Source organism: Streptomyces hyderabadensis (assembly GCF_020404845.1).
Taxonomy (GTDB): domain Bacteria; phylum Actinomycetota; class Actinomycetes; order Streptomycetales; family Streptomycetaceae; genus Streptomyces; species Streptomyces hyderabadensis.
This window is the reverse complement of the sequence record NZ_JAIOJZ010000024.1, coordinates 1-57,671: the sequence shown is the minus strand read 5'-3', so window position 1 is coordinate 57,671 and position 57,671 is coordinate 1. Positions and strand designations below refer to the sequence as shown.

Below are 57,671 nucleotides of genomic sequence, written 5' to 3'. Positions count from 1 at the left end.
TGAACGTCCGCCGCCGCGTTTCCGTACCCGGGTGCGTAGGCGTGTACGAGGGGCGCGGCGTCGGCGGTCCGCCCCGGGGGCACCGGACACGAGGCGTGCAGGACGAAGAAGCCGCCGAGCGGGCGGAGGGCGGAGAGGTCGGGGTCGAGGTCCACGGAGAGCAGTAGTATCAGTGCCCCTGAGGGGCCGGGCCAGGGGTCGGGGGCTCGAGTCGCCCACCCTGGGGAGGACGGCGGCGCCGTCGTACTCCATCGGTAGTAGGACCCAATGAATGCTCAGGGACGACGACGGGAAGACCCTGAGACGGCATCGTGTTGTCCATGGATGACGACCGTTCGCCGCGCCGGGCCCAGCGCCCCCGCCTCACGCAGAGGAGCAGCCGATGAGCGCCCTCGCGTTGTCCGTGCTGCTGTCGCTCGTCTCCGCCGTGGCCTACGCGGGCGGGGCGATCGTGCAGGAGCAGGTCGCGGCGTCGTCCCCGGGCGCGCAGTACGCCCCCTTGCGCCGGCCCGCGTGGTGGGCGGCGGTGTCGCTCAACGGCCTGGGCGGTCTGCTGCACGTGGTCGCCCTGGCGCTCGGTCCGCTGAGCCTGGTGCAGCCGCTGGGAGCGCTCACCATCGTGTTCGCGCTGCCCATGGCGGCGCTCTTCGTGGGTCGAAGGGCCGGTGCGACGGCCTGGCGGGGTGCGTTGATGGCCACGGTGGGTCTCGCCGGTCTGCTGTCCCTGGTCGGCGCCTCCGACGCGCAGTCGCTGGACACGGCGCAGCGGGTCGCGGCGGCCCTGGTCACCGGCGGTGCGGTGGTGGCGCTGATGATCGCGGGCCGGGCCGCGCACCGGCACCCGGCGGTCCGCAGCATCCTGCTGGCGACGGCGTCCGGCATAGCCTTCGGCATGTCCTCGGTCTTCACCAAGACGGTCGCGGTCGACTGGACCGGCGGGGTGTCCGTCGGCGACCTGCCGTCGCTGGCCGTGATCGGCGTACTCGCCACGGCCGGCATGGTGCTGTCCCAGGCCTCCTACCGGGGCGCCGGTCTCGCGGCCCCGCTGGCCACCCTGACGGTCGTGAACCCGGTGGTGGCCGCCGTCGTCGGCATCACGATGTTCGGCGAGACGTTCCGGTACGGCACGACCGGCACCGTGCTCGCGCTGAGCTGCGGAGTGGTGGCCGCCGGTGGGCTGATCATGCTGACGACGGAGCGGATCGCGCGGGAGGGCGCCGATTCCGGCAGCGACACGGACACCGACATTGGTAGCGGTGGGGCTCCGGCCCCGGCCGAGGACACGGTGGCGCTTCCGGACGCCGGGGTGGCTGCGGGGGCCGGGGCCGGGGCGCTCGGGCCGGTGGCCGTGCCGGTGCCGACGGCTGTGGCCGTGCCGGTGCCGCCACCGGCGGCGGTGGCCGTGCTGACGCCGGTGCCGGTCGAGGAGGCCCGGGTCCGGGAGCCGGTTGCTCCGGTGGCCCGGCTCGCCGACAAGGTCGTCGTGCCTTCCCCGGTGGCGCCGCCGCTTGCGGAGACCGCCCCCGCCGAGGAGGCCTACGAGGCCCGGGCGCCGGTGGGAGGCGACGGCACGACGCTGTCGTACGGCCCCTTCTACGGCGGTCCGTTCGTCCCGCCGCCCCTGCTCAGCCGCCGACGGGTCCGGATCAGATCCTGACGCCGCCGGCCCGCAGGTACGCCAGCGGGTCGATGTCGGAACCGAAGCCGGGCCCCGTCCGCACCTCGAAGTGCAGATGCGGGCCCGTGACGTTGCCCGTGGAGCCGGAGCGTCCCAGGCGCTGGCCGACGCCCACGGACTGACCGCTCTTCACGGAGATCGCCGACAGGTGCGCGTACTGGGAGTAGCGGCCGTCGGCGTGCCGGACCACCACCTGGTAGCCGTAGGAACCGCCCCACCCCGCGCTGACCACCCGGCCCGCCGCGACCGACTTGACGGAGGTGCCGGTGGGGACGGGGAAGTCGACACCGGTGTGGTAGCCCTTGGACCAGGAGGAGCCCGCCTGGTGGTAGGGCGTGCCGGTGGCGGCGTCGACGGGGGCCACGACGGCCTGGTGGGTGGTGGCCTTGCCCGCCTTGGCCTTGCCGCTGCCGGAGGAGGACTTCTGCTGCGCCTTCCGCTGCTCCTGCCGCTTGTCTTCCTTCGGCGCGCGCTTGTGCTCCTTCTCCTGCTGCTGGGCCTGCTGCTTCTGCTGCTCCTGCTGCTTCGGCTTCTGCTGCGTCTGCCGCTGTTCGTCCTGCTTCCGCGTCCCGGCGCCGGATGCCGCGGTGGTCCCTTCGCCGCGCAGCGACAGGCGCTGGCCGGGCAGGATCAGGTCGGGGTCGGATCCGATCGCGCCGCGGTTGGCCTCGTACAGGCGCTGCCAGCCGCCGCGAACCTCGTGGGTGTCGGCGATGCCTGAGAGGGTGTCCCCGGTGACGACCGTGTACATCCGGGCCTTGCCCGCCCGGGACTGCGGGGTGGTCTGCGGCTGGACGTCCTTCACCGAACCCGACTTCTTCGCGGACGCCGCTCCCCCGGCCGGCCGGGTGTCGGGCGGGTCACCGCCCCGGGTCAGTCCGGCCCGCTGCGAGCACACCGGCCAGGCGCCCGGGCCCTGTGCGTCGAGCACCTTCTCGGCGACGGCGATCTGCTGGTCCTTGGTGGCCAGGTCGGCGCGCGGGGCGTACCGCGCGCCGCCGAAGGCCTCCCAGGTGGACTGGGTGAACTGCAGCCCGCCGTAGTAGCCGTTGCCGGTGTTGATGTCCCAGTCGTCGGTGGACTCGCAGGCGGCGACCTTGTCCCAGGTCTCCACGTCGGCGGCGTGGGCCGTGCCGGTGCCGACGAGGGGGAGGGCCAGACCCGCGCCCGAGGCGGTGACGGTCAGTGAGGCGCGGTTGATCCTGTTCGGCTGATACCGGCGGTGCCGGCCGCGTACGGCCATGGAGGTCCCCCTCGACATTGCGTCAGGAGGGGCAAAAGTAAGCGCCGCGAACCGGCCATGACAAGACGGCAACCGGCCGGTCGGTCACCCCGAGTGGCCGGGAACGCGCGGCCGTTGACCGGTGGCAGGCCGGCCCACTGAGGCACCCGGCCCCTCCCGCCCGTACTGAAGTCCCGACAGCCGGACCGGCCGGCGGAAGATGCGGCGGGTGTCCCGGCACGTCAGCGTGGTCGAGCGGCGAAACCGGCGATACTGGCGAACACCGGCACAGGCACCACCGACACAGGGCACGACAGTCTCAGGGCACGACAGACACAGAGCACGACAGTCACCAAGGTCACTAGGAGCCAACCCAATGAGCACTACAGCGCAGATCGGCGTCACGGGTCTCGCGGTCATGGGCCGCAACCTCGCCCGCAACTTCGCCCGCAACGGCTACACGGTCGCGGTGCACAACCGGACCGCGTCGCGCACGCACGCGCTGGTGGAGGAGTTCGGCAGCGAGGGCGACTTCGTCGCGACCGAGACCGCCAAGGAGTTCGTGGCCGCGCTGGAGCGGCCGCGGCGCCTGGTGATCATGGTGAAGGCCGGTGACCCGACGGACGCGGTGATCCGGGAGTTCGCCCCGCTCCTGGAGCCCGGCGACATGATCATCGACGGCGGCAACGCACACTTCGCGGACACCCGGCGCCGGGAGCGCGAACTGCGCGAACAGGGCATCCACTTCGTGGGCACCGGCATCTCCGGCGGTGAGGAGGGCGCGCTGCACGGGCCGAGCATCATGCCGGGCGGCTCGAAGGAGTCGTACGCGTCGCTGGGCCCGATGCTGGAGAAGATCTCGGCGAAGGCCGCGGACGAGGCACCGTGCGTCACGCACGTCGGTCCGGACGGTGCCGGGCACTTCGTCAAGATGGTGCACAACGGCATCGAGTACGCCGACATGCAGCTGATCGGCGAGGCGTACCAACTGCTGCGCGACGTCGCCGGGTACTCCCCCGCGCAGATTGCGGAGATCTTCCGCACCTGGAACACCGGCCGCCTGGACTCGTACCTGATCGAGATCACGGCGGAGGTGCTGTCGCACGTGGACGCGGCGACGGGCCGGCCGTTCGTGGACGTGGTGGTCGACCAGGCGGAACAGAAGGGCACCGGTCGCTGGACCGTGCAGATCGCGCTGGACCTGGGCGTGCCGGTGTCCGGCATCGCGGAGGCGGTGTTCGCCCGCTCACTGTCCGGTCACGCGGCGCTGCGGGAGGCCTCGCGCGGCCTGGCGGGCCCGAAGGCGTCGCCGCTCGGCGAGTCGGAGGCGGCCGCCTTCGCCGACCGCGTCGAGCAGGCGCTGTACGCGTCGAAGATCGTGTCGTACACGCAGGGCTTCCACGAGATCGCCGCGGGCAGCGAGGAGTACGGCTGGGACATCGACCTGGGTGCCGTCTCCGCGATCTGGCGCGGCGGCTGCATCATCCGGGCCGCCTTCCTGGACCGCATCCGGGCCGCGTACGACGCCAGGCCGGACCTGCCGAGTCTGCTGTCGGACGAGACCTTCGCCCAGGAGATCGCCGCCGCGCAGGACGACTGGCGCGAGGTTCTGGTCGCCGCGACCCGGCAGGGCGTACCGACGCCGGGGTTCGCCGCCGCCCTCGCCTACTACGACGCCCTGCGCGCCGAGCGGCTGCCCGCCGCGCTGACCCAGGGGCAGCGGGACTTCTTCGGGGCGCACACCTACCGCAGGACGGATCGGGACGGCGCCTTCCACACGCTCTGGGGCGGGGACCGGTCGGAGGTCACGGCGTAGCCCCTTCCCCGCCCTCTGCCTCCCCCTCGCTCAGGTGAGCGGCGGCCCCGGCTCGGGGTCGGGCACGGGCTCGGGCCCCGGCGGGATCGGCGACGGCGAGGGCCCGGGAGGCCCCGGCGGCTCCGGTGGCGGCTGCGGGCCGGGGCCCGGGGGCGGAGGGGTGGGCTGCGGGCCGGGTCCGGGAGGCTGCGGGCCGGGCCCCGGAGGCTGGGGCGTGGGCTGCGGCCCGGGACCGGGGGGCGGAGGCGGAGGGGTCGGCTCCGGACCCGGGACAGGGGGCGAGGCCGGGTCCGGGTGCGGATGCGGGGGCTCCGGGTCCGGACCGGGGGTGGGCCCCGGCGTGGGACCAGGCGGAACGGGATCCGGATACGGGTTCGTCATGGCGCTGTCCTCCGGCCAGTCGGTCGACGTCGGCTCTGGACTTGTCCCCCGCCTACCCGAGGGCCGCCGCCCCACTCACTCAGCCGTATGAACCGCCGGGCCCGAGTGGCTCAGCCGGCCCTGGCGTGCCGCAGCCGCCCCGGCCGCCAGTCCCGGCGCGGGGCTGGCCAGCACGGGGACCCGGGCGTTCGCCGACTCCGCGGCGGGCGCCATGGACGCCTGGGCCAGGACGATCACGTCCGCGCCGGTCACGGAGTCGGCCGCCTCGGCGACCCGGCGCAGGTAGCCCGCGCCGTCACCGGCCTCGAACAGCGGCCAGGCACCCTCCACCAGCCGGGTCCGCACCGCCACGGGGCGGTCCGCGCGCCGGGCCTCCTCCTCGATCAGGGCCACCGTCGGCGCGAGCGTGCTCTCCAGCGCGGCGAGGACGAGGACCCGCGGGCCGACGGCCACCGCGGCGGCGGCCATGGGCCGGTCCACCCGGAGCACCGGCACCCCGACCCCGGCGGCGGCCGCCTCGGCGACACCGCCGATGGTCGAGCAGGTGCACAGCACGGCGCACGCCCCTTCCGCCACCGCCCGGCCCAGCACGGCCGCGACGGAGTCGGCCACCGCCCCGGGCCCGTCCCGCCGCGCCCGCTCCAGCAGGGAGGCGTCGACGTGGTGCCGCAGCTCCAGACCGGGATGCCCGGCGTCACGCAGCGCGTCGAAGACCGGCACGTGAACGGGCGAGGTGTGCAGGAGCGCAAGCACGCGTGTCTCCGCCCTTCCCTCTTGCTTGTTCTCCCGGTACCCGCTCAGAACAGCCCGGGATGCGCCACGAGCCACTCCTTCGCGGCGCGCAGCAGCTCCGGATCGGCGGCGGGCGCCTCGTCCGGGTGGCGCTCGGCCCACTTCACGACGTAGGGGCACAGCGGGGCGACCGCGACGCCCTCCCGGCGCGCGAGCCCGTACAGCTCACGCGCCAGGGAACCGGCGATGCCCCGGCCCTCGTGGGCCGGCTCGACGATGGTGTGGACCGGGACGACGGCCCGCCCGGGAGCGTCGAGGACGAAGTACTCGATACGCCCGACGACCTCTCCGGCCGCGACCGCCTCCAGCCGTCCGGCCGCCCGGTCGTCACGGATCTCGATGTCACTCACGGCCACACTCCTCGTCCCCGCGGGGTCAGCAGGTCAGTACACCGGTAGGTCAGGCCGAGACGGCCTGGGGGCTGCGCTCCTGATCGGAGCCGGGCACCGGCTCGGACGCGTCGGCGCCCAGGGCGACGATACGGTTGTCGCCGTCCACGTGCACGACCCGGGGCCGCAGGGAGCGCGCCTCGGCGTCGGTGACCTGGGCGTAGCTGATGAGGATCACGAGGTCACCGGGGTGGACGAGGTGGGCCGCGGCCCCGTTGATCCCGATCACGCCGGATCCCCGCTCGCCCTCGATGACGTAGGTCTCCAGCCGGGCCCCGTTGGTGATGTCCACGATGTGCACCAGCTCACCGGGCAACAGATCGGCGGCGTCCAGCAGATCGGCGTCGATGGTCACCGAGCCGACGTAGTGCAGGTCGGCCTGGGTGACGGTGGCACGGTGGATCTTGGACTTGAACATGGTGCGCAGCATGTCGGCTCCCGAAAGACGGCTCCCTGCCTGCTTGGTGCAGGTCAAGGGCGTCCTCGAGCTTACACCGACGGGTCCGGTCTCACGGGCGCCACAGATTGGTGAACGGCACCGGCCAGGCACTCCGCGCTCGGACGAGCATGCCGGCTGCGTGGGCCGCCGCCGTCGTGGCGGGGCGACCCACGCGACCCCCGGGGGCGTCCTTGTGCCGGCCGGTCAGGCGCGGGCCCAGCGCTGGTTGGTGCCGTTCGAGCAGGAGTAGAGCTGGATCAGGGTGCCGTTGGCGGTGCCGCCTCCGACGGCGTCGAGGCAGAGGCCGGACTGGACGCCGACGACGGATCCGTCGGAGTTCAGGCGCCACTTCTGGTTGTCGCCGCCCCAGCAGGCGTAGATCTGGACCTTGGCGCCGTTGCCGGTGCCGGCGGCGTCCAGGCACTTGTCGCCGTAGACCCTGAGTTCGCCGGCGTCGGTGTACGTCCACTGCTGGTTGGTGCCGCCGTGGCAGTCCCACAGCTGGAGCTGGGTGCCGTCGGTGGTGCTCGCGCTGGGCACGTCCAGGCAGCGGCCCGAACCGACGCCCTTGATCTGTCCGCCCTCCGCGGGGGGCGTGGTGGAGTCGCCGCCGTTGAGCGCGTTGAGGACGGCGGTGTAGGCGGGCTTCTTGCTGCCGTCGTTGTTGAACAGCAGCGGCGTCTGCTCCGATCGCCACGAGTCGCTGTCGCGCACACCCCAGACGGTGATGCCGAGGCAGCGTTCGACGGCCAGGCAGTCGTTGACCACGTTGGCGTACGTCGCGGCCGGGGCGCCCTGGATGTCGAGTTCGGTGACGGCCACGTCGACGCCGAGGGCGGCGAAGTTCTGGAGCGTGGTGCGGAAGTTGCTGTCGTAGGGGCTGCCGCTGTTGAAGTGCGACTGGAAGCCGACGCAGTCGATCGGCACGCCGCGCGACTTGAAGTCCCGCACCATGTTGTACATGGCCTGGGTCTTGGCCCAGTTCCAGTTCTCGACGTTGTAGTCGTTGTAGCAGAGCTTGGCGTTCGGGTCGGCGGCGCGCGCGGTGCGGAAGGCGACCTCGATCCAGTCGTTGCCGGTGCGTTGCAGGTTGGAATCGCGCCGGGCGCCCGAACTGCCGTCGGCGAACGCCTCGTTCACGACGTCCCACTGGGCGATCTTGCCCTTGTAGTGGGCCATCACGCCGTTGATGTGGTCGATCATGGCCTGACGCAGCGCGCTGCCGCTGAGGCTCTGCATCCAGCCGGGCTGCTGGGAGTGCCAGGCCAGGGTGTGGCCGCGCACCTCCTTGCCGTTCTGCACCGCCCAGTTGTAGACGCGGTCGGCGGCCGTGAAGTTGAACTGGCCGCGCTGCGGTTCGGTGGCGTCGATCTTCATCTCGTTCTCGGCCGTCACCGAGTCGAACTCACGTGCCGCGATCGTCGCGTACGTCGAGTCGCTCAGCCTGTTCGCTGCGATGGCGGTGCCGAAGTAGCGGCCGCTCTGCGCAGCCGCGGCGCCGAGCGTGCTCTCGGCGGCCTGCGCGGACGGCGGCGCGACCAGCGCGGCGAGCACACCGAGGACGCCGGCGACCAGCGCCGGCAACAGAGCGCGGATCTTGCGCCGGGCAACGGGTCTGTGCAGGGCATAGGAGCCCATGGCTGTGCCTCCAAGGCAGGAATGACGGGATCACCGGACACCGCTGTCTTCCGGCGCAGGCACGGGGGCACTCCGTCGCGGCTCGGCCGGGAGGCCGTCACGCGGCCCCGCCCGCCTCTCCCGCTGCGCGAAGAGCCGTGTGCGTCGGTGCAAGCCTCACCCGGACGAGACAGGCCCGGGACCAGCAGGGTTCGAAATCTCGTCCAACGGTCGGGGTAGCAGACACGATGATTGAGGGGTTGACGGTGGCTCGTCAACCCTCGCGGCAGCAGCAATTTCGGATTGGAATGCGAAACTTTCGATCGCTCCTCCAGGAGGAGTGAGCCGTAGGGGCAGGGAGTCCTACCGCGCGCCACCTGCGGTTCCACGGCCAGAATGCGAGTGCGCCGCGCCCGCCGAGGCGGATGTTTATGGACAGATCAGTGACAGACCTTGACCGCGCTGCCCGGCCTTCCTAGCTTGTGGCGTCACAGAGCCGGGATCTCATCGAAACTTTCGACCTCGTTTCCCCGACCCCGGCGCGGCCGTCGCCCCCGCGATGCATCGGCGGCACCTGACCCCCGCCCCCAAGGAGCCCTTTGATGCGGTTTCGTCACCTGTCCCCGGTCCGTCCAAGACGCCTGCTCGGCGTCCTTGCGCCCTTGCTGCTGGTGGCCGCCTTCCTCGGTGCCCAGCCCGCCGAGGCCGCGACCGTGGACCCCAACGCCTCGTACGTGCTGGTCAACCGCAACAGCGGCAAAGCCCTGGACGTGTACAACATGGCGACCGGCGACGGCGCCCGCATCACCCAGTGGACCAGGAACGACCAGAACCAGCAGCAGTGGCAGTTCGTCGACTCCGGGGACGGCTACTACCGCATCAAGTCCCGTCACTCGGGCAAGGTGCTGGACGTCTACAACTGGTCCACCGCGAACGGCGGTTCGATCGTCCAGTGGTCCGACCTGAACGGCACCAACCAGCAGTGGCGGCTGGCCGACAGCTCGGACGGCTACGTGAGGATCGTCTCGCGCCACAGCAACAAGGCCCTCGAAGTGCAGGGCGGCTCCACCGCCGACAACGCGAACATCGTCCAGTACGACGACTGGGGCGGCGCCAACCAGCAGTGGCGGCTCGTCAAGGCCGGGGCCGACACCCCCGGCTCGTGCGATCTTCCCTCGAGCTACAACTGGTCGTCGACGGGTGCGCTGGCACAGCCCAAGCAGGGTTGGGTCTCGCTCAAGGACTTCACCGTCGCCCCCTACAACGGCAGACAACTCGTCTACGCGACCACGCACGACACCGGGACGAGGTGGGGGTCGATGAACTTCGGCCCGTTCACCGACTGGTCGGAGATGGCCTCGGCCGGCCAGAACACGATGTCCAACTCGACCGTCGCACCCACCCTCTTCTACTTCGCGCCGAAGAACATCTGGGTGCTCGCCTACCAGTGGGGCGGGACCGCCTTCTCCTACCGGACGTCGAGCGACCCCACCGACCCGAACGGCTGGTCGTCCGAGCAGGCGCTCTTCTCCGGAAGCATCTCCGGCTCCGGAACCGGACCCATCGACCAGACACTCATCGGTGACGGCACGAACATGTACCTGTTCTTCGCCGGCGACAACGGCAAGATCTACCGGGCGAGCATGCCGATCGGGAACTTCCCGGGCAGCTTCGGCTCCACCTCGACAGTGATCATGAGCGATACGACGAACAACCTGTTCGAAGCCCCGCAGGTCTACAAGCTGCAGGGCCAGAACCGCTACCTCATGATCGTCGAGGCGATCGGCTCGCAGGGCCGGTACTTCCGCTCGTTCACGGCCACCAGTCTGAACGGCTCGTGGACGCCCCAGGCCGCGACCGAGGGCAATCCCTTCGCCGGCAAGGCCAACAGCGGCGCCACCTGGACCGACGACATCAGCCACGGCGAGCTGATCCGCACCAGCCCCGATCAGACCATGACCGTCGATCCCTGCAATCTGCAGTTGCTCTACCAGGGACGCGACCCACGCTCCGGCGGCGACTACGGCCTTCTGCCCTATCGCCCGGGTCTGCTGACACTGCGGCGCTGACGGCAGGACACGGGTCCGGCTCCGAGGGGGAGCCGCGGGGCCGGACCCGACCGGGACCGCACGTCGCGGACCGCGGCTACGTGTAGCCGCCGCGACGGGGCATGTAGTGCTCGTCCCGCAACTGGTCCTCCGTCGTGACGCGCAGCCCCTTGCCCATGTGCAGCAGCTTCGACGACTCCGTGCCGGAGACGGTCGCGGTCTCCTCGTCGTCGAAGGCGGCGACATTGATGCCGTGCTTGTTGTGCTGGGCGTGGATCAGCTCGTGGCCGTAGAGCAGGAAGAAGGGGGAGACGGCCTCACCCGGCTTGGCGCCCTCGCTGTCCTTGAAGTCGTGCGGCGCGGACACGGTGGTGCTGGAACCGGCGCTCGGCTGGGAGGCGGAGACGGCGCGCCCGTCGGGCACCGAGTTGGAGTCCGCCTGTGCCGCGAGATCGGTCTTCCCCATGGCGTCGACGACCTCGGGGTGGAAGGGAACGACCTTCACCATGGGCGAGTGGGCGTTCGACGGCGAGGCCAGATCGCTCACCAGGGCGCGGCCGCGCTGCCGGGAGAGCAGCCGGGCGTGCGCGGAGAGTATCTGGGTGTCGTACCCGGGCAGCGCGGCGGGATCCTTGTCGTCGCCCACCGGGTTGGGCTTGTTCGACGTCTCGATGCCCTGCCCGCGAACCACCCGGGACCAGGTCTGGGAGAGCTCGCCCTGGGCCTCGGTGTCGTCGGCGTCGATGTCCATCCCGACGGGCCGCAGGCCGCTGTTGTTCCGCAGAATCTCGACGTAGGTGAGGTGCCGCCGCTGGACGGCGTCGAGGAGTTCCTTCAGGCCGGTGTTCTTCGCGTTGTCCTCCCTGCCCCCGGGATCGTCGCGGAACTGCCGGTACACCATGTGTTCGGCGTTGTCGAGCATCTGGCCGAGCTTGTCGAGGTGCGCCTGCCGGGCCGGAGCCGACTTGAAGCGCCAGGCCAAGCCCTTGGCCTCGCCGATGAGCTTGTCGGCCGCGCCGAGCATCTCCCGTACGAAGTCGTGGATGTGCTTCACCTCCTCGGCCGGCTCGGTCGCCGTCGTCACGCGCTGCACCGGCGTGAGGGTCCGGGCGACGGCGTCGTTGCCCGCCGTCCGTTGCATGGCGAGCACTCCCTGGGGGCTCCGGTTCCGCGGGGACAGGTGGTTCACCCTCGGAATCGGCCCCTGCCCTGGGGCGGCCTTCGTGGCCCGCTCGGACTGCTTCTGCGCACGCATGTCACTCCCATGACGATGAGACGGGCGTCTACGCCGAAAGTTCTAGAACACCAGGGGCGCCCGGCGGCCGGAAGGACCGCAGGGGTACACCCCGGGGCAACGACCCTGGGCCGAGCGTCGGCCGCACCATGATCCGGCCACTCCGCGTGAGAACTTTTTTCAGTGGCTCTGAGGAGCAACGGTGTCATCGCTGCGGGCCGGCTCCCGGGCGTGCCGCCGCGGTGACGGGGTCGGTGAGGCGCAGCAGCAGGGCGGCGGCGATGTAGCGCATCCTGCCGACGTTGCTGCGCGGGTCGTAGCCGAGGGTGTGGGTCAGTGCTTCATGACGGGCCTGCACGGTCGAGTGGTGCATGCCCAGCTCGGCCGCCGCGGAGCGGACGCTGTCGGCCTCCACCAGCGTGCGGAGCACGTCCGCGGAGCGCCGGTCGAGGCGGGCGAGGGTGCGCACGTCCTCGTGCGGGTGCTCCGGGTCGTAGGTCTGGGCGAGCAGGAGCATCGCGCCCAGGTCCGCGGCGTCGACGGCCGGCGTGGAAGCATCCGTCAGCCGGAGCGCGACGATCGCCGCCTCCTAGGATTCGGGGGCCCGGTCGGCTCTTACCCGGATTCCGAACCCGACCGGTTCCGGCGGGCGCCGGATGGTGCCCGAGAGGTCGAGGGTGGCTCTCAGGAGTCCGTACCGGGTCGGCACGATCGCGGAGGGAGCCTCGCCGATCTCGGCGGCGTCCGCCGCGGTGGCCAGGACGCGCACCGGGGTCGCCGGGTCGATCCGCCGCCTGGCCAGGAGCGCGGTGCGTTCGGCGACGGAGCGGGCCTGATCGACGATGGCGTCGAGACCGCGTTCGGGACTGCGGCGCGCGTCGAGGAGCTCCACCCCCAGCGCGAGCCGCTCCACGATCATCTCGTCGTCGGGCTCCGGCTCCCCGTCCCGCTCGAGCCACACCGCCCAGTCGGCGTGGGACCTGCGGGAGCCCTGCCGCCGACGGCCGAGGTCGTCGGTGACCGGGTGTCCGTCCGGGTCGCGGCGGGTCACGCGCCCCCGGATCTGTGCGCCGGCGACGGTGCCGGAGAGGACCGCGGCACCGCGCAGGAGCCCGTCGAGTCCGGCACCCCGCGTGATGAGGACGTCGAAGTACGACACGATCCGCAGCGTTTCGCCCGCCTGCGGGTCGAGGGAGTTCAGCCGTCCGACCAACTGGTGCACCTGCGCTCCTTCGCGCCTTTCCCTCAGCTTACCGAGGACCGGGGACGTCGCCTCAGGACCCGAGGGCGCGGGCGACCCAGGCGTTTCGCGCGCCCGTCATGGCGTGCGCGAGAGCGGTGTGGGGTGCGGTCAGGTCGAACCCGTGGAATCCACCGGGCCAGACGTGGAGTTCGGCCTGTACGCCCGCGTGCCACAGGGCCGTCGCGTAGGCGACGTCCTCGTCCCGGAAGACCTCGGCCGAGCCGCAGTCGATGAACGCGGGCGGCAGTCCCGTGAGATCGGTGGCCCGGGCGGGGGCGGCGTAGATCGACACGTCGTCGGTTCCGCGTCGCTCGCCGAGGAGCGCGGTCCAGCCCATGCGGTTGCTCCCGCGGTCCCACACACCGACGGCGTCGAACTGGGCCGTGGAGACCGTCCGGTCCCTGTCGTCGAGCATCGGGTAGATGAGCACCTGGCCCGCGAGGCGCGGTCCCCGCCGGTCGCGTGCCAGCAGCGTGACGCCCGCGGCGATTCCGCCCCCGGCGCTCTGTCCGGCGATGATCAGCCTGTCCGGGTCCATCCCCAGTTCCCGGGCGTGCTCGGCGGTCCACAGCAGCCCGGCGTAACAGTCCTCGACCGGGTAGGGGTCGGGATGCTCGGGCGCCAGCCGGTAGTCGACCGTGACCAGTACGGCATCGTGCTCGACGACCCACGCAAGGACCTGGCTCAGACCGGAGAACCGGTTGCCGGCGACCATGCCGCCGCCGTGCGTGTGGTAGACGCCCGGGCCGAGTCCCCGGTGGTCCTCGCGGGCGATCACCGAGACGGTGATCTCGTCACCCTCGTACCCCGGGACCGCGACGTCGCGCCGGGTCAGGCCGTCGGCCTCCAGCACCTCGTCGGTGACCTCGGCCGGCGACGACCGCCGCATGTCCGCGATCATCTCCGCGGTCAGGGTCGGCGGGATCTGGTCGGCGAGGGCCGCGAGGACGGCCTCGAGCTCCGGGTCGAACGGCGGTCGCGGAAGGGTTGCGGACATCAGGCCTCCATGATCTGTACTGCTTGCTCTGTCGCCTGAACTCGGCGCGAGCCCATCGTCCTGTGCGGGGCTCCGCCCGAGGAACCGCCGAACGCTGCGGTCCGGGACGGTATCCCCCGCCGTTCGCGCACCCGCCCGCCACCATCCGCGGTCCGGTCCGGACGCCCCCGCGGGCCGCGGGCCGTCCGGACCGGACCGTTTCGAGAAAGGTCAGCCGACCTTCAGCAGGACCTTCCCGCCGACGCCGCCGCGCAGCGAGTGGAGGGCGTCGATGATGCCCTCCAGCGGCAGCTCCTGCACCCAGCCGGTGGTGCCGTACACACCGTCGGCCATGGCCGCGATGACCGCGTCGAACTCCTCGGGCCGGTATCCGACCGCTCCGACGATCTCCGTCTCGCCCATCATGAGCTGCGTCGGCTGGAAGTCCGTCGGATGCTCGTGCAGCGCGGCGATCACCAGACGGCCACCGGGGACCAGACCCGCCAGCGCGGAGGTGATCGCCGGGCCCGCTCCCGCGGCGTCCACCGCGATGTCCACTCCGTCGCCGCCGGTGAGCGCGGCGACGGCGGCCGCGAGGTCCTCGTTCACGGGATCGACGACCCGGGCGCCCAGTGCGGCCATGAGGGCGCGACGGTCCGCGCTCGGCTCGGACACCAGCACCTTGTCCACACCGCGGGCCTTGAGCGCGAACCAGGTGCCGATCCCGACCGGTCCGGCCCCGGCGACGAGCGCGGTGCCGCCGGCCTGCACGCCGCTGCGTGACACGGCGTGCCAGCCCACCGCCATCGGTTCGACGAGCGCCCCCATGCGCAGGTCCACACCGTCCGGCAGTACGTGCAGCTTCGACGCGTCGACGAGGGTGAACTCCGACAGGCCACCACCCTCGACGTTCGACCCGAGCGAGCCCATCAGCCGGCAGGAGAAGGGCAACCCCTTCCGGCAGGCCCCGCACTCGCCGCAGGAGACCGCCAGAGGATAGACGGCACCGAGGTCGCCGACGTTCACGTCCGTCACGCCCTCGCCCACCTCGACGACGGTGCCGGAGAACTCGTGGCCGAGAATCTGCGGCAGCGTGGCACCGGTAAGAGGATGCGGCTGGTCCAGGTCGAACGGCAGCGACTCCGGATAGAAGTAGAAGTGGAGATCGGAACCGCAGATGCCGGCGAAGGCGTTGCGGAGCTTCACCTGCCCGGGTCCGGGACTGGGTTCCGGCACCTCCTCGATGCGAAGGTCTTCCTTGCCGTAGAACCGTGCGGCCTTCATGCTCCAACTCCTTCTCAGAGGCGGCCGGGACCACCGGTCGCCGTCGCTGCGGGCGCCAACCGCGTGTGACGTCCGGCGGCCGAGGACGTCTTCGTTGCATGCCGCCGTACCGCGGCACCCACTTCAGTGTCAGACGGCTCTGCTTGCGCAGGTCACCGCCATGCGTGGCGGATTTTGAGGTGTCGTCCCGCCATGCGCGCGCCGCCTCGGCAGCGGCGCGCGCACGGCGTGCGGCCCGGCCTCGTGGCGTGTACCGGCCGAAGGGGAAGCCCGGCTACGACAGCTGCTGGGACCGGGGCGCCGCGGAATCGAGATGTCCAGGCGGGGTGCGGTCGGGTACTGTGCGGCGCATGTCGAGTCCCGAGTCGGACAGGGTGGGGGCTTTCGGTCACCCCGTCAGCCCCCTGGATCCCTGAGTTCCCAGCCCCGCGCCGTACCGCGTTCCGCGGGCGCACGGGTGCGTGCCGGAGGGCCGGCCGTGGTGACGAGATGACCTCTCTCGTGCTTCTCCTCACCCCGGAGCCACTCGATGCCTCTCCCCTTGTATCTGCTTGCCGTGGCGGTCTGCGCCATGGGCACCTCGGAGTTCATGCTCGCCGGACTCCTGCCGGACATCGCCTCGGACCTCGGTGTCACCGTCGGGACCGCGGGCGCGCTCACGTCGGCCTTCGCGACCGGCATGGTGGTCGGCGCTCCCCTGGTGGCCGCGCTCGCCCGCGCCTGGCCCAGGCGCTCCAGCCTCCTCGCGTTCGTCCTCGCCTTCGCGGCGGCTCACGCCGTGGGAGCCCTCACCACGAGCTTCCCGGTCCTGGTGGCCACCCGGGTCGTGGCCGCGCTAGCGAACGCCGGTTTCCTGGCGGTCGCCCTGACGGCCGCCGCGGCACTGGTCCCGGCCGACCGGAAGGGGCGTGCGCTGGCCGTGCTGCTGTCCGGCACCACCGTGGCCACGGTCGCCGGCGTCCCCGGTGGGGCGCTCATGGGCACCCTGCTCGGCTGGCGGGCCACGTTCTGGGCCGTCGCCCTGCTCTGCCTGCCCGCGGCCCTCGGAGTGATGGCGGGAATCCCGGCGGGCCGGGTGCGGGCGGCGGCGGCCGAGGGGCCCTCACTCTCCGTCGAACTGGCACAGCTCAGGTCGCCCCGGTTGCTCCTGGTCATGCTGCTCGGCGCCCTGGTGAACGCGGCGACCTTCGCCGGCTTCACCTTCCTCGCCCCCGTCGTGACCGACACCGCCGGGCTGGGCGAACTGTGGGTATCCGTCGCCCTGGTGCTCTTCGGCGCCGGTTCGTTCCTGGGCGTCACCGTCGCCGGCCGGCTGTCCGACCGGCGCCCCGCCGCCGTCCTCGCGGTCGGGGGTCCGCTGCTGCTGGTCGGCTGGCCCGCGCTGGCGGTGCTGGCCGACCGGCCGGTCGCGCTGCTGGCCGTGGTGTTCGTGCAGGGCGCGCTGTCGTTCGCGCTGGGCAGCACGCTGATCGCGCGGGTCCTCCACGAGGCGGCGGGAGCGCCGACCATGGCCGGCTCGTACGCGACCGCCGCCCTCAACGTGGGTGCCGTCCTCGGGCCACTGGTCGCCGCGAGCACCCTGGGCGGCACGACCGGCGACCTCGGCCCGCTCTGGGCGAGCGGGCTCCTGGTCGCCGTCGCGCTGCTCATCGCGTTCCCCTTCCGCCGCGCGGTGAGCAACCGCCCAGCGGATTCGGGCCGTTGACAAGTGCGGCACCCTGCCGAATTCTGGCATGAGCACATCCAGCACCACACAACTCGCACCACGCACCACGCACCACGCACCACGCACCTCGCGACAGGTACCACGCACCACCCTCACGGTCACACCGGCTGCAACGGAAGGACGCGGCATGGCGCAGAAGATCGAGATCCGCCCGCTGGACAAGAAGGAGACCACCGGCGACAGCAACAGTCAGGGCGCCTGAAGCAGGGGGCGTGGTCCGGCGCCGTCGTGGCGCCAGACCATGCTCTGCCCGGCCTCCGCCGCGGTCTGCGGCTCGTCCGGTTCTACGCGCAGCAGCCGGTAACCGATCCGGGGCGGGATCTCGGCGCTTCGGACGTTGGCCCGGTCGCAGTGGATCTCCATGGCCTCGACACCGGGCAGACCGAGGCCCTCCTCGGTCAGCGCGGCCGCGGCCCGGGTGGCCAGACCCCGGCCGGTGGCCGGGGAACAGACCCAGTAGCCGATCTCCAGGACGCCGTCCTCGCCGTTCGGGAACATCGCGCCCCCGCCGAGCACCTTGTCGAAACGGTCCGCCGGGGTCAGGACGTAGACGAACGACCGGCCCGCGTCCCAGTCCGCGTCCTGTTCGGCGCGGAAGCCCTCGGTCTCCTCCCGGGTGGGCGGATGCTGGGCCCAGCGGAGCCACTCACCGAGGTGCTCGACGTCGGCGGCGACCGCGTCGATGAACGCGTCGTCGGAGACCAGTGAGCGCCGTCGCAACACGGCGGCGCCGCCCGGCAGTTCGATGTTCTCTCGCGGAAGCCTGGAAAGAGATCCTTCTGTCATGTCTGCATCTTGGCGTACCCGAACGCCCGCTTGAAGAGGGCTACACCGGCCCGGTGCACGGTGCGAGAAGCTCCGGAACCTGTCGGAAGTCGTCGAGGGCCGCGTCGAACTCCTTGACGGCGGTGCGGAAGCAGGCCCGGTCCGTCAGGGCCACGGCCAGCGCCCCGCTCCCGGCGGCCGGGTCCGCGCGGCGCAGCCGCCGGGCCAGCGCGACGCCCTCGTCGAACAACCCGCGCACGCGTTCCGCGAACAGGTGCGTGCGCAACTCCCAGTGGACCGCCGAGCGTACGGTGAGCACCCGTTGCAGCCGGACCAGCTCCGCCAGGTGGTCCGGGTCGTCCGCCGCGCGGAGCGCGAGCCGGTCCACGTCGGCCCGCAGGGCTTCGCGGCTGTCGAAGTACCGCTCTCTGACGTCGGGCGACCAGTGCTGGGGCGCGGTGCCGACGGGCGGGCGCGGTCGTCCCGGCACCGGTCGCTCGCTCTCGGCCGCGGACATGGAGAACAGGACGGACCAGAACGTGGTCTGGTATCCGCTCCACGACTTCCGCTCCCCGTGCGCGGCCAGTTCGCCGAGCAGGGCGAGCGCCTCTTGCCGCGCCGCCGCCGCCTCGCCGTGCCGCAGCGCGGCGTCGAGCATCTGGGCGTACCGGATCAGGGCGTAGAGGTGACAGGCCTGTGGCCCACGGTCGTTCGCGGCCTCCGTCGCCTCCATGCCGACCAGTTCCGCCATGACGGCCAGCGCTTGCCCGGGCCGGCCGGCCGCGTCCAGGGCGGCGATCCACTCCAGCAGTGACCAGGCGAAGGCACCGCTCGCCGGACCGTGCGGCCGTGCCCGGGCCACCGACTCCGCGAGCACCTCCGCGGCCTCGGCGTAACGGCCCTCCTCCAGGAGGCCGGTGGCCCAGGCCGACAGCCCGAGCACCGTCCCGCTGCCGGACGCCTCGGCCCGCGCCCGCCCGACGGCGAGCATCTCGGCCCGCACGGCGAGCCCCTCCGCGCGCCGGCCGATGTCGTAAAGCGCCCACTGGCAGGAGTCGAGCGCCTCGTAGAGGACGTCCGCGTACTTGGCGTCGGCGGGATCGACGGCGCGTGCGGCGGCCACCGCCTCCTGGCGCAGCGCGAGGCGGTCCAGTGGACGGTCCGCGTAGACCCGGTCGTGACTGAGCTGCCGCAGGGCGCGGGCCAGCGGCGGCAGGTACGCCGCGGGGCTGACCCGGGCAAGCACCCGGTAGGCGTCGACCTCCTCCCGCGGTGTCCGTCGTCCGGAGGCGAGGAGGGTGTTCCGCGCGCGTACGACGCTGTCCTGGTCGACCTCTGTGGGTTCGGGCATGACGAGGATTCTCGGCCTCGTCGGCGCGCCGGGGAAGCCCGGCGGGCTGTGCCGTCCGTCCTACGCGACGGGCCCCTGAGCTGTCATGATGGGTGTGGTGTCGCCGCGTGGCGCCCGGCCCTCAGGAGGACTGCCCGGGGGACCGGCCGGCCCGCCGGGTGAAGCGCCGCAGACCGCGCCGGGTGGGCTTGAGGGGCTTGTCCTCGGGGGCGACCGGTGCCGGGACCTGGCCGGGACCCGCGGGCAGGGCCGCCGCCGCGGGCGCGGGCCCCTGCGGTACGGCACGGCCGGCTTGGGCGAGGCGGCCCCGCACGGCCTGGGCCATGGCGTGGTGGGCCGGTTCCTGCAGCAGGCCCGCCGAGGACAGCCGCTCCCACATGTGCAGCAGTTCCTGCCCGCGGGTGGCCACCTGGCCCTCGTCCCACAGCCGCTGCCAGGCCGCGGTGGCGCGGGCCACGTCGGGGGCGGCCCGGTTCAGGTCGGTGCGGCAGCGGATGCGGGCCACGGTCAGCGCGAGCACGGTGGAGAGCATGTAGTCGCCGCGCAGATAGGCGAGGTACGCCTCGATCGCCCTCGCCTCCAGGGACAGTTCGTCCTCGGCGCCCCGGCGCAGCGTGAGGTGTTCCCGCAGCGCGCTGGCGAGGACGAACGCGGCGTGCAGCTCCTCGCGCTGCGCGTGCTGGATGATCCGCTCGACGCGGGCCAGCGGCGGGAACGCCTCCTCCTCGGCGGCGGTCCGCTCGCGCCCGGGCGGCAGGTCCTCGTCCTCGCCGATGGTCCGGCTGGAGCCGTCGGGGTGCACCCGCAGCCGCGCCACCTGCTGCGCGGTGCGGTCGATGACGGTGGCCGCGACCGGCGCCCCCAGGGTGCGGGCGAACATGGCGACGGCGTCGAGGATGGCCTCGTTGGGCGGCCGCACGCCGCCCATGTCCAGCAGGTGGCCGTTGACCACCGTCGACCCGTCCTCGGCCACGTAGGCGTCGAGGCGGATCAGCGGCGGGGCGCCGCGTGCGGGCAGGTTCTGCTGGTCACGGGGCGTCAGGGAGTGGCTCATCCGTTCAGGCTCCGGGGCGTACGACGCCGAGGACGGGCATGGAGGCGGCCGGCGCGGTGGTGATGCTGCGGCCGGGCCGCGGGGCGTGGACGATCTGTCCGCCTCCGATGTACATGCCCACGTGGGTGGCGTCGTTGTAGTAGATGATCAGGTCTCCGGGGCGGGCCGAGGACAGGCTGACGCGGGTGAGTCCGCCCCACTGGGCCTGCGAGGTGCGGGGAATGGGGTGCCCGGCCGCCGCCCAGGCCGCGGAGGTGAGGCCGGAGCAGTCGTACGACGACGGGCCCACGGCGCCCCACACGTAGGGTTTGCCGATCTGGGCCATCGCGAAGCCGACGGCCTTCGCGGCCGCTCCGCTCGCCTGCGTCCCGCCGCCCGGCGCTCCCCCGCTGCCCTTCCCCTTGCCCGCCGAGCCGCCGGAGGAGCCGCCGCTCTGCGTCCACCTGGCCTCGGCCTCGCGGGCCCGCTGCCGCTCCAACGCGGCCAGCCTGCGGGTCTGTTCCGCTTCGAGGCCCGCCTCGATCCGCTCGGCCGTGGCGATCTTCTTCTCGATCTTCTGCTTCGCCGCGGCCTTGTCCGCTCGGCTGCTCTTCAGCTCCCGCAGTTCCTTCGTGGCGGCCTCGGTCTGCTCGCTCAGCTCCTGGCGGGCGGTCTTCTGGGTCTCGGAGACGTTGACCAGGCCGCGCATGGCCTGACGGGCCTGGGACGCCTCGTCGAGGGCCTGGTCGGGGTGGTCGCCGAGCAGCAACTGGATGCCGGTGGCGGCGAGGTCGCCCCCGCGGTACTGGGTGCGGGCGGCCGCACCGGCGAGGTCCCGCAGGTCCTTCACCCGCTTCTCGGCACGGGTCAGGTCCTTGCGCAGGGCCGTCAGCCGCTTCTCCTGTTTGGCCGCCTTCTCGTTGGCGGCGTTGTACGCCTCGGTGGCCACTTCCGCCTCGCGGTAGAGGCCGTCCAGTTCGGCACGGATGTCCTCGATCGACTTGTCGTCCTGGGGGCCGGGTTCGTCCGGCGCCGCGTAACCGGGGCCGGGCGACAGGAGGATCGCGCAGACGAGGGCTGCTGTGGCGCCCCGGCTCAGTAACCGTCTGCCGCCGGTCGACACGTTCATGAGCTCCACTTTCAGAGGTCGCGTGCGGGCGGCCCGGGCGGACGGCTGCCGCCGCGGTCGCCACCGCGGGTCACGCGGTGGGCCGTTCGAGCCTTGAACACACTACCTTCCCCCGAACGGCCCACCTCGGTCTCCCCGCGTGTGTCAGCTTGCTCACACGCAACGGTTCCTCGTGGTCACGACCCGTCGCAGGTGCGTGCGCCCACGTGGAGGGCCACGGCCGTACCGGCGCCCAGCGTGGCGGTGAACCGGCCTGCCCCGTCGACCGTGACGCCGTTGCCCGACTGGACGTCGCAGTAGTCCCCCGCGGGCAGCGAGGTCTGGAACGTACGGGTCAGCGGGGTGCCCTCGTGGTTGATGGCGACGTACGCCTTCGAGCCGCGGCCGAAGGCGATCCGGTCGCCGCCGTCGTCCCACCAGTCGGTCACGGCCTCGCCGCGGGCGGTGTTGCGGAACGCGACCATGGCGGAAATCTCGCGCCAGGCGTGCTGGCACTTCCAGCCGTCGCTGTAGCAGGCGTTGACCTGCCCGCCGTTGGGCGGGCCCGCGTCGCGGTCGGTGAACTCGTAGCCGGAGTGGACGTCGGGGCTGCCGTACGGCCAGGCCAGCATGAAGACGTGCGCCAGGGTGTAGGTGGCGCCGTCCTGGTAGGTGAGGGTCTCGCCGTTGCGTTCGGTGTCGTGGTTGGTGACGAAGACGGCGGCCCGGTCCGAGGGCAGGTAGCCCCAGGCCTCGCCGAAGTTCTTCAGGTAGGCGAGGTTCTCGTTGGTGAAGACGCGCTTGAGGTCGCGCGCGTACCGGAACTCCTGCACGTCGCCGCTGCCGAGGTACTCGGCCGGGGAGACCGCCTCGCCGGCGCCGTAGATCGCCTCGTGCTTCCAGTACACGTCGGGATCGCTGAGCCGGGACTTGATGTCGGCCAGGTCGGCGGCGGCCATGTGCTTGGCCGCGTCGATGCGGAAGCCGTCGACGCCGAGGGACAGCAGGTCGTTGAGATACCCGGCGATCCTCCCCCGTACGTAGTCCTCGCCGGTGTCCAGGTCCGCGAGGCCGACCAGTTCGCACTCCTGGACGTTGAAGCGGTCGCCGTAGTTGCTGATCTGCGCGGTGCAGTTGTCGAGGTCGTTCGAGGAGTAGGTGCCGGGATAGTCGTACTTGGTGTACGACGAGCCGCCGGTGCCCGTGCCGTTGCCGGCCGACATGTGGTTGACGACCGAGTCGGCGACGACCTTCACACCGGCCGCGTGGCAGGTGTCGACCATGCTCTTGAACTGGGCGCGGTCGCCGAGCCGGCCCGCGATCTTGTAGCTCACCGGCTGGTACGAGGTCCACCACTGCGCGCCCTGGATGTGCTCCTGCGGCGGCGAGACCTGGACGAAACCGTAACCGGCGGGGCCGAGCGTGTCGGTGCACGCCCGGGCGACGGAGGTGAACTTCCACTCGAACATCACCGCCGTGACGTCCTTGCCGCCGGGCGGAGCCGCCTGTGCCGGTGCCGCGGTGGCGAGGAGACTGCCGGCCACGCCCGCGGTGAGGGCGAGCGCGGTGGCCGTGACTCTTCGCGCCGTGCTGGTTTTCCCGTGCATGGAGCCTCCCGTGTGAGGATGCGGGTGTCCGGAGTGCGGTGCCGGGGGTGGTGTCAGGGGAGTCGGCACACGCTTGCAACACATTGCAGCAAGACGACTGCAAGAGGTTGCGGTCGTGACCGTAAGGGCGGGTTCAACCACGGTCAACCCTCTGGACACGCCCCTCCGGATCCCTTCACCAGACCGCTGCACACCGGCAACTCCGGCCGACCGCAAGAGATTTCTGCAAATTTCCCTCGAGGACGAGGAGATGGGGCGCGATGACCGACTGGGCCGCCTGGACACGAGGGCGGGGACGGGTGCTCGCCGGGGTCGCGGTGGTCACCGCCCTCCTGCTGTCCTTCCACGGATCGGTCCCCAACGGCGTGGGGGGCCTGGGGAGTCTGCTGGAGTCCTTCCTGCCGTGGCTCGGCGTGGTCGTGGTGGTGCTGCTCGTCCTGGCCCTGGTGCGCCGCTCGGCGCTCGCGCTGCTGGCCCTGCTCCTGCCCGTGGCCGCCTGGACACACCTCTTCGGCGCGCTGCTGCTGCCCGCTCCGGAGCCCGGCCCCGGGGACCTGGTCGTGGTGCAGCACAACGTCAGCGACGAGAACACCGACCCCGAGGGCACGGCACGCGCCCTGGCCCGTGCCGAGCCCGACCTGGTCGCGCTGGAGGAACTGGTGCCGCCGGCACTGGACGGCTACGCGAAGGCCCTCGCCCCCGACTACCCCCACCGGGTGGTCCGGGGCACCGTCGGGCTCTGGTCGAAGTATCCGCTCACCGGCTCCCGTCCCCTCGACATCAAGCCGCGGGGCATCGAGGAGGAGTGGGAGCGCGGACTGCGGGCCGTGGCGCACACACCGCGCGGGGCCGTCGCCGTCCTCGTGGCGCACCTGCCGTCGGTCCGGGTGGGGCCGAGCGGCCTCGCCTCGTCCCGGCGGGACGAGAGCGCCCGGCTGCTGGGCGACGCCCTCGCCGGGGAGGAGCTGCGCCGGGTGGTCCTGCTCGGCGACCTGAACGGCACGGTCGACGACCGGGCGCTGGCTCCCCTGACCGACTCGCTGAACGTGGCCGAGCGGGGCCTCGCCCTCAGTTTCCCGGCCGGATTCCCGCTGGCCCGGATCGACCAGGTGATGGCCCGCGGCGGGACCGTCGGCGCCCTCCGGACCCTGCCCGCCACCGGCAGCGATCACCTGCCGGTCGTCGCCCGGGTCATCTGGGATTGAAGCAAACCGCTTGCGGTGTTTGCGTTAGCCTTTCGGGCGTGACACGACGACTTGCTCAGGTGGCGAAGAAGGTTGGGGTCAGCGAGGCCACGGTCAGCCGGGTGCTCAACGGCAAGCCGGGGGTCTCGGAGGCGACCCGGCAGTCCGTGCTGAGCGCGCTGGACGTGCTGGGCTACGAGCGGCCCACCCAGCTGCGGGGCGAGCGCGCCCGGCTGGTCGGGCTGGTCCTGCCCGAGCTGCAGAACCCCATCTTCCCGGCGTTCGCCGAGGTCATCGGCGGCGCACTGGCCCAGCAGGGGCTGACGCCGGTGCTGTGCACCCAGACCAAGGGCGGCGTCTCGGAGGCCGACTACGTCGAGCTGCTCCTGCAGCAGCAGGTCTCCGGGGTGGTGTTCGCGGGCGGCCTGTTCGCGCAGGCGGACGCCCCGCACGACCACTACCGGCTGCTCGCCGAGCGCAACATCCCCGTGGTGCTGATCAACGCGTCGATCGAGAACCTGGACTTCCCGTGCATCGCCTGCGACGACGCCGTCGCCGTCGAGCAGTCCTGGCGGCACCTGGCCTCCCTCGGCCACGAGCGCATCGGCCTCGTCCTCGGCCCCTCCGACCACATCCCCTCCCGCCGGAAGCTGGCCGCCGCCCACGAAGCGGCCCGGTCCGCCGGCACGGAGCTGCCCGAGGAGTTCGTCGAGCGGGCCATGTTCTCCCTGGAGGGCGGCCAGGCCGCCGCCGCCCGCCTGCTCGACCGCGGCGTCACCGGCATCATCTGCGCCAGCGACCCCCTCGCCCTCGGCGCCGTCCGCGCCGCCCGCCGCCGCGGCCACCACGTCCCCCACGACGTCTCCGTCGTCGGATACGACGACAGCGCCTTCATGACCTGCACCGAACCACCCCTCACCACCGTCCGCCAGCCCATCGAAGCCATGGGACGCGCCGCCGTCGACCTCCTCTGCGCCCAGATCCAGGGCACCGAAGTCCCGCACGGCGAGCTGCTCTTCGAACCGGAACTCGTGGTCCGCGGCTCCACCGCGCAGCCGTCCGGCGACTAGCCGGCCCCTCACCTCCTCTCGACCGCAAGTTCCTTGCGGGAAATGACAGCGACTTGCGGCTGCTCGACGTAGCCCGTGAAAGTCGCTGATCCGAGGCGTGCCCGGACGTCCGCCCGGTTCTCACCGACCCCACCCGACGCTGTCGCGCGCCGACTTTCCGCTGCTCACCCTGTAGACGACTCAACATTTCTCTGCAACTCTGCGAGCGCTCAACGTAAATGTCAGCGAACTTTGAGTGTCTACCTGATGTGGGGACAGATGAGAAACCGGAACTGGAGATCACGGGCCCTGTGCACCGTGGTCGCGACCAGTCTCCTGGCGTTGGGAGGACCGCTGCTGTCGGCCACGGCAGCCGGTGGACCCAACATCGCCGTGGGGGACGCCACGGCGGCGAGCAGCTCGCACGGCGAGTACGGCGCCGCCAACATCACCGACGGCAACCAGGGCACGTACTGGCAGAGCGGCGGCAGCAGCCTGCCCCAGTGGGTACAGACCGACCTCGGTGCCACCGAGCGGATCGACGAGGTCGTCCTGAGACTGCCCGCGGGCTGGGAGAGCCGCAAGCAGACTCTCTCCGTCCAGGGCAGCGCCGACGGCACCAGCTTCAGCACGCTGAAGACGTCCGCCACCTACGCCTTCGACCCGGGTTCGGGCAACACGGTCACCGTGTCCTTCCCCGCCACCCAGACCCGGTTCGTGCGGGTGAACATCACGGCGAACACCGGGTGGCAGGCGGCCCAGCTCTCCGAGCTGGAGGTGCACGCCGCCGGGGAGTCGTCCGCCAACCTCGCCGCCGGCCGGCAGCTGACGGCGAGCAGCTCCACGGGCGCGTACACCCCGGGCAACGGCAACGACGGCAACAAGGCCACCTACTGGGAGAGCGCCAACAACGCCCTGCCGCAGTGGCTCCAGGCGGACCTCGGGTCCTCGCGCCGGGTGAACCGCGTCGTCCTGCGGCTGCCCGACGGCTGGCCGAACCGCACCCAGACGCTGAAGGTCCAGGCCAGTGAGAACGGCTCGGACTTCACGGACCTGACCGCCGCCAAGGCGTACGCCTTCGACGCGGCCGGCGGTCAGTCGGCCACCGTCACCTTCGACGCGGCCACCGCGCGCTACGTGCGGGTCCTGGTGACGGCCAACACCGGTCAGCCCGCCGCCCAGGTCTCCGAGCTGGAGATCTACGGCCCCGAGACGGGCGACACCCAGGCTCCCACCGCGCCCGCGAACCTCGCGTTCACCGAACCGGCCACCGGGCAGATCAGGCTCACCTGGAACGCTTCCTCGGACGACACGGCGGTCACGGGGTACGACATCTACGCCAACGGCGATCTGCTCACCTCGGTCGCCGGGGACGTCACCACGTACACCGACACCCGGCCGGCCGGCACCACGGTCACCTACTACGTGCGCGCCAAGGACGCGGCAGGCAACCAGTCGGGCAACAGTAACTCGGTCACCCGCCGCGCCGACACCGGCGACACCCAGGCACCCACCGCGCCCGCGAACCTGGCCCTCACCGAACCGGCCGCCGGCCAGGTCAAGCTGACCTGGGACGCCTCGACCGACAACGAGGGCGTCACCGGGTACGACGTCTACGCCGACAACAAGCTCCGCAAGAGCGTCGCCGGGGACGTCACCACGTACACCGACACCCAGCCGGCGTCGGCGACCGTGACCTACTTCGTGCGGGCCAGGGACGCGGCCGGCAACGAGTCGGGCAACAGCAACTCCGTGACCCGCACCGGCACCGGCACCGGCGGGTCGAACCTGTCCGTCGGCAAGCCGATCAGCGCCTCGTCCTACATCCACACCTACGTCGCCGAGAACGCCAACGACAACAGCACCTCCACCTACTGGGAGGGGGCGGCGGGCAGCTACCCGAACACGCTGACCCTGAAGCTGGGCGCGAACGCGGACGTCGACAGCGTCGTCCTCAAGCTCAACCCGGACACCAGCTGGTCCAAGCGCACCCAGAACGTCCAGGTGCTCGGCCGCGCCCAGGACGCCTCGGGCTTCACCTCCCTGGTGGCCGCGAAGGACTACGTCTTCGACCCGGCCAGCGGCGGCAACAGCGTGACGATACCCGTCGGCGAACGGACCGCGGACGTCCAGCTGAAGTTCACCTCCAACACCGGGGCGACGGCCGGGCAGGTCGCCGAGTTCCAGGTCATCGGCACTCCGGCACCCAACCCCGACCTCGAGGTGACGAACCTGACCACGTCGCCCGACTCCCCCGTCGAGTCGGACGAGATCACGGTGTCCGCCACCGTCCGCAACAGCGGCGCCGCGGACGCCCCGGCCGGCAAGGTCGCCCTGCGGCTGGGCGGCACCAAGGTCGCCACCGCCGACGTTCCCGCCCTGAAGGCGGGGGCGCAGAGCACGGTCAGCGCGTCCGTCGGGGCACGCGAGGCCGGTTCGTACGAACTGAGCGCGGTCGCCGACGAGGCGAACGAGATCATCGAGCAGAACGAGACCAACAACACCTATACGCGGCCCGATCCGCTGGTGGTCAAGCCGGTGCAGAGCTCCGACCTGGTCGCCGCCGCCGTCACCACGTCGCCGTCCAGTCCGGCCGCCGGTGACGACGTGACCTTCAAGGTCGCGCTGAAGAACCAGGGCACCCAGGACTCGGCGGACGGCGGCCACGCGGTGACGCTCGCCCTGCTGGACGCCAAGGGCGCCACGGTCAAGACCCTGACCGGCGAGCACTCCGGCGTCATCGCCGCGGGCAAGACGGCCCCGGCCGTGAGCCTCGGCACCTGGAAGGCGGCCAACGGCTCGTACTCGCTGAAGGTCACGGTCGCCGACGACGCGAACGAACTGCCGGTCAAGCGGGAGAACAACACCTCCACGCAGCCGCTGTTCGTCGGGCGCGGCGCGAACATGCCGTACGACATGTACGAGGCGGAGGACGGCACGGTGGGCGGCGGTGCCACCGTGGTCGGCCCCAACCGCACCATCGGCGACATCGCGGGCGAGGCGTCCGGCCGCAAGGCCGTCCACTTGGACAAGACCGGCGAGTACGTCGAGTTCACCACGAAGGCGGACACCAACACCCTGGTGACCCGCTTCTCGATCCCGGACGCGCCGGGCGGCGGCGGCATCGACGCCACGCTCAACGTGTACGTCGACGGCGTCATGAAGAAGGCCCTGCCGCTGACGTCGAAGTACGCCTGGCTGTACGGTGCCGAGGCCTCGCCGGGCAACTCCCCGGGCGCGGGCGCCCCGCGGCACATCTACGACGAGGCGCACCTCATGCTGGGCGAGACCGTCCCGGCGGGCAGCACGATCCGGCTGCAGAAGGACGCGGCGAACACCACCGACTACGCGATCGACTTCGTCAACCTGGAGCAGGTCTCCGCGCTGCCCAACCCCGACCCGGCGGCGTACGCGGTGCCGGCCGGCTTCACGCACCAGGACGTGCAGAACGCGCTCGACAAGGTCCGCATGGACACCACGGGCAAGCTGGTGGGTGTGTACCTGCCGCCCGGCGACTACCAGACGTCGAGCAAGTTCCAGGTGTACGGCAAGGCGGTGAAGGTCATCGGCGCCGGTCCCTGGTTCACCCAGTTCCACGCGCCGACCACGCAGGACAACACCGACATCGGCTTCCGTGCCGAGGCGAGTGCGAAGGGCTCGACGTTCGCGAACTTCGCCTACTTCGGCAACTACACGTCCCGTATCGACGGGCCGGGCAAGGTGTTCGACTTCTCCAACACCTCGGACATCGTGATCGACAACATCTGGAACGAGCACATGGTGTGCCTGTACTGGGGCGCCAACACCGACCGGATGACGATCAAGAACTCCCGGATCCGCAACATGTTCGCCGACGGCATCAACATGACCAACGGCTCGACCGACAACCTGGTGTCCAACAACGACGCCCGGGCGACCGGCGACGACAGCTTCGCGCTGTTCTCGGCGATCGACGCGGGCGGCTCGGACATGAAGAACAACCTGTACGAGAACCTCACGACGACGCTGACCTGGCGGGCCGCGGGTCTGGCCGTCTACGGCGGTTACAACAACACCTTCCGGAACATCCACATCGCGGACACCCTGGTCTACTCGGGCATCACCATCAGCTCGCTGGACTTCGGCTACCCGATGAACGGCTTCGGCACCGATCCGACGACCTTCGAGAACGTGTCGATCGTCCGGGCCGGCGGACACTTCTGGAACGGGCAGACCTTCCCCGGCATCTGGGTGTTCTCGGCGTCCAAGGTGTTCCAGGGGATCAGGGTCAACAACGTCGACATCGTCGATCCGACCTACAGCGGCATCATGTTCCAGACGAACTACGTGGGAGGCCAGCCGCAGTACCCGATCAAGGACACGGTCTTCACCGACGTCTCCGTCACGGGGGCGCACAAGAGCGGTGACGAGTTCGACGCCAAGTCCGGCTTCGGCCTGTGGGCCAACGAGATGCCCGAGGCAGGGCAGGGACCGGCGGTCGGTGAGGTCACCTTCAACGGGCTGAAGCTCAGCGACAACGCCGTCGACATCCGCAACACCACGTCCACCTTCAAGATCATTCGCAATCCGTAGGACCGGCCTGCAACGGGGATCGGCAACGATTGTTGTCGGACAGGTCACTGACTGGCGCAAGTCTCTTGCGAGACTTGCGCTAGTCTTGCGTTTGTGACACGACGACTTGCTCAGGTGGCGAAGAAGGTTGGCGTCAGCGAGGCCACGGTCAGCCGGGTGCTCAACGGCAAGCCGGGGGTCTCGGAGGCGACCCGGCAGTCCGTGCTGAGCGCGCTGGACGTGCTGGGCTACGAGCGGCCCACCCAGCTGCGGGGCGAGCGCGCCCGGCTGGTCGGGCTGGTCCTGCCCGAGCTGCAGAACCCGATCTTCCCGGCGTTCGCCGAGGTCATCGGCGGCGCACTGGCCCAGCAGGGGCTGACGCCGGTGCTGTGCACCCAGACCAAGGGCGGTGTCTCGGAGGCCGACTACGTCGAGCTGCTGCTGCAGCAACAGGTCTCCGGGGTCGTCTTCGCAGGCGGCGGCCTGTTCGCGCAGGCCGACGCCCCGCACGACCACTACCGGCTGCTCGCCGAACGCAACATCCCCGTGGTGCTCGTCAACGCCTCCATACCCGATCTCGGCTTCCCCTGCGTCGCGTGCGACGACGCGGTCGCCGTGGGGCAGTCCTGGCGGCACCTGGCGTCGCTGGGGCACGAGCGCATCGGCCTCGTGCTCGGCCCCTCCGACCACATCCCCTCCCGCCGGAAGCTGGCCGCCGCGCAGCAGGCCGCCGAGGCGGCGAACGGCGCCCTGCCCGACGCCCACGTGGAACGGGCCATGTTCTCCCTGGAGGGCGGCCAGGCCGCCGCCGCCCGCCTGCTCGACCGCGGCGTCACCGGCATCATCTGCGCCAGCGACCCCCTCGCCCTCGGCGCCGTCCGCGCCGCCCGCCGCCGCGGCCACCACGTCCCCCACGACGTCTCCGTCGTCGGATACGACGACAGCGCCTTCATGACCTGCACCGAACCACCCCTCACCACCGTCCGCCAGCCCATCGAAGCCATGGGACGCGCCGCCGTCGACCTCCTCTGCGCCCAGATCCAGGGCACCGAAGTCCCCCACCGGGAGCTGCTCTTCGAACCGGAACTCGTCGTCCGCGGCTCCACGGCACAGGTGGCCGCCCGGTAAGAGGCCGCAGTATCTGCGGCTCACTGTCAAATAATTACAGAATTGACGCGAGATACTGCGTTCACTTGTCCATGGTGATTGAGGACCGTTCATGAGCCCGGCCGCTGCAGGGGGGTACCGCCGTCGCCGGGCGACTCGTGGCAGGGCAGAATCAGGACAGGAGGCCGTGGGAGGAGGCGACACGTGCGGGAACGAGCGTGGCTGGGCGGCCTGCGCCGCCCCCCGAATCCCCTCGTGAGCGGACACCGGGCGGCGCGGGGTGCGCTGCGGTCGATGACCGAGGCGCTGGGCGCGCGACGCCGGCTGGCCTGGTTGAACGCGGCGGACCTGAGCATCGGCACCACGCTCGACGTGCGGCGCACGGCGGAGGAGCTGGCCGGCTTCACCGTGCCGGAGCTGGCCGACGGCGCCGCGGTGGACCTGCTGGACTCGGTGCTGCGGTTCCAGGACGGCGACCGGGCCACGGGCGGGGAGGCGCCGCGGCTGAGGGCCATGGCGGTGTCCGAGGTCGAGGGCCTGAACCTGGCGCCCGATCCGGTGGGCGAGCTGTCGGTGCACACCGCGGACCGGCTGGGGCAGCGGGTCCTGACCACCCGGCGGCCGGTGCTGGTGTCCCGGATGACGCGCGCGGACTTCGCCGTGATCGCCCCCTCGCGCGAGTCCTCGGACATCATGCGCCGGGCGGGCGTCCACTCCTACCTGGCGGTGCCGCTGATCGCCCGCGGGGTGCTGCTGGGGCTGGCCGACTTCGTCCGGGCCGGCCACCGGGCGCCGTTCAACCGGACCGACGTGGCGCTCGCCATGGAGCTGGCGTCCAAGGCCGCCGTGTACATCGACAACGCCCGGCTCTACGGGCGCGAGCGCGACCACGTGGTGACCCTGCAGCGGGCACTGCTCCCCCGGTCCAGCCCGAGCACCCCCGGTCTGGAGGTGTCCTCGTGCTACGACCCGGCCGCCGATCCGGCCGCCGTGGGCGGCGACTGGTTCGACGTGGTAGCGCTGCCCAGCGGCCGTACCGCGCTGATGGTCGGCGACGTGATGGGGCGCGGCCTGGCCGCCGCCGCGACCATGGGCCGGCTGCGCACGGTGGCCCGGACCCTGATGGCGCTGGACATCGCGCCCGAGCGGCTGCTGGCCCGGCTCGACCTGGCCGCCCGCGACCTGGAGGAGGACCAGGTCGCCACCTGTCTGTGCGCGGTCTACGACCCCTGCGGCGGCACCTTCCGCATCGCCAGCGCCGGGCACCCGCCGCCCCTGCTGACCGGGCCGGACGGCGCCGTCTCGTTCCTGGACGTGCCCGCGGGCGCGCCGCTGGGAGCGGGAGTGATCCCCTACGACCCCGTCGAGCGGCCGGTGCCCGAGCGGAGCCGGCTGACCCTGTACACGGACGGGCTGATCCGGTCGCGCACGGCCGACCTCGGCACCCAGTTGGAGCGGCTGCGCGAGGCGGTCGGCGACGGTCTGCCCGAGGACGCCACCGAGTGCCGCACGGTGGCCGAGCGGGTCGGCGACGACCGGTCGGACGACGCGATCGTGCTGGCCGCCCACACCCGGCCGCTCGGTCCGGAGTGCGACGTGTACGTGCGGACGCTGCCGCCGGACGGCAAGGCCGCGGGGCAGGCCCGTACGGCGGTGCGGGAGCAGTTGGCGCGGTGGGGGCTCGACGAGCTGGTGGACACCACGGAGCTGGTGGTCAGCGAGCTGGTGGGCAACGCCCTGCGGTACGGCAACGCCCCCGGCGAGCTGCGGCTGTTGCGGCACGAGCGGCTGTCCGTGGAGGTCTCCGACTCCGGTCCCGACCTGCCGCAGATCCAGCACGCGGACGTCAGCGACGAGAGCGGGCGCGGCCTTCAGCTGATCAACATGATGTGCCGGCGCTGGGGCTCGTGCCGCACGCCCGGCGGCAAGGTCGTCTGGGCCGAGCAGGACCTGCCCGTGCGGGCCGGGACGCCCGGGGCGCCGTAGCGGCCGAGCCGTCCTAGGCGGCCTTGTCCAGGGCCGGGCGTCCGAACTGGGTGCGGTGCAGCTGGGCGTAGCGGCCGTCGGCCGCGAGGAGTTCCTCGTGGGTGCCGCTCTCCACGATGCGGCCGGCCTCGACCACCAGGATGCGGTCGGCCGCCCGGATCGTGGACAGCCGGTGCGCGATCACCACGGCCGTCCGGTCCTGGAGGGCTTCGGCGAGGGCTTCCTGGACGGCCGCCTCGGAGGTGTTGTCGAGGTGGGCGGTGGCCTCGTCGAGGATGACGACGCGCTGGCGGGCCAGCAGCAGCCGGGCGATGGTCATGCGCTGGCGTTCGCCGCCGGAGAGCCGGTAGCCGCGCTCGCCGACCACGGTGTCGAGCCCGTCCGGCAGGGACCGCACGAGGTCGGCCAGGCGGGCGCGGCGCAGCGCCGCCCACAGCGCGTCCTCGGTGGCGTCCGGCCGGGCGAGGAGCAGATTGGCCCGGACGGTGTCGTGGAAGAGGTGGCCGTCCTGGGTGACCATGCCGACGGTGTCGCGCAGCGAACGCGCGCTCAGGTCGCGGACGTCGACGCCGCCGACGCGGACGGTGCCGCCGTCGGTGTCGTACAGGCGCGGCAGCAGTTGGGCGATGGTGGACTTGCCGGCGCCGGACGAGCCGACCAGCGCGATGGTCTGGCCCGGTTCGGCGCGGAAGGAGAGGCCGTGCAGCACCTCTTCGCCGCCGCGGGTGTCCAGGGAGGCGACCTCTTCGAGGGAGGCGAGGGAGACCTTGTCGGCGGACGGGTAGCCGAAGCGGACGTCGTCGAACTCGACGGCCACGGGGCCGTCGGGGACCGGGCGGGCGTCGGGCTTCTCGTCGATGAGCGGGGCCAGGTCCAGCACCTCGAAGACCCGCTCGAAGCTGACCAGGGCGCTCATGACCTCCACCCGGGCCCCGGCGAGCGCGGTCAGCGGCGCGTACAGGCGGGTCAGCAGCAGGGCCAGCGCGACGACGGCGCCCGGGTCCAGGGTGCCGCGCAGCGCGAGGAAGCCGCCGAGGCCGTAGACGAGGGCGAGGGCGAGCGCGGAGACGAGGGTGAGCGCGGTGATGAAGGCGGCCTGGGCGGTGGCGGTGCGTACGCCGATGTCGGCGACCCGGCGGGCCCGGTCGGCGAACTCGGCGGACTCCTCCTCGGGGCGGCCGAACAGCTTGATCAGGGTGGCGCCGGGCGCCGAGAAGCGCTCGGTCATCCGGGTGCCCATGGCGGCGTTGAGGGCGGCGGCCTCGCGCTGCATCCGGGCCATGCGGCGGCCCATCCGCCGCGCCGGGAGCACGAACACCGGGAGCAGCACCAGGGCGAGCAGGGTGATCTGCCAGGACAGGGTCAGCATGACGGCCAGGGTGAGCAGCAGGGTGACCACGTTGCTGACCACGCCGGACAGGGTGTTGCTGAAGGCGCGTTGGGCGCCGATGACGTCGTTGTTGAGACGGGAGACGAGCGCTCCCGTACGGGTGCGTGTGAAGAACGCGACCGGCATGCGCTGCACATGATCGAACACGGCCGTCCGCAGATCGAGGATGAGTCCCTCCCCGAGCGTCGCCGAGAGCCTGCGGGAGAGGATGCCGAGCACCGCCTCGGCCAGGGCGATGAGCGCGATGAGCAGGGCGAGGCGCACGACCGTGCCCTCGTCGCCGTCCGACACGATCGCGTCGACGACCTTTCCGGCGAGGACGGGGGTGGCGACGGCCAGCAGCGCGGTCGCCACCCCGAGCAGCAGGAAGCGGACGATGCGGCGGCGGTGCGGGCGGGCGAACGCGCCGATGCGGCGCAGCGTGGCGCGGGCGAAGGGGCGGCGCTCGGCTTCGGCGTGCATGACGCTGTACAGCTGCGTCCAGGCCGTGGTCTCCATACTCATGCGGGCGACGGTAGAACCTCGACCAACCTTGAGGTCAAGGCGGCGCCGCCCGCGGTCCGTAAGCCCGTGTCCGCGCGTCGGCCATCCGTAGTTGGCGCGGCTGGGGGAATGTCTTGTGCTGTGACGACTGCGGTTCGAGTCCCCGTGAAGCCACTTCTGCACCGCGTCCCGGTCCGCCGGGTCCTGTGCGTGCTTCTGCTGCTCCTGGTGGGTGTGGTCGCCGTCCGGCACCGGTCCGTGCTCGCGGAGGGCTTCGGCCAGCTCGCCACGGCGCGCTGGCCCTGGCTGCTGGCCGCGGCCGGGGCGACCTGTCTGACCTGGGTCGCAGCCGCCTGCACCCGGCAGGGCGCGGTGGTTCAGCGGCTGCCCGCGCGGCGGCTGCTGGCCACCCAGTTCGCGGCGGGCGCGGCCAATCACCTGCTGCCGACCGGCCTGGGCGCGAGCGCGGTGAACCTGCGGTTCATGACGGTGTGCGGGCTGCCGCTGGCCCGTTCCTCGGCCGCGCTCGCGCTGTACCTGCTGGCGGAGAGCGTCGGCCGCCTCGCCCTGCTCGGCGCCCTGCTGATCGCCTTCCCCGGCGCGCTGCGGCTCGGCACCCTGCTGCCCGAGTCGGCGGTGGGGCCGCTGCTGGTGGCCGCGGGTGCGGTCCCGGTCGTGGCGGCGGGGGCACTGGCGCTGCTGCCCCGGCTGCGCGGCGCGCTGGTCTCCTTCCTGCGGACGGCGCTGGGCGAGGCCCGCTCGGTGCACGCCCGGCCGGCACGCGCGCTGGCGTTGTGGGGCGGGGCGCTGGCCTTCCCCGCGTTGCAGGCCTCGGCGCTGGTCCTGGTGGGCCGGTCGCTGGGACTGGCGCTGCCGGTCGGGCACATGGCGGTGGCGTACCTGGCGGCGACGGTGGCGGTGGCACTGGTGCCCACGCCGGGCGGCATCGGCTCGGTCGAGGCGGCGCTGGTCGTGGCGCTGGTGGCGGCGGGCGGTCCGGCGGCGGTGGCCACCGCGGTGGTGCTGGCGTTCCGGCTGCTGACGGTGTGGCTGCCGCTGCTGCCGGGGGCACTGACGTTGGCGGCGCTGGTGCGGGCGCGGGTGATCTGAGGGGGCTTGCCGGGCGGACGGTCAGGTGACGGTCACGTGCACCGGTCCGCCGTCGGGATCGACCAGGTGCGTCCAGCGTGCCGTCAGGGTCAGCGGGCGGTGCGGTACGGCGGTGGCGCGGCGGCAGCGCTCGCGGTGCAGGGGGCGGCCGTCCTGGGTGACGTACAGGACGGGGCGGGGCAGCGGGAGCGCCGTGCGCAGGAGGTAGGGGAGGCGGTCGGCCGGGGTGACGCGGTTCGGGGCGATGCGCAGCAGCGGCGGCTCGGCGACCAGGGGGACGCCGCCGGGCCATTCCGGGTCCGTGGGATCCCCTCCCGTGCCGTCCGTGAGCCAGTCGCGTACGGCGGTTGCGGCGTGCGCGCCCTCGCGGGCCGCCGTGGCGGCGCTCTCGACGGCGTGCAGGACGCTGCCGACCGCGAAGACGCCGGGCCGCGAGGTGCGCAGGGCGCCGTCCACGGCGGGACCGCGGGTCCCGGGGTCCAGGACCAGTCCGCCGCGCCGGGCGAGTTCGTGCTCGGGGACGAAGTCGCCGGTGAACACGACGGTGTCGCAGGGCAGCGTGGCGGTGCGGCCGTCGCGGTGGCGTACCCGCACGCCCGACAGGCGCCCGCGGCCCAGGAGTTCGGTGACCGTGGTGCCGGTGAGCACGGGGGTGCGGTGCCGCAGGCGCGCGTCCAGTGTCCGCGCGGGGGCGGCGGGGGGCCGGGGCAGCTCCGTGACCAGGGCGACGACCCGGGCTCCGGCCGCCCGTACGGTGTCGGCGGCCGCGTGGGAGACCTGCTCGGCGCCGACGATCACCGCGCGGGTGCCGATGTGCTGCCCGTACAGGTGGACGGCCTGCTGGAGTTCGCCGGTGGTGTAGACGCCGGCGGGCCGGGTGCCGGGCACGAGGCGGGCGGCGCGGGGCCGTTCGCGGGCGCCGGTGGCCAGGACGACCGCGCGGGCGGCGAGGGTTTGCACGCCCTGCGGCCCGACGGTGGTGAGGGCGCGCGGGCCCGCCCAGTCGAGGGCGGTGACGCCGGTGCGCAGGCCGGCCCCGGCGTGGACGGCCGCCTCGGTGAGGAGGCGGGCGTAGGCGGGGCCGGTCCACGCGTGCGGCCGGTTCCCGAAGCCGCGGTGCGCGCAGTGCCTGGGCACTCCCCCGGGTGACTGCTCGCGCTCCAGGACCTCGACGCGGGCGCCCGTCGTCGCGAGCAGGGACGCGGCGGCGAGTCCGGCGGGACCGGCGCCCACCACGAGGACGTCGACGTGTCGACTTGTCACCGCTGCGCCTCCTCGAACAACGCGCGTACCGCCGCCCCGCAGTAGAAGCCCTGGCAGCGGCCCGCCCGGGCCCGGGTGCGGCGGCGCAGTCCGTCCAGGGAACGGGGCGGGACCGGCCCGGCGAGGGCGTCGCGGATCTCACCGCGGGAGACCCGTTCGCAGTGGCAGACCAGCACGCCGTACTCCGGGTCGGCGGCGACCAGCTCCGGCCGCTGGTGCGGGCGGGGGGATGCCTCGCCGAGCCTGGGCATGCGGACCGGTTCGAGCGGACGGCTCGGCCCGAGGTCGAGGCCGGTGCCGGCGAGCAGGCCGGTGACGTGCTCGGCGATGGCGAGGGAGGCGGTGAGGCCGGTGGAGCGGATGCCGCCGACGGTGACGTAGCCCTGGGCGGGGTGGGCGGCGATGCGGTAGTCGTCGTGTTCGGTGGCGGCGCGCAGGCCCGCGTAAACGGCGGTGACCTCCTCTTCCAGCAGTGCGGGGAGGATGCGGCGGCCCTGTTCGCGCAGCCGGTGCAGTCCCTCGGCGGTGGAGCCGGTGGCGCGTTTGTCGTCCAGGTCCTCGGCGGTGGGGCCGAGCAGCACGTTGCCGTGGACGGTGGGGGCGACCAGGACGCCCTTGCCGAGTGCGGTGGGGACGGGCAGCAGGATGTGGTTGACGAGGGCGCGGGCGAACTTGTCGTGGACGATGAGCTGGCCCCGGCGCGGGGTGACCGTGAAGTCGTCGTGGCCGAGGCTCCGGTCCAGGGTGTCGGCGTGCAGTCCGGCGGCGTTGACGAGCCGTCGGGCGTGCAGCGTGCCGCGCGGGGTGCCGAGCCGGTGCACGCCGTCCGTGCGGCCGGCGTGCGTCACGGGCGCGTTGAGGTGCAGGTCGACTCCGCCGCGGACCGCCTGGACGGCGTACGCCAGCGTCGTCGTCCACGGGCAGATGATGCTCTCGCCGGGTACGTGCAGGGCGCCGAGCGCACCGGGGCCGAGGTGGGGTTCACGGGCGTAGAGGTCGGCGGGGCCGAGGAGGCGGGTGTCGTGGTACTCGTTGCGCACGGCCTTCCCGGCGAGCCGGGGCAGCGCCACGAGCTGCTCCGTGTCCCAGGCGACGAGCAGGGCGCCGACGCGTTCGACGGGAATGTCCGACTCGGCGGCGTACGCGGCGAGTTCGCGGGCTCCCTCGCGCACGAGCCGGGCCTCCAGCGAGCCGGGCACGGCGTCGAACCCGGTGTGCAGGATGGCGGTGTTGGCCTTGGAGGTGCCCTGCCCGACGTCGTCCTGCGCCTCGACCAGGGCGACGCGCAGCTCCGGGTGGTGCGCGAGCCGCCGGGCGATCGCGCACCCGACGACCCCGGCACCGACGACCGCCACGTCGTACGGCCCGGCCGGCAGCGCCCCCGACGCGGTGACGGTCATGCCGGGCCCCCGGCGAGCAGGGCGGCGACGGCGGTACGGAAGCGGGTGCGGCGCTCGGTGGCCTCGTCGGCGGAGACGCGGGGCTCGTACACGGTGGTGGGCCCCGTGTCGGGGAGCGCGTCGGCCAGGGTGAGCGTCGGGTCCGCGCCGAGCCGGGCCAGGGCGCCGACGCCGAGCGCGGTGGCGTCCGGCAGGGCGGACACCTCGATGGGGCGTTGCAGCAGGTCGGCCTGGGTCTGCATGAGGAGCGCGGAGCGGGTGAGGCCGCCGTCGACGCGCAGTAAGGTCAGCGGATCGCCGAGGTCGGCCGCCGCCGCGTCGGCGAGTTCGGCGACCTGGGCGGCCAGCCCCTCGCACAGGGCGCGCGCCAGGTGCCCCGGGGCGGTGTCCAGGCCCAGGCCGGTGAGCGAGCCGCGCAGGTCGCCGCGCCACCAGGGTGCGGCGAGCCCGGCCAGCGCCGGGACGAAGGTGACGCCGCCCGCGTCCGGCACCGCGGCACCCACCGGGTCGAGGTCGGCGGCGCCGGTGATGACGCCGAGGTCGGTGAGCCAGCGCACCGCGGAGGCGGCCGTGTACACCTGGCCGTCCAGGCAGTGGTCGGTGCGTCCGCCGAGCCGCCAGGCGACGCAGGCGGCGAGTCCGGAGGTGCCCCGGCGCGGTGTGCCGCCGGTGTGGGCGAGGAGGAACGCGCCGGTGCCGTAGGTGCACTTGGCGGTGCCGGGCTCGGTGACGCGCTGGGCGAGCAGCGCGGCCTGCTGGTCGACGGCGAGGCCGGTGAGCGGGAGTTCGGGGCCGAAGGCACTGGTCGTGCCGGTGTGGGCGGCGTTGTCCACAATGTCCGGGAGTCGTTCGCCCTCCAGCCCGTACAGTTCCACGGCGCGAGGCGACCACTGGGCGCCGTCGAGGTCGAGGAGCCCGGTGCGCGAGGCGGTCGCGGCGTCCGTGACGTGGGCGCCGGTGAGGCGGTGGACCAGCCAGCTGTCGGAGGTGGTGACGTGGCCCGCGCGGGTGAGGTGGCGTCGGATCCAGGCCATTTTCGGCGCGGCGAAGTACGGGTCGAGGGGCAGGCCGGTCAGGTGGCGCAACTCGTCGGCGTGGTCGTCCAGTTCACCGCAGATCACCTCCGCCCGGCGGTCCTGCCAGACCAGCGCGTCGGTGAGCGGTCGGCCGGTGTCCGGGTCCCAGGCGAGCACGGTCTCGCCCTGGTTGGCCAGGCCCAGCGCGGCGACCGGCTCGCCCGCGTCGGCGAGCGCCCGGCGCCCGGCGTCGACCACCGAGTCGTACAGCTCCTCCGGGTCCGCCTCCACCCGGCCGCCGGACAGGTGACGGGGCCGGACCGCGGCGAAACCGGTGCCGATCACGCCCCGTTCGGGGCAGACCACCAGCGCCTTGGTGCCGGAGGTGCCCTGGTCGACGGCGAGTACCGAGTCCGGCACCAGCACCTCCCGGCTCCCGCGCCGACGGTCTCGGCGATCACTGGGCGCCAGCCTGCCCTCGCGGACACACCGCGTCAAGGGTGACTGACGGTCAGTCAGTTCCCGCTGGTGGCAATGGTTTTGCGCCGGTGCGGCAAAAGTGAACAGAGGCGGAACCTCCGCCTCTATAGTGTGCGCCGACCGCTCGACCACCGCACCGCCGCCCCCGGGGAGGGCTGTTTGTCACGCCATGCTGCCGTACGGTCCGTTCCGCTCCTCGCAGCGGGCGTGTGATGGCCAGGGACGGAGCACAGCCCGCCTACGACCCCGCCGGTCACGACACCGCGCTGCGCTCCGCCCTGCAGGAGGTGCGGGCCGGGCGCTGGATGTCGATGCGCATCCTGCTGGAGCAGACCGGCTCCTGGTCGCAGTGGACGCGCCGCACCCAGGTGCTGGCCGCCTCCGCGGCCGGTACGGACGTGGTGCGGGCCTGGCTCGCGGAGGAGCCGCACAGCGTGGCGGCCGCGGTGATGCACGCCCGGGTGGTCGTGGAGCGCGCGCTGCGGGCCCACCGCGAGGACCATCCCCGCACCCGCGAGCTGTGGCTCCAGGCCTGGCACGCCTGCGACGCGGCGACCCGGGCCGCGCCCCACGACCCGGTGCCGTGGGTGTGCCTGCTGGCGCTGGCCCGGCTGGACGAGGGGCAGCGCTGGGAGGAGCACCGGATGGCGCCGCCGGAGCCGATGCTGCCGCCGGGGCCGTGGGGGCTGCTGGCCGAGGCCGGCAAGCGCGACCCGTACAACCGGGAGGCCCACCACCGCATGCTGCAGTTCCTGTATCCGCACGGCGGCTCCGATCGCCTGGCCCGGGCGGCCGGGTTCGCGCACTGGGCGGCCGGTTCGGCGCCGCCCGGTTCGGCACTGCACGTACTGCCGCTGTACGTGCGGGTGGAGCGCTACCGCCGTTCGGGAGCCCGGGAGGCGGCGCTGGACCTGCACTGGGTGGCGGAGGACGCCACCCGTGAGGCACGGCAGGCGTACGACTCCTGGTTCACGCTCTGCCCGCGGGACGAGCGGTCCCTGCCGGACCTGAACCACCTGGCCCACGCGCTGTGGGGCGCCCTCCGGTTCCGGGAGGCGAACCAGGTGTTCGACGCGCTCGGCCCCTACTGGACGCCGCTGCCCTGGGCCTGCCGGGCCCCGGGCGACGGTTCCGCCGGGCGGGCCGTGGAGGTGTTCCTCCAGGCCCGCACCCGCAGCCGTACGGCCGCCCGCGGCCGTGGCCACGGCCGACGGCGCTCCTGACCCCCCCCACCCCCACCCTTCCGTCCCGGAGGTCTGCCATGTCCCGCCGCTCGCAACCATCCGCCACCGACGAGGAACAGCGCCTGCGCGAACTCGGCTACCGTCCGGTGCTGGCCCGCCGCATGGGCGGCTTCGGCAACTTCGCGATCAGCTTCTCGGTGATCTCGATCCTCTCCGGCTGCATGACCCTGTACGGCTTCGGCCTGGGCACCGGCGGCCCCGCCGTGATGCTGTGGGGCTGGGCGGGCGTCGGCCTGTTCGTGCTCTGCGTCGGGATGGCGCTGGCCGAGGTGACCAGCGCGTATCCGACGTCCGGCGCGCTGTACTACATGGCGGACCGGCTCGGCGGCCGCCGCTGGGGCTGGTACACGGGCTGGCTGAACCTGCTGGGGCTGCTCGGCGCGATCGCCGGGATCGACTACGGGGCGGCGCTGTTCACCGGCGCGTTCCTGAACCTCCAGTGGGGCTTCGAGCCGACGCCGGAGAAGACGATGCTGATCTTCGTCGTGATCCTGCTGCTGCACGCCACCCTCAACCTCTTCGGCGTGCGGCTGGTCAGCGTGCTGAACTCGGTCAGCGTGTGGTGGCACCTGGCGGGTGTCGCGCTGATCGTCGGCGCGCTGGTGATCGTCCCCGACCACCACCAGTCGCCGTCCTTCGTCTTCACCGAGTTCGTCAACGACACCGGCTGGGAGAACCCGCTGTACGTGGCGGCGATCGGCCTGCTGCTCGCGCAGTACACCTTCTCCGGCTACGACGCCTCCGCCCATCTGTCCGAGGAGACCTCCAACGCCTCGGTGTCGGCGGCGCGCGGCATCGTGCGGGCCATCTGGGTGTCCTGGCTGGCGGGTTTCGTGCTGCTGGCCGGGCTGACCTTCGCCATCCAGGACTACGACGCGACCCGCGACACCGCGACCGGGGTGCCGCCCGCGCAGATCCTCCTGGACGGTCTGGGCACGGACGGGGCGAGCGCGCTGCTCCTCGTGGTGATCGTGGCGCAGTTGTTCTGCGGCAACGCCGAGGTGGCCGCCGCCAGCCGGATGGTGTTCGCGTTCAGCCGGGACGGCGCCCTGCCCGGCTCGTCGCTGTGGCGCAAGGTCTCCGCGCGCACCCAGACCCCGGTCGCGGCGGTGTGGCTGTCGGTGGCGGTGGCCTGTCTGCTGGCGCTGCCGTCCCTGTACTCGGCGACCGCGTACGGCGCGGTGACCGCCATCAACGTCATCGGCATCACCCCGGCGTACGCCATCCCGGTGCTGCTGCGGCTGCGGGCCGGCGACCGGTTCACGCCGGGGCCCTGGAACCTGGGCCGGTGGAGCAGGCCGGTCGGGTGGGTCGCGGTGGTGTGGGTGGCGTTGGTCACCGTGCTGTTCTGCCTCCCGCAGTCGTCCCCGGTGACGGTGGACACGATGAACTACGCCGTCGTCGCCCTGGTCGTCGTCCTGGTATTGGCCACGGTGTGGTGGTTCGTCGCCCGCCGTTCGTACGGCACCCCGACGACCGCGGCCTACGGCGACGACCGTGAGCAGGCGGAACTCGCCGAGGGCATCGTCTGAAACGCCCCGTTCCGCGGCTGGGCACGGTACGGAACACCGCCCGGGATACGGCAGGATGAGCCCTCGCGCCGGTCGAACTGCCTTGCGGTCCGGCCGGGTCGCGCATCCCCGACATCCCGTAGTCATTCCGTTGGAGGCGGCCGGTGACCGAGGACCTGACCATGGACCATCTGCTGCCCGCCGGCATCGCGCTGGGGGCCGGTCTGCTGGGGGCGTTCCTGCTGCGGATGCTGCTGCGCTGGCTGGCGGGCCATGCCGGGCGCACCCGTTGGGGCGGCGACGACGTGATCGTGGCCGCGCTGCGCACGGTGGCGCCGTGGGCGGCGGTCGCGGGCGGGGTGGCCGGTGCGGCGGCGGCGCTGCCGCTGACCCGGGCGGTGCAGCACGGCGTCAACCAGGTGCTGACGGTGCTGCTGATCTTCGTGGCGACGGTGACGGCGGCACGGGTGGTCGCCGGACTGGTGCGGACGGTGACGTCCTCGCGCTCCGGGGTCGCCGGTTCGGCCACGATCTTCGTCAACATCACCCGGATCCTGGTGCTGGCCATCGGTTTCCTGGTGATGCTGCAGACGCTGGGCGTCTCCATCGCGCCGATGCTCACCGCCCTGGGCGTGGGCGGTCTAGCGGTGGCGCTGGCCCTCCAGGACACGCTGGCCAACCTCTTCGCGGGCATCCACATCCTCGCCTCCAAGACCGTGCAGCCGGGCGACTACATCCAGCTGAGCAGCGGCGAGGAGGGCTACGTCGAGGACATCAACTGGCGCCAGACCACCGTGCGCGAGCTGTCCAACAACCTGGTGGTGATCCCCAACGGGCAGCTCGCCAAGTCGAACATGACCAACTTCATGCGGCCCGAGCAGCAGCTCACGGTCCTGGTCCAGGTCGGCGTCTCCTACGACAGTGACCTGGACCACGTGGAGCGGGTGACGAGCGAGGTGATCGCCGAGGTGATGACCGAGGTCAGCGGCGCGGTGCCGGACCACGAGCCGGCGATCCGCTTCCACACCTTCGGCGACTCACGGATCGGCTTCACGGTGATCCTGGGTGTGGGCGAGTTCAGCGACCAGTACCGGATCAAGCACGAGTTCATCAAGCGGCTGCACCGGCGCTACCGCGCGGAGGGCATCCGGATCCCGTCGCCCGCGCGGACGGTCGCGCTCCAGCAGGGGGCCGTGGTCCTCCCGCAGCAGCGGGCGGGCGAGGACCCCGTCCCGCTCCCCTAAACGACGTGGCCGGAATCTCCGTGCGACCCCTGTCGAGCCGGGGTCGATCACGAGATATCTTGATGTCGAGCAATGTTGCAGACGTGGAGCGGAGCACCCGGTGACTGACTCGACCATCATCTATACACACACTGACGAGGCCCCGGCCCTGGCGACGTATTCGTTCCTGCCGGTGGTCCGGGCGTACGCCTCGCAGGCGGGTGTCGCGGTCGAGACCCGCGACATCTCGCTGGCCGGCCGCATCATCGCCCTGTTCCCGGAGTACCTCACCGAGGACCAGCGCATCCCGGACGCCCTCGCGGAGCTGGGCGAGCTGGCCAAGACGCCCGCCGCCAACATCATCAAGCTGCCGAACATCTCGGCGTCCATCCCGCAGCTCAAGGCCGCCATCGCCGAGCTGCAGGGCCAGGGCTACGCCCTGCCGGCCTACCCGGACGACCCGAAGACCGACGAGGAGCGCGACGTCCGCGCCCGCTACGACAAGGTCAAGGGCTCCGCGGTCAACCCGGTGCTGCGCGAGGGCAACTCCGACCGCCGGGCCCCGGCGTCGGTGAAGAACTACGCCAAGACCCACCCGCACCGCATGGGCGCCTGGACCGGCGAGTCCAAGACCAACGTGGCGACCATGGGCGTGGACGACTTCCGTTCCACCGAGAAGTCCGTGGTGATCGCCGAGGACGGTGCGCTGCGCATCGAGCTGAAGGGCGACGACGGCACCACCACCGTGCTGCGCGAGTCGGTGCCGGTGAAGCAGGGCGAGGTCGTCGACGCCTCCGTGATGCGCGTCGCCGCGCTGCGCGAGTTCCTCACCGCGCAGGTCGCCCGCGCCAAGGCCGAGGGCATCCTCTACTCGGTGCACCTGAAGGCCACGATGATGAAGGTCTCCGACCCGATCATCTTCGGCCACGTGGTCCGCGCCTTCTTCCCGAAGACCTTCGCGCAGTACGGCGAGACCCTCGCCAAGGCCGGTCTCACCCCGAACGACGGTCTGGGCGGCATCTACAAGGGCCTGGAGTCCCTGCCCGAGGGGGCCGAGATCAAGGCGTCCTTCGACGCCGAGCTGGCCGAGGGCCCGGAGCTGGCCATGGTCGACTCCGACAAGGGCATCACCAACCTGCACGTGCCCTCGGACGTCATCATCGACGCCTCCATGCCGGCCATGATCCGCACCTCGGGTCACATGTGGGGCCCGGACGGCGGCGAGCACGACGCCCTCGCCGTGATCCCGGACTCCTCCTACGCCGGTGTGTACCAGGCCGTCATCGAGGACTGCCGTGCCAACGGCGCCTACGACCCCGCCACCATGGGTTCGGTCCCGAACGTCGGCCTCATGGCGCAGAAGGCCGAGGAGTACGGCAGCCACGACAAGACCTTCGAGATCCCGGCCACGGGTACGGTCCGCCTGGTCGACCAGGCCGGCAACGCCGTCATCGAGCAGGCCGTGTCCGCCGGTGACATCTTCCGCGCCTGCCAGACCAAGGACGCGCCGATCCGCGACTGGGTCAAGCTGGCCGTCACCCGGGCCCGCGCCACCGGCGACCCGGCCGTCTTCTGGCTGGACGAGGGCCGCGCCCACGACGCCAACCTGATCGCCAAGGTGAAGCAGTACCTGCCGGAGCACGACACCGAGGGCCTGGACATCAGGATCCTGTCCCCGGTCGAGGCGACGAAGCTGTCGGTGGAGCGCATCCGCCGCGGCGAGAACACCATCTCGGTGACCGGCAACGTCCTGCGCGACTACCTCACCGACCTGTTCCCGATTCTGGAGCTGGGCACCAGCGCCAAGATGCTCTCGGTCGTCCCGCTGATGGCGGGCGGCGGCCTCTTCGAGACCGGGGCCGGCGGCTCGGCCCCGAAGCACGTGCAGCAGCTGGTCAAGGAGGACTACCTGCGCTGGGACTCGCTCGGCGAGTTCTTCGCCCTGGTGCCGTCCCTGGAGCAGTACGCCGAGGCCACCGGCAACACCCGCGCCAAGGTCCTCGCCGACACCCTCGACCGCGCCACGGCGACCTTCCTCAACGAGGACAAGTCCCCGACCCGTCGCGTCGGCGGCATCGACAACCGCGGCAGCCACTTCTACCTGTCCCTGTACTGGGCGCAGGAGCTGGCGAAGCAGACCGACGACGCGGACCTGGCCAAGGCCTTCGCCCCGCTCGCCGAGACGCTCACCGCGAACGAGCAGAAGATCGTCGACGAGCTGAACGCCGTCCAGGGCAAGCCCGCCGAGATCGGCGGCTACTACCAGCCCGACCCGGCCAAGGCCGCCGCGGTCATGCGCCCGTCGGCCACCTGGAACGAGGCACTGGCGTCCCTCGCCTGATCCTCCCCGGGCCCGCAGGGACCCCCGGCACCCCGTCTCCGTCCCCTCGGAGGCGGGGTGCCGCCGCTTCACCACTCCCGTGGCGCGATCAGCTCCTCCGGGTCCGCGTCCGCGAAGCCGTAGGCCTGGGCCACGAACCAGAATTCCTCGCCGATCTCCTCTCGGGCCGTGGTCTCGATCTCGCTGCCCGCCTCCTCGAAGGCCGCCTCCAGGGCGTTGAACTCCTCGGTGGCCGCGTGGGTCAGGGCGTAGAGCGCCGTCAGGTCGCCCGGACGGGCCGCCTCCACGCGGGCGCACAGCCGGAGCAGGATGTCGCGGCCCCGGTCCACCACCCGGTCCGGGAAGTAGTCGTCCTCGTACAGTCCCGCCAGAAACCGGTGTGCGGCCACCCGCTGGTTGCTGATCGGCATGAAGCCCCCGTCCTTGCTGCCCGGTACCGTCCCCGTGATCCTGCCGCACCCCACTGACAACGCCTCCGGAGCCGCCCCGTGACCGACGCCCCGCCCGTCTTCGAGCTGCTGCCGGGTGCCCCGCACTCCCCCGTGCTGCTGCACGTGCCGCACTCCTCCCGGGAGATCCCGGCCGACGTCCGGAGGGGCATCGTCCTGTCCGACGCCGAGCTGGAGCGGGAGCTGGACCACATGACCGACGCGCACACGGCGGAGATCGCCGGGCGGGCCGCCGGGCTGGCCGGTCTCACGCCCTGGCGGTTCGTGAACCGCACCTCGCGGCTGGTGGTCGACCCGGAGCGGTTCCCGGACGAGCGGGAGGAGATGGCCGCCGTCGGGATGGGCGCCGTGTACACGCGGACCTCGCACCGCGAGGTGCTGCGCCCGGCCGGCACGGACCCCGGACCGCTGGTCGAGCGGTACTTCCGCCCCTACGCGCGGGCCATGACCGAGGCGGTCGCCGACCGGCTCGCGGCCACCGGGCGGGCCGTGATCCTCGATGTGCACTCGTACCCGTCCCGGCCCCTCCCCTACGAACTGCACGGCGCGGGCCCGCGCCCGCCCGTGTGCCTGGGCACGGACGCCTTCCACACGTCGCCCGGGCTGCTCGCCGCGGCCCGGGAGGCGTTCGCCCCGTGCGGGGAGACCGGCCTGGACAGCCCGTTCGGCGGGACGTACGTGCCGCTGGACTTCTACCGGACGCGGGCCGAGGTGGGCGCGCTGATGGTGGAGATCCGCCGGGACACCTACATGACGGAGCCGGGCGGTCCGGCCGGGCCGGGGCTGTCCCGCCTCGCCGGGTCGCTCGCGGCCCTCGTGGACGCCGTGTCGGGCTGACGGCCGCCCGCGGACAGCCGACCACCGGCTGGAGCACTCCCGCGCGACAGCCGCACGGGTGCGCGGCGAGGGTGGGGGGATGACGCAGGAGACCACCACGCTCACCGGCCAGTCGCCGCCCCCCGTGCGGGACTGGCCCGCCCTCGACCTGGACGGCCCGGAGTTCGACCCGGTCCTCGCCGAGCTGATGCGCGAGGGGCCGCTGACCCGCGTCCGGCTCCCGCACGGCGAGGGCTGGGCCTGGCTGGCCACGCGGTACGACGACGTGAAGGCGATCACCAACGATCCGCGCTTCGGACGGGCCGAGGTGACACGGCGTCAGGTCACGCGCCTGGCCCCGCACTTCAAGCCGCGCCCCGGGTCGCTGGCCTTCGCCGACCAGCCCGACCACAACCGGCTGCGGCGCGCGGTCGCCGGCGCGTTCACCGTGGGCGCGACGAAGCGGCTGCGTCCCCGGGCACAGGAAATCCTGGACGGGCTGGTGGACGGCGTACTGGCCGAGGGACCGCCCGCCGACCTGGTCGAGCGGGTGCTGGAGCCGTTCCCGATCGCCGTCGTCAGCGAGGTGATGGGCGTACCGGCCGCCGACCGGGAGCGCGTGCACTCCTGGACCCGGCAGATCATCTCCACCTCCGGCGGCGCCGAGGCCGCCGAGCGGGCCAAGCAGGGCCTGTACGGGTGGATCACCGAGACCGTCCGCGCCCGGGCCGGCAGCGCGGACGGCGACGTGTACTCGATGCTCGGCGCCGCCGTGGGCCGCGGCGAGGTGGGCGAGACGGAGGCCGTCGGGCTCGCGGGGCCGCTGCAGATCGGCGGCGAGGCCGTCACGCACAACGTCGGCCAGATGCTGTACCTGCTGCTCACCCGTCCCGAGCTGATGGCGCGGATGCGCGAGCGGCCCGAGGCGCGCGGCACGGCGCTGGACGAGCTGCTGCGCTGGATCTCGCACCGCACCTCGGTGGGCCTGGCCCGCATCGCCCTGGAGGACGTCGAGGTGCACGGGGTGCGCATCGCCGCCGGTGACCCCGTGTACGTCTCGTACCTGGCCGCCAACCGCGACCCGGACGTCTTCCCCGACCCGGACCGCATCGACCTGGACCGCGACCCCAACCCGCACCTGGCGTACGGCAACGGGCACCACTTCTGCACGGGCGCCGTGCTCGCCCGGATGCAGACCGAGCTGCTGGTCGACACGCTGCTGGAGCGGCTGCCGGGGCTGCGGCTGGCGGTCCCGGCGGACCAGGTGGCCTGGCGCCGCAAGACCATGATCAGGGGCCCGCGCACACTGCCCTGCGCCTGGTAGGCCCCACGCACCTGGCGGGCGGCTCGGGTCAGGCCCGCAGCCACTCCGTCACGACCACCTCCCGGCCGGTCCGCAGCCGCAGCGCGAAGGGACCGGCGGGCGGGGCCGCGCCGGTGAAGCGGCCCATGTCGTCGGCCGTGAGCCGGGCGTGCGCCCGCGGGCCGCTCAGCACCTCGATCCCGGCCGGGCCCGGCGGCAGCAGCTGCCCGATCAGGCCGTCCGCGGTCACCTCGACGTCGACGGTCACCCCGTCCGACTCGAAGGTCAGCATGCGCGGCGGATCCGTCTCGCCCCTGACGGGGATGGCGTCCACCAGCGAGTCGAAGGTCAGCTCGGCGACGCGGACGTCCAGGTCGCGCAGGGCGAAGGCGTCCACGGCGATCCGCCGCAGCTCGGCCGGGACCGGGTCCAGGATCGTGGCGGCCTGCCGCAGCTCCTCCTCCAGGAGACCGTCGTACAGCTCCCCGTCGCGCTCGCCGTGCTCCTCGCGCTCTTCGTACTCGTCGCGCTCGTCGCGTCCGTCGTTGCGATCGTTCATCTCGTCCCCCGTGCCTCCAGCCGGGCCCGCAGCCGGCGCAGACAGCGCTGGCGCATCGGCCCGATGCTGCCCACCGCCATACCCAGCGCGGCGGACACCTCCTGATAACTGGGCGGCGGCGAGGAGATCAGCACCCGCAGCAACTGGCGGCACCGCTCGCCCAGTTCCTCGAACTCCTGCCACAGCAGCCGGACGCGCTCGGTCTGCGCGGCGGCCTCCTCGGAGTCGAGCACCGACTCCTCCGGCGTACGGTCCTCGCTCGGCCGGTCGAGCAACTGCGGATCGTCGGTCGGCGTCCACCGCCTGGAGGCCTTGAGCAGCTTCAGGCACTCGTGTCGTGCCGTGCTCGCCAGCCAGGAACCGGACTTCTCCGGTTCCCGGATCCGTCCCAGGTGCTGGGCGAAGCGGAACCACGCGGTCTGGTACACCTCGTGCGCGTCGGCGTCGGACAGCCCGTGCGACCTGGCCACGGACCACACGAGCGGGCCGAGTCCGTCCACCAGTGACTTCCAGGCCGCCGCGTCCCCGTCGGCCGCCGACTGGACGAGCGCCCCGACATCTGCACGGTCCACGGTCCCACCCCTCGTGTACGACATGCCATCGTACGCCGTGGAGTGGCAGGTTCCGACCGCCAGCAGCCCGTTCACGAGCCGCCTGCCGAGGGTTCGACGGCGACCGGGCGCCAGGTGGGCGGGAGCAGCGCGGGCACGTGCGCCCCGCGCACCTCCGCGTACTCGGTGTTGGCCGCGAGCAGTTGCCGCCCGGCCGCGCGCGGGTCGGTCTCCTTGTGCGCCGTCATGCGGGAGGCGACCAGCCCCGCGACCACGGGGGTGGCGAAGGAGGTGCCGCTCCACTGCGCGTGCCCCTCGAACATCACCTGGTCCGGCTTGGCCGGTGCCTCGCCCGGCTCGCTGAGCACCCCGTTGTGCCGGGGGTGCTGGCAGGTGCAGGCGTAGCCGAAGCCGAACCGGCAGGCGTCGTAGGTGGAGTGCTGGTAGACGTACGGCACGGGTGTCCGGAAGCCGGTGAGGGCACTGGTGAGCCGCTCACCGGGGGCGTAGGCCCGCACCCAGCCGCCGTGGTTGCTGAAGCAGGCGCCGAACTCGCCGTCCGAGCGCAGCGCCCCGATCGACAGCACCGAGTCCTCCCAGCCGGGCAGGGTGGCGTAGGCGGCGGGCCAGAAGGGCGTCGCGCTGGCGTTGTTGCCCGCGGCCGCTACCAACAGGGTGCGCTGACCGCGGAGTTCCTCCATGAAGGCGTGCACGCCGAGCAGGCCGTCGGTGCGGCCGTTGGAGGTGCCGGCGGAGAGGCTGAGGATCTCGGGCCAGCCGCCGCGGTCGACGGCCTCGAAGAGCTTCTCGCCCAGCTCGGACTCCAGGATCGCGCCCGCGTCGTTGAGGGTGTTGCGGACGGTCACGTCGGTGTTGGGCGCGACCGCGGCCACCAGCCCGGCGATGAAGGTGCCGTGCCCGACGTACTGGCACAGGACGCCGTCGTCGTCGCACTCCCGGATCTGGGCGTCGCCCTCGGTGTGGGCCAGCAGCGGGTAGGAGCGGTAGTCGTGCATGAGGCCGGTGTCGATGACGAGGACGCCGACGGCGCTCTCGGCGTCGTACGGCGTCCCGTCGGGGCCCGGGTTGGGCGGCTCGCTCAGCGGGACGGGGACGGGCTCGTCGCCGGGGCAGGCGTTGACGGCGATGGAGACGACGTGGTTGCGGCTGATCAGCCGGCGGCCCGCACGGCCCTCCATCGTCCTCAGGGAGCGCAGGGCGTGGGCGACGGTGGGGTCGCCGCCGCCGTCGCCCTCGCCCGGGTCGGCGACCCGGATGCGGGTGATGCCGGTGCGGTTGGTCTCGGGACTCGCCCGGCGCACGTGGTCCGGCGTCAGCCCGGCCATGGTGGTGAAGTGGTCCCGCACGGTGTCCTCGACGAGGCGGGCCTCCTCGCCGTCGCGGGCGAGGACGACGCCCTTCTCGTAGAGGAACTCGGCGGAGTCGTCCGGGCCCATCGCCAGCGGGACGTCCGGCATCGAGCGCTGGATCTGGTCGAACTGCTCGCGGAATCGCTGTGGTGCCATGCTGGTCCTCCACTGGGTCGGTGGCGGTGACGACGTTCGGGCCGCGGTCGTGACCGCGAACATGACCACGGTGGTGGCGGCGGTCGTCAATCAGAGTCCGCGGGCGGCCGATTGATACAGACTCGAACCTGTGTGGCGTGGTTCCGGAGCACTACCATCCGTGGGGTGACAGCGCGCGACGACTCGGTTCTCGAACTGCTGCCGATGGTGTTCGCCGCCCCGGGCGAGGCGCTGGCGCGGGCGGAGGAGGTTCTCGGCACCGATCCCTCGCCGCTGCACGCCTCGGTCGCCCATCAGGTGATCGGCATCTGGCAGCGGGACTTCGGGGACACCCGGCGGGCCCTGGCCCATCTGCGGCGCGCCCGCGACCTCGCCGCCCGTGCGGAGTCGGCCGAACGGGAGGCGGACGTCCTGGCCACGCTCGGGGTCGCGCTGGTGCACGCCGGGCGTACCCGGGCCGGGCTGGCCGCGTTCGAGCGGGGCGTGGCGCGCGGGAGCGGTCACACGCGCGCGCGGGTGCTGTACCGGCGGGCGTACGTGTGGTGGGTGCTCGGCCGGCACGGCGAGGCGCTGGAGGACGTACGGCGGGCGATCCCGGTGCTGCGGCAGGTGGAGGACGTGATCTGGACGGCGCGGGCGCTGACGCTGCGGGCGACCGTGCACCTGGCGCTGGGCTCGGTGGAGCGGGCGGACGCCGACTTCACCGCGGCGGAGGCGCTGTGGGACACCACGGGCCAGGAGCACGACAAGGCCGACGCGGTGGAGAGCCGGGGCCTCGCGGCGTTCCGGTCGGGGGATGTGCCGGCGGCGCTGCGGCTGCTGGACGAGGCGGCGGAGCGGTACGCGAAGCTGGGCACGCCGACGTTCATGCTCACCATCCGGCGCTGCGAGGTGCTGATGGCGGCGGGGCTCGCCACCGAGGCGCTGGCGGAGGCGGACGGGGCGGTCGCGGCGCTGGACGGGATCGGCGGTCAGTCCACCCGCAAGGCGGAGTTGCTGCTGGTGGCCGCGCGGGCGGCCCGGCTGGCGGGCGAGCCGCAGACCGCGCTGGCGCGGGCGGCCGTCGCGGTACGGCTGTTCGCCGGGCAGCGGCGCACCTGGTACGAGACGCACGCCCGGCTGGTGCTGATCGAGGCGCGGGTCGCCACGGGGCGCGGGTCGGGCCGGCTGGTCGCGGACGCGGCGGCGGTGGCGGAGCGGCTGGCGGCCTTCGGGGCGCCGGCCGCGCCGGAGGCCTCGCTGCTCGCGGGCCGGATCGCGCTGGACCTCGGCTGGACGGCGGACGCGGAGCGGCACTTGGCGGTGGCCGCGCGCAGCCGGCACGGCGGGCCGCCGCTGGCCCGGATGACGGGCTGGGCGGCGCAGGCGCTGCGGGCGCGGGCGGCGGGGTCGCCGCGGGGCGTGCTGGAGGCCTGCCGGCGCGGTCTGGACGTCCTGGACGACCACCGGATGACGCTGGGCGCCTCGGAGCTGCGGGCCCGGGCCACCGCGCAGGGCGCGGAGCTGGCGGCGCTGGCGCAGCGGGCGTCGCTGGTCTCGGGCGGGCCGCGGCGGCTGCTGGGGTGGAGCGAGCGCTGGCGGGCGACGGTGCTGTCGGCCCCGCCGACCCGGCCGCCGGCCGATCCGGTGCTGCAGACCGCCATGACGGCGTTCCGGGAACTCGCCGCCCGCGCGGAGGAGGCGCGCACGGACGGCGGGCGGCCCGCGCCCGCCCTGGAACGCGAACAGCGGCGCCTGGAGCGGGAGATCCGCTCCCGCACCCTGCACATGCGGGGCGAGGCGCCCGGCGACGGCGACCGGTTCGACGTGGGACGGCTGCTGCGGCGGCTGGGTGACGAGGTGCGGCTGGTGGAGCTGGCCGTGCTCGACGGGCGCGTGCACGTGCTGCTGTGCGGGCGCGGGCGGGTACGGCGGTTCGAGGCCGGGCTGCTGGCCGAGGCGGAGGTGGAGGCCGAGCACGTGCAGGCCGGGCTCAGGCGGCTGGCCCACCCGGGTGCCGAGGCGCGGCTGCCCCTGGTGGAGGCGGCGGGGGCGCGCCTCCAGCGACTGCTCCTGGGGCCCGCGGCGGCACATCTCGGCTCCGGCCCGGTCGTCGTGGTCCCGCCGGGCCGGCTGCACCGGGTGCCGTGGGCCCTGCTGCCCGCCCTGCGGGACCGGGTGCTCAGTGTGTCGCCGTCGGCGAGCAGCTGGCTGCGGGCCAGGGACACCGCTCCCCCGCCCGGCGGCCGCCAGGTCCTGGTCCGCGGCCCCGGCCTGGCCAGCGGCGGCGCCGAGGTCCCCGGACTCTCCGAGCGGTACGCCGGACGGCGGACGCCGGGCGACGCACCGGCCGGCAAGGAGCACCGGGACCCGTCCGGAGCGCGGGAGCGCGGGGAGGCCGTCGCGGCGGGTGGCGGGGAGTCCCCTCACCGCGAACGCGACGGTACGGGACGGCGTGGCAGCACCCGGCAGGGGCATGCGCACGTGCCCGGCGCTGCCGCCGTACGCGGTGCGACCGTGGTGCTGGAGGGCGCGGACGCGCGGGTGCCGAGGGTCCTGCGCGAGCTGGACGGGGCCGCCCTGGCGCACATCGCGGCGCACGGGACCTTCCGCGCGGACAGCCCGTTGTTCTCGTCGCTGCGGATGGCGGACGGGCCGCTCATCGTGCACGACTTCGAGCGGCTGGACCGCAGCCCGTACCGGATCATCCTGCCCTGCTGCGACACCGCGCGCTTCGCGTCGGTCGGCGCCGACGAGCTGCTGGGCCTGGTCACCGCGCTGCTGCCGCTGGGCACGGCCGGGGTGGTGGCGTGCACCGCGCCGGTCAACGACGCCGCGGTGGTGCCGCTGATGCTCGCGCTGCACAAGGGCCTGGACGCGGGCCTGTCCCTGGCGGAGGCCCTGCGCGACGCCCGCGCCGCCCTCCCCGGCGACGCGGTGCACCAGGCGACGGGTTGGGCCTTCTCCGCCTTCGGAGCAGCCTGAACCCACGCCCGCCACCGAGCGTCCCGCCCCGGACGCACTCCACCCCGGCCGGGGTCCGCCGCGGGCGGGCTCCACCCGGGCGGGGTCCGGACCGAACGGCTCCGCGCCAGGCGGACCCCGGGCCAGGTGGCCTCGCGCCGAGCCGGATCCAGACCGAGCGGGCCCCGACCTCCCCGAATCGCGCCAGACAGGCTCCGCGCCAGGCAGGCCCCGGACCAGATGGCCTCGCGCCGAGCCGGATCCAGACCGAGCGGGGCCCGGCCCCCGAATCGCGCCAGACAGGCTCTGGGCCAAGTGGCCTCGCGCCGAGCGGGATCGGGCCGCCCAGGCTCCGGACCGGTCGGGCTCCTAGCCACTCAGGCCCCGGGCCGGGCGGGCTCCCGAGCCACCCAGGGCCCGGGCCGGGCGGGCCCCAGGTCGCCCAGGGCCGGGGCCGGGTGGGCTTCAGGTCACACGGTTCAGGGCCGCCCGGGCCTCGGGGCGGGCGGGGTGCGGGGCACCTGCGGCTTGGGTCAGGCGGGTTGGGGTTCGGGGAGTTTCATGAGCCAGGGCAGGGCGGTGCGGTCGCCGGCGCCGAGGCGGGTGTAGGCGCCGTAGAGGTGGTTGCCGACGGTGCGTACGGACAGGGTCAGCCGCTCCGCGATCTGCCGGTTGCTCAGGCCCGCGGCGGCGAGGGTGACGATCTGCCGCTGCCGGGCGGTCAGTTCGCCCAGCACCAGGCCGGACAGCGCGGGGGTGCGGGCGCCCTGGCAGCGCCGGGCGAGGGCGGCGGCACGGGTCCGGGCGGTGCGGGCGGCCCGCGGGTCGCGGTGGGCGGACACCGCCTGCGCGCTCGCCTCGGCCGCGAACAGCAGGAATCCGCGCCGTTCCAGCTCCTCGGCGACCCGGTCGAGCGCGGGTCCGTCCTCCCGCCCGAGGGCGTCGGCGTGGGCGGCGAAGACGCCGGTCAGGCGGCCCGCCGCCCGCTCGGGCGCGCCGAGCCGCACGGCGTCGTACGGGTCGCCTCGGCCGGCCGTACGGACCGCCTCGTCGAGGTCGCCGTGCGCGGCGGCGGCCCAGGTGGCGGCGGCCGCCCCCGGGACGCCGCCCGTTCCGGCGCCGGACTGCGCGGTGGCCAGGGCGAGTTCGGTGAGGCAGTCCGGGTCGTCCGGACCGGTCCGCAGGCCCTCGCGGGCCCAGGCCGCGGCGTCGTGCAGCCGTCCGCGCAGCCGAGCGAACCGGGCCCGCAGCGCCGCGTACCGGGGCGGCAGTGGTGCCTCCTCGGCGACCAGCCAGTCCCCCACCGGGGCGTCGAGCGGCCGTACGTCGGCCTGTTCGATGCGCAGGGCGAGCGCGGCCCGCTCCGCCTCCAGGGCGGGGCCGGTCCGGTCCGGGGTGCGGGCGGCCAGGCGCCGGGCCCGCAACCGGCCCGCGGCGGCGCGCAGCACCGGGCCGTGCAGGGGGTGCGCGAGCCGGGTGGCGCCGCGGTCGTCGACGGTGACCAGGCCCTCGGTCTCCAGGTTCTCCAGGATCCGTACGTCGAGATCGTCCAGGTCCAGGTCCAGCGCCAAGGGCTCGGCGAAGGCGAGGCGTTCGAGCGTCTCCCGCTCCTCGGCGCGGGTGCGGTCGAGGACGTGGGCGGCGCGCTCGCGGACCGCCGGGGTGATCGGCACCGGGCCCCGCCACGCCCGCTGGTCCGTGTCCGGCACCGGCACGAGCCGGCCGCCCTCGCGCACGGCGGTCAGCAGTTCGCGCAGCAGCCGCAGGTCCCCCCGGGCCAGCCGGTGCAGCCGGTCGACGGTGAGCGGCTCCAGGACGGTGTCCGTCCCGGCCGTGAGGAGTTCGGCGGTCTCGTCGCGGGGCAGCGGTTCCAGGGCGAGGCGCGGCAGCAGCTCGCCGGACCACAGCCGGGACACCGCGCCGGGTACGGGGGCGCCGTCGGCGGCGACGACCAGCAGTCGGGTGCGGCCGTGCAGGGCGAGTTGGTGCACGAGGGCGGCCGAGGCCCCGTCGAGCAGGTGCGCGTCGTCGACGAGCAGCAGCCGCGCGTCGGACAGCAGTTGTACCGCGCGGTGCAGGGTGACCCGCTCGGGCAGCAGGTGGGCGAAGGCGGCGAAGGGGATGTCCCGGGTCTCGGGCGTCCCGGCGGCGCGCAGGCAGTCGGTGCCGCGCACGGCCTCCGTCACCAGCCGGGTCTTGCCCGCGCCCGCCGGGCCCGTCACCACGAGGCCGCCCCGCCCGGACGCCACGGATCTGCGCACCAGCTCCAGTTCGTCCGCCCGGCCGGTGAACGGCCAAGGGGTCTCCAGCGTCCTCGCGTCCCGCAGTGAAGTCGTCACGGCAACATGAGTCGGCATACTCACCCCTGATACAGGGTGACTTGAGTACCCCCCGACTCAGGCGCGGGGGCCGGGCCGGACGGCACCCTGATGACCATGACCGCACGCTACTGCTCGCTCGCGCGGCAGCCTTCCCCCGTGCTCACGCCGGGGCTGGCCGCCGAGCGCGTCGCCGCGCTCGTCGGCGGGCAGCGGATGTGGGTCAACGGGACCGTCCTGCACTACTGCTTCCTCGGTGGCGACACCGACGCCTCGGTGGTGCCGATGCCGGGCACCGGGCGGCCCCGGCGCGGGTCCTGGGTGGGCACCGAGGAGCAGCGGGACGTGGTGCGCGACTGCTTCCGGGAGTGGCGGGACCTCGGTGTCGGGCTCGGCCTCGTGGAGGTCCGCGACCGGTCGGAGGCGGAGCTGCGCATCGGCTTCGAGCCCGGTGACGGTTCCTGGTCCGCGGTGGGCAAGGACGCGCTGCGGGTCGGTCTCAACGACCGCACGATGAACTTCGGCTGGGACCTGACCGCACCCGGTGAGCGCGCCACCGCCCTGCACCAGATCGGGCACGCGCTCGGCATGCTGCACGAGCACCAGAGCCCGTTCGCGGGCATCCTCTGGGACGACGAGGCCGTCTACGCCGAGCTGGCGGGCCCGCCCAACCACTGGAGCCGGGAGCGGACCTTCGACAACATCCTGCGCCGGCTCGACGGCGACGAGGCCAACGGCCCGGTCTGGGACCCGCAGTCGATCATGGAGTACCCGTTCCCCTCGGGGCTGATCCTGGAACCGGAGCACTACCGCTCCGGTCTGCACCCGCCCGGTACCCTCTCCGCCGCCGACAAGGAGTTCGCCCTGCGCTGGTACCCGCCCACCGGCCGGCCGGGTCCGCTGGTGCCGTTCCGTTCGGTGCCCCTGGGGCTCGGGCCCGGCGAACAGGCCGACTTCCGGGTGGACCCGCCGGAGACCCGCGAGTACACCGTGGGCACCTTCGGTGACAGCGACGCCGTCGTCGTCGTCTTCGAGGAGCGGGACGGCGTGCCCCGCTACTTCGCCGGACAGGACGACGGGGGAACCCCCCGCAACGCCACGATCAGGGCCCGTTTCGTCAAGGGCCGCCGCTATGTCGTCCGGGTGCGCCTGTACTCCT

43 protein-coding genes and 1 pseudogene (1 of these 44 running past the window's edge) are annotated in these 57,671 nt (G+C 73.1%); 19 read left to right on the top strand and 25 right to left on the bottom strand.

The genetic code is table 11. From position 1 onward, the window contains the following. Window positions 1-155: the 5' end (the start) of a (2Fe-2S)-binding protein gene (locus K7854_RS19885; RefSeq protein ID WP_226027889.1), read on the bottom strand. It extends 712 nt beyond the left edge of the window; 155 of the gene's 867 nt are visible here — the first part of the coding sequence; its start codon is at window positions 153-155; the stop codon falls past the left edge of the window. A gap of 227 nt (window positions 156-382) precedes the next feature. Between K7854_RS19885 and K7854_RS19880 the strand changes: the two genes are divergently transcribed. Next, window positions 383-1,657, top strand: coding sequence for a DMT family transporter (locus K7854_RS19880; protein ID WP_226027888.1), 1,275 nt, complete (start codon window positions 383-385; stop codon window positions 1,655-1,657). Here the strand turns inward: K7854_RS19880 and K7854_RS19875 are convergent. Beyond that, window positions 1,647-2,921 carry a transglycosylase family protein gene (locus tag K7854_RS19875; protein WP_226027887.1) on the bottom strand — a complete coding sequence of 425 codons (1,275 nt, stop codon included), beginning with the start codon at window positions 2,919-2,921 and terminating at the stop codon, window positions 1,647-1,649. The genes K7854_RS19880 and K7854_RS19875 overlap by 11 nt on opposite strands. A gap of 355 nt (window positions 2,922-3,276) precedes the next feature. Here K7854_RS19875 and gnd point away from each other — a divergent pair, with 355 nt between their 5' ends. Next, window positions 3,277-4,716, top strand: a complete 1,440-nt coding sequence (gnd, locus tag K7854_RS19870; RefSeq protein WP_226027886.1) for an NADP-dependent phosphogluconate dehydrogenase — start codon at window positions 3,277-3,279, stop codon at window positions 4,714-4,716. Between the two features lie 456 nt (window positions 4,717-5,172). Here gnd and K7854_RS19865 read toward each other — a convergent pair whose 3' ends face one another. From K7854_RS19865 to K7854_RS19850, 4 genes are all read right to left on the bottom strand, one after another. Next, window positions 5,173-5,850: an aspartate/glutamate racemase family protein gene (locus K7854_RS19865; RefSeq protein WP_226027885.1), complete on the bottom strand. Its 678-nt coding sequence runs from the start codon at window positions 5,848-5,850 to the stop codon at window positions 5,173-5,175. Window positions 5,851-5,894: 44 nt separating this feature from the next. After that, window positions 5,895-6,239 (bottom strand): GNAT family N-acetyltransferase, encoded by a 345-nt coding sequence (locus tag K7854_RS19860; RefSeq protein WP_226027884.1) that lies wholly within the window; start codon window positions 6,237-6,239, stop codon window positions 5,895-5,897. 49 nt (window positions 6,240-6,288) lie between these two features. Then, window positions 6,289-6,708: an aspartate 1-decarboxylase gene (panD, locus tag K7854_RS19855; protein ID WP_030186950.1), complete on the bottom strand. Its 420-nt coding sequence runs from the start codon at window positions 6,706-6,708 to the stop codon at window positions 6,289-6,291. Between the two features lie 213 nt (window positions 6,709-6,921). After that, window positions 6,922-8,355 carry an endo-1,4-beta-xylanase gene (locus K7854_RS19850; RefSeq protein ID WP_226027883.1) on the bottom strand — a complete coding sequence of 478 codons (1,434 nt, stop codon included), beginning with the start codon at window positions 8,353-8,355 and terminating at the stop codon, window positions 6,922-6,924. Between the two features lie 581 nt (window positions 8,356-8,936). On the opposite strand from K7854_RS19850, the gene K7854_RS19845 reads away from it, so the two are divergent. Continuing rightward, entirely contained in the window at window positions 8,937-10,403 is a 1,467-nt protein-coding gene (locus K7854_RS19845) for a non-reducing end alpha-L-arabinofuranosidase family hydrolase (protein WP_226027882.1), read from the top strand. A gap of 76 nt (window positions 10,404-10,479) precedes the next feature. On the opposite strand, the gene K7854_RS19840 is transcribed toward K7854_RS19845, so the two are convergent. The 5 genes from K7854_RS19840 to K7854_RS19820 form a co-directional block, all read right to left on the bottom strand. After that, complete coding sequence (locus K7854_RS19840) at window positions 10,480-11,523, bottom strand: hypothetical protein (protein WP_226027881.1); 1,044 nt, start codon at window positions 11,521-11,523, stop codon at window positions 10,480-10,482. 298 nt (window positions 11,524-11,821) lie between these two features. Beyond that, window positions 11,822-12,133 carry a helix-turn-helix domain-containing protein gene (locus tag K7854_RS19835; protein WP_226027880.1) on the bottom strand — a complete coding sequence of 104 codons (312 nt, stop codon included), beginning with the start codon at window positions 12,131-12,133 and terminating at the stop codon, window positions 11,822-11,824. Window positions 12,134-12,205: 72 nt separating this feature from the next. After that, window positions 12,206-12,838, bottom strand: a complete 633-nt coding sequence (locus K7854_RS19830; protein WP_226027879.1) for a hypothetical protein — start codon at window positions 12,836-12,838, stop codon at window positions 12,206-12,208. 52 nt (window positions 12,839-12,890) lie between these two features. Beyond that, window positions 12,891-13,856, bottom strand: a complete 966-nt coding sequence (locus K7854_RS19825; protein WP_226027878.1) for an alpha/beta hydrolase — start codon at window positions 13,854-13,856, stop codon at window positions 12,891-12,893. 210 nt (window positions 13,857-14,066) lie between these two features. Next, window positions 14,067-15,119, bottom strand: a complete 1,053-nt coding sequence (locus K7854_RS19820) for a 2,3-butanediol dehydrogenase (RefSeq protein WP_226027877.1) — start codon at window positions 15,117-15,119, stop codon at window positions 14,067-14,069. Between the two features lie 529 nt (window positions 15,120-15,648). On the opposite strand from K7854_RS19820, the gene K7854_RS19815 reads away from it, so the two are divergent. Both K7854_RS19815 and K7854_RS19810 read left to right on the top strand, forming a co-directional pair. Then, window positions 15,649-16,824, top strand: a complete 1,176-nt coding sequence (locus K7854_RS19815) for a Cmx/CmrA family chloramphenicol efflux MFS transporter (RefSeq protein WP_226027876.1) — start codon at window positions 15,649-15,651, stop codon at window positions 16,822-16,824. Between the two features lie 28 nt (window positions 16,825-16,852). Next, window positions 16,853-17,047, top strand: a complete 195-nt coding sequence (locus K7854_RS19810; RefSeq protein WP_226027875.1) for a hypothetical protein — start codon at window positions 16,853-16,855, stop codon at window positions 17,045-17,047. Here K7854_RS19810 and K7854_RS19805 read toward each other — a convergent pair. The 5 genes and pseudogenes from K7854_RS19805 to K7854_RS19785 form a co-directional block, all read right to left on the bottom strand. Beyond that, window positions 17,035-17,631, bottom strand: coding sequence for a GNAT family N-acetyltransferase (locus K7854_RS19805; RefSeq protein ID WP_226027874.1), 597 nt, complete (start codon window positions 17,629-17,631; stop codon window positions 17,035-17,037). The two genes, K7854_RS19810 and K7854_RS19805, sit on opposite strands and share 13 nt — an antisense overlap. A gap of 40 nt (window positions 17,632-17,671) precedes the next feature. After that, on the bottom strand, window positions 17,672-18,961 hold the full coding sequence (locus K7854_RS19800; protein ID WP_226027873.1) for a hypothetical protein: 1,290 nt from the start codon (window positions 18,959-18,961) through the stop codon (window positions 17,672-17,674). A gap of 121 nt (window positions 18,962-19,082) precedes the next feature. Then, window positions 19,083-20,015, bottom strand: a complete 933-nt coding sequence (locus K7854_RS19795; protein ID WP_226027872.1) for a hypothetical protein — start codon at window positions 20,013-20,015, stop codon at window positions 19,083-19,085. A 4-nt stretch (window positions 20,016-20,019) separates the two neighbouring features. Next, complete coding sequence (locus tag K7854_RS19790) at window positions 20,020-21,123, bottom strand: C40 family peptidase (RefSeq protein WP_226027871.1); 1,104 nt, start codon at window positions 21,121-21,123, stop codon at window positions 20,020-20,022. Between the two features lie 182 nt (window positions 21,124-21,305). Beyond that, window positions 21,306-22,709, bottom strand: a pseudogene (locus tag K7854_RS19785) (alpha-amylase); the annotation flags it as partial. A 260-nt stretch (window positions 22,710-22,969) separates the two neighbouring features. Here K7854_RS19785 and K7854_RS19780 point away from each other — a divergent pair. The 5 genes from K7854_RS19780 to K7854_RS19760 all read left to right on the top strand — a co-directional run bounded on the left by K7854_RS19780 (window position 22,970) and on the right by K7854_RS19760 (window position 32,586). Continuing rightward, entirely contained in the window at window positions 22,970-23,914 is a 945-nt protein-coding gene (locus K7854_RS19780) for an endonuclease/exonuclease/phosphatase family protein (RefSeq protein ID WP_226027870.1), read from the top strand. A 38-nt stretch (window positions 23,915-23,952) separates the two neighbouring features. After that, window positions 23,953-24,963 carry a LacI family DNA-binding transcriptional regulator gene (locus tag K7854_RS19775; RefSeq protein ID WP_226027869.1) on the top strand — a complete coding sequence of 337 codons (1,011 nt, stop codon included), beginning with the start codon at window positions 23,953-23,955 and terminating at the stop codon, window positions 24,961-24,963. A 258-nt stretch (window positions 24,964-25,221) separates the two neighbouring features. Continuing rightward, complete coding sequence (locus K7854_RS19770) at window positions 25,222-29,514, top strand: discoidin domain-containing protein (protein ID WP_226027868.1); 4,293 nt, start codon at window positions 25,222-25,224, stop codon at window positions 29,512-29,514. 93 nt (window positions 29,515-29,607) lie between these two features. Then, window positions 29,608-30,621, top strand: coding sequence for a LacI family DNA-binding transcriptional regulator (locus tag K7854_RS19765; RefSeq protein ID WP_226027867.1), 1,014 nt, complete (start codon window positions 29,608-29,610; stop codon window positions 30,619-30,621). A gap of 183 nt (window positions 30,622-30,804) precedes the next feature. Beyond that, complete coding sequence (locus tag K7854_RS19760) at window positions 30,805-32,586, top strand: ATP-binding SpoIIE family protein phosphatase (RefSeq protein WP_226027866.1); 1,782 nt, start codon at window positions 30,805-30,807, stop codon at window positions 32,584-32,586. A gap of 13 nt (window positions 32,587-32,599) precedes the next feature. Here K7854_RS19760 and K7854_RS19755 read toward each other — a convergent pair whose 3' ends face one another. After that, window positions 32,600-34,474 carry an ABC transporter ATP-binding protein gene (locus K7854_RS19755; RefSeq protein WP_226027943.1) on the bottom strand — a complete coding sequence of 625 codons (1,875 nt, stop codon included), beginning with the start codon at window positions 34,472-34,474 and terminating at the stop codon, window positions 32,600-32,602. Window positions 34,475-34,669: 195 nt separating this feature from the next. On the opposite strand from K7854_RS19755, the gene K7854_RS19750 reads away from it, so the two are divergent. Further along, the gene (locus tag K7854_RS19750; protein ID WP_226027942.1) at window positions 34,670-35,569 is read left to right on the top strand and encodes a lysylphosphatidylglycerol synthase transmembrane domain-containing protein; all 900 of its coding nucleotides are present in this window, start codon (window positions 34,670-34,672) and stop codon (window positions 35,567-35,569) included. A 21-nt stretch (window positions 35,570-35,590) separates the two neighbouring features. Here K7854_RS19750 and K7854_RS19745 read toward each other — a convergent pair whose 3' ends face one another. Genes K7854_RS19745 through K7854_RS19735 form a run of 3 tightly spaced genes read right to left on the bottom strand, consistent with a single transcriptional unit; the run spans window position 35,591 to window position 39,668 of the window. Then, the gene (locus K7854_RS19745; RefSeq protein WP_226027865.1) at window positions 35,591-36,832 is read right to left on the bottom strand and encodes an NAD(P)/FAD-dependent oxidoreductase; all 1,242 of its coding nucleotides are present in this window, start codon (window positions 36,830-36,832) and stop codon (window positions 35,591-35,593) included. Continuing rightward, complete coding sequence (locus K7854_RS19740; RefSeq protein WP_226027864.1) at window positions 36,829-38,232, bottom strand: FAD-dependent oxidoreductase; 1,404 nt, start codon at window positions 38,230-38,232, stop codon at window positions 36,829-36,831. The genes K7854_RS19745 and K7854_RS19740 overlap by 4 nt, the downstream gene beginning before the upstream one ends. Next, window positions 38,229-39,668: an FGGY family carbohydrate kinase gene (locus K7854_RS19735; RefSeq protein ID WP_226027863.1), complete on the bottom strand. Its 1,440-nt coding sequence runs from the start codon at window positions 39,666-39,668 to the stop codon at window positions 38,229-38,231. Before K7854_RS19735 ends, K7854_RS19740 begins: the two co-directional genes overlap by 4 nt. 272 nt (window positions 39,669-39,940) lie before the next feature. On the opposite strand from K7854_RS19735, the gene K7854_RS19730 reads away from it, so the two are divergent. From K7854_RS19730 to K7854_RS19715, 4 genes are all read left to right on the top strand, one after another. Then, window positions 39,941-40,951: a hypothetical protein gene (locus K7854_RS19730; protein ID WP_226027862.1), complete on the top strand. Its 1,011-nt coding sequence runs from the start codon at window positions 39,941-39,943 to the stop codon at window positions 40,949-40,951. A 38-nt stretch (window positions 40,952-40,989) separates the two neighbouring features. Continuing rightward, window positions 40,990-42,504, top strand: a complete 1,515-nt coding sequence (locus tag K7854_RS19725; protein WP_226027861.1) for an amino acid permease — start codon at window positions 40,990-40,992, stop codon at window positions 42,502-42,504. Window positions 42,505-42,647: 143 nt separating this feature from the next. Next, window positions 42,648-43,727: a mechanosensitive ion channel family protein gene (locus tag K7854_RS19720; RefSeq protein ID WP_226027860.1), complete on the top strand. Its 1,080-nt coding sequence runs from the start codon at window positions 42,648-42,650 to the stop codon at window positions 43,725-43,727. Between the two features lie 100 nt (window positions 43,728-43,827). Then, the gene (locus K7854_RS19715) at window positions 43,828-46,047 is read left to right on the top strand and encodes an NADP-dependent isocitrate dehydrogenase (protein WP_226027859.1); all 2,220 of its coding nucleotides are present in this window, start codon (window positions 43,828-43,830) and stop codon (window positions 46,045-46,047) included. 68 nt (window positions 46,048-46,115) lie between these two features. On the opposite strand, the gene K7854_RS19710 is transcribed toward K7854_RS19715, so the two are convergent. Further along, window positions 46,116-46,457 carry a DUF5713 family protein gene (locus K7854_RS19710; RefSeq protein WP_226027858.1) on the bottom strand — a complete coding sequence of 114 codons (342 nt, stop codon included), beginning with the start codon at window positions 46,455-46,457 and terminating at the stop codon, window positions 46,116-46,118. A 78-nt stretch (window positions 46,458-46,535) separates the two neighbouring features. Between K7854_RS19710 and K7854_RS19705 the strand changes: the two genes are divergently transcribed. Further along, window positions 46,536-47,333: an N-formylglutamate amidohydrolase gene (locus K7854_RS19705; RefSeq protein WP_226027857.1), complete on the top strand. Its 798-nt coding sequence runs from the start codon at window positions 46,536-46,538 to the stop codon at window positions 47,331-47,333. 79 nt (window positions 47,334-47,412) lie between these two features. Then, window positions 47,413-48,636, top strand: a complete 1,224-nt coding sequence (locus tag K7854_RS19700) for a cytochrome P450 (RefSeq protein ID WP_226027856.1) — start codon at window positions 47,413-47,415, stop codon at window positions 48,634-48,636. Window positions 48,637-48,664: 28 nt separating this feature from the next. Here the strand turns inward: K7854_RS19700 and K7854_RS19695 are convergent, their stop codons facing one another. The 3 genes from K7854_RS19695 to K7854_RS19685 are packed head-to-tail and all read right to left on the bottom strand — an operon-like array spanning window position 48,665 to window position 51,251. Next, window positions 48,665-49,174 (bottom strand): hypothetical protein, encoded by a 510-nt coding sequence (locus K7854_RS19695; RefSeq protein WP_226027855.1) that lies wholly within the window; start codon window positions 49,172-49,174, stop codon window positions 48,665-48,667. Continuing rightward, on the bottom strand, window positions 49,171-49,770 hold the full coding sequence (locus K7854_RS19690; protein ID WP_226027854.1) for an RNA polymerase sigma factor: 600 nt from the start codon (window positions 49,768-49,770) through the stop codon (window positions 49,171-49,173). Before K7854_RS19690 ends, K7854_RS19695 begins: the two co-directional genes overlap by 4 nt. Before the next feature lie 47 nt (window positions 49,771-49,817). Next, window positions 49,818-51,251, bottom strand: a complete 1,434-nt coding sequence (locus K7854_RS19685; RefSeq protein ID WP_226027853.1) for a S8/S53 family peptidase — start codon at window positions 51,249-51,251, stop codon at window positions 49,818-49,820. 204 nt (window positions 51,252-51,455) lie between these two features. Here K7854_RS19685 and K7854_RS19680 point away from each other — a divergent pair, with 204 nt between their 5' ends. Continuing rightward, entirely contained in the window at window positions 51,456-54,215 is a 2,760-nt protein-coding gene (locus tag K7854_RS19680) for a CHAT domain-containing protein (RefSeq protein ID WP_226027941.1), read from the top strand. A 512-nt stretch (window positions 54,216-54,727) separates the two neighbouring features. Here the strand turns inward: K7854_RS19680 and K7854_RS19675 are convergent. Further along, window positions 54,728-56,551, bottom strand: a complete 1,824-nt coding sequence (locus K7854_RS19675; protein ID WP_226027852.1) for a LuxR family transcriptional regulator AbsR2 — start codon at window positions 56,549-56,551, stop codon at window positions 54,728-54,730. A gap of 78 nt (window positions 56,552-56,629) precedes the next feature. Here K7854_RS19675 and absR1 point away from each other — a divergent pair. Continuing rightward, window positions 56,630-57,671, top strand: a 1,042-nt coding sequence (gene absR1, locus K7854_RS19670; protein ID WP_226027851.1) for a beta-glucuronidase AbsR1, incomplete at its 3' end; no start/stop codon positions are given.

What these genes read in the sequence shown, in the direction of transcription:
- K7854_RS19880 (WP_226027888.1), top strand. Translation starts at nt 383, where the DNA reads ATGAGCGCCCTCGCGTTGTCCGTGCTGCTGTCGCTCGTCTCCGCCGTG.
- K7854_RS19875 (WP_226027887.1), bottom strand. Translation starts at nt 2,921, where the DNA reads ATGGCCGTACGCGGCCGGCACCGCCGGTATCAGCCGAACAGGATCAAC.
- gnd (WP_226027886.1), top strand. Translation starts at nt 3,277, where the DNA reads ATGAGCACTACAGCGCAGATCGGCGTCACGGGTCTCGCGGTCATGGGC.
- panD (WP_030186950.1), bottom strand. Translation starts at nt 6,708, where the DNA reads ATGCTGCGCACCATGTTCAAGTCCAAGATCCACCGTGCCACCGTCACC.
- K7854_RS19850 (WP_226027883.1), bottom strand. Translation starts at nt 8,355, where the DNA reads ATGGGCTCCTATGCCCTGCACAGACCCGTTGCCCGGCGCAAGATCCGC.
- K7854_RS19845 (WP_226027882.1), top strand. Translation starts at nt 8,937, where the DNA reads ATGCGGTTTCGTCACCTGTCCCCGGTCCGTCCAAGACGCCTGCTCGGC.
- K7854_RS19840 (WP_226027881.1), bottom strand. Translation starts at nt 11,523, where the DNA reads ATGCAACGGACGGCGGGCAACGACGCCGTCGCCCGGACCCTCACGCCG.
- K7854_RS19835 (WP_226027880.1), bottom strand. Translation starts at nt 12,133, where the DNA reads ATGCTCCTGCTCGCCCAGACCTACGACCCGGAGCACCCGCACGAGGAC.
- K7854_RS19825 (WP_226027878.1), bottom strand. Translation starts at nt 13,856, where the DNA reads ATGTCCGCAACCCTTCCGCGACCGCCGTTCGACCCGGAGCTCGAGGCC.
- K7854_RS19820 (WP_226027877.1), bottom strand. Translation starts at nt 15,119, where the DNA reads ATGAAGGCCGCACGGTTCTACGGCAAGGAAGACCTTCGCATCGAGGAG.
- K7854_RS19815 (WP_226027876.1), top strand. Translation starts at nt 15,649, where the DNA reads ATGCCTCTCCCCTTGTATCTGCTTGCCGTGGCGGTCTGCGCCATGGGC.
- K7854_RS19810 (WP_226027875.1), top strand. Translation starts at nt 16,853, where the DNA reads ATGAGCACATCCAGCACCACACAACTCGCACCACGCACCACGCACCAC.
- K7854_RS19805 (WP_226027874.1), bottom strand. Translation starts at nt 17,631, where the DNA reads ATGACAGAAGGATCTCTTTCCAGGCTTCCGCGAGAGAACATCGAACTG.
- K7854_RS19800 (WP_226027873.1), bottom strand. Translation starts at nt 18,961, where the DNA reads ATGCCCGAACCCACAGAGGTCGACCAGGACAGCGTCGTACGCGCGCGG.
- K7854_RS19795 (WP_226027872.1), bottom strand. Translation starts at nt 20,015, where the DNA reads ATGAGCCACTCCCTGACGCCCCGTGACCAGCAGAACCTGCCCGCACGC.
- K7854_RS19790 (WP_226027871.1), bottom strand. Translation starts at nt 21,123, where the DNA reads ATGAACGTGTCGACCGGCGGCAGACGGTTACTGAGCCGGGGCGCCACA.
- K7854_RS19780 (WP_226027870.1), top strand. Translation starts at nt 22,970, where the DNA reads ATGACCGACTGGGCCGCCTGGACACGAGGGCGGGGACGGGTGCTCGCC.
- K7854_RS19770 (WP_226027868.1), top strand. Translation starts at nt 25,222, where the DNA reads ATGAGAAACCGGAACTGGAGATCACGGGCCCTGTGCACCGTGGTCGCG.
- K7854_RS19755 (WP_226027943.1), bottom strand. Translation starts at nt 34,474, where the DNA reads ATGGAGACCACGGCCTGGACGCAGCTGTACAGCGTCATGCACGCCGAA.
- K7854_RS19740 (WP_226027864.1), bottom strand. Translation starts at nt 38,232, where the DNA reads ATGACCGTCACCGCGTCGGGGGCGCTGCCGGCCGGGCCGTACGACGTG.
- K7854_RS19730 (WP_226027862.1), top strand. Translation starts at nt 39,941, where the DNA reads ATGGCCAGGGACGGAGCACAGCCCGCCTACGACCCCGCCGGTCACGAC.
- K7854_RS19725 (WP_226027861.1), top strand. Translation starts at nt 40,990, where the DNA reads ATGTCCCGCCGCTCGCAACCATCCGCCACCGACGAGGAACAGCGCCTG.
- K7854_RS19710 (WP_226027858.1), bottom strand. Translation starts at nt 46,457, where the DNA reads ATGCCGATCAGCAACCAGCGGGTGGCCGCACACCGGTTTCTGGCGGGA.
- K7854_RS19700 (WP_226027856.1), top strand. Translation starts at nt 47,413, where the DNA reads ATGACGCAGGAGACCACCACGCTCACCGGCCAGTCGCCGCCCCCCGTG.
- K7854_RS19695 (WP_226027855.1), bottom strand. Translation starts at nt 49,174, where the DNA reads ATGAACGATCGCAACGACGGACGCGACGAGCGCGACGAGTACGAAGAG.
- K7854_RS19690 (WP_226027854.1), bottom strand. Translation starts at nt 49,770, where the DNA reads ATGTCGTACACGAGGGGTGGGACCGTGGACCGTGCAGATGTCGGGGCG.
- K7854_RS19685 (WP_226027853.1), bottom strand. Translation starts at nt 51,251, where the DNA reads ATGGCACCACAGCGATTCCGCGAGCAGTTCGACCAGATCCAGCGCTCG.
- K7854_RS19680 (WP_226027941.1), top strand. Translation starts at nt 51,456, where the DNA reads ATGGTGTTCGCCGCCCCGGGCGAGGCGCTGGCGCGGGCGGAGGAGGTT.
- K7854_RS19675 (WP_226027852.1), bottom strand. Translation starts at nt 56,551, where the DNA reads ATGCCGACTCATGTTGCCGTGACGACTTCACTGCGGGACGCGAGGACG.